Here is a 57,671-nt window from a genome sequence, read left to right as displayed (position 1 = left end):
GTATATGGGCGATTCTCTTCACGCTCCTGTGAGACAGCAGTTTGTAGGGTAAATGCCCGATACCGCAACGGGCAGAATAGCAGGATTTTAGTGGGGTGTTAATCTGTTTACAAAAAAGCAACATAAAAAAGTGGCTGAATCGTTACGCATGGTCTATTGCCCTTCGCCTTTTCAGGAAAGAGACATTTTCCCCTGTAACGTTTGCTCACATTATTTCGAACGCTAATCATCACCTGACGGTAGCGATCCCAATATTAGTCAAAAATTAAACTCCCGCCGCCCTATACTCACGCAACACCGCACCCGCTGGCGGCAGGCATAATGACCATGACGATTCTTCAGGAATCGGGAGAGATAAAATGACGTTGCCCTTTAAGCCCCATGTAATTGCGCTGGTATGCAGCGCAGGGTTATTTGCCGCTTCGGGTGTGTTGTATGTAAAAAGCCGCACGCCCGAAGCCCCGCTTCAACCCGCGCCCGTTGCCGTGCAGCCGCAGCCGACCGCCGCCGCGGAACCTGAAACAAAAGCCGCGTTTACCGCAGCGCAAATCGATCAATGGGTCGCCCCGATAGCGCTCTACCCTGACTCACTGCTTTCTCAGGTGCTGATGGCCGCCACCTATCCGGCGAACGTGGTTCAGGCGGTGCAGTGGTCGCATGACAACCCAACCCTGCAAGGCGACGCGGCGATACAGGCCGTCTCCGGTCAGCCCTGGGACCCGAGCGTGAAATCACTGGTGGCGTTTCCCCAGTTGATGGCGCTGATGGGCGAAAACCCAACGTGGGTGCAAAACCTTGGCGACGCTTTTCTGGCCCAGCCGCAGGACGTCATGGACGCGGTGCAACGGCTGCGTTTACTGGCGCAGCAAACCGGCTCGCTGAAATCCACGCCGCAGCAAACGGTCAGCAGCACGCCGAAGCAGAGCGCCGCCGCTAACGTACAGAGCACGACGCCGACGGTGATCAAAATTGAGCCCGCCGATCCACAGGTCGTCTATGTTCCCAACTATAATCCCGCGACCGTTTACGGCGCCTGGCCGAACACCGCTTACCCGCCCGTGTATCTGCCGCCGCCTCCCGGACAGCAATTCGCCGACAGTTTCGTGAAAGGCTTTGGTTATAGCCTCGGCGTTGCCACCACCTACGCGTTGTTCAGCAGCATCGACTGGGACGACGATCATCATCACCACGACGATGACCATCACCACCACGATGATAACGACCATCACGGCGGCAATGGCTACCAGCACAACGGGGATAACATCAATATCAATGTGAATAACTTCAATCACATTACCGGGCAAAATCTCAAAGGGCAGACAATGGCCTGGCAGCACAACCCGGCGTATCGCAACGGCGTGCCCTATCAGAACAACGCGGTGTCCCAACGTTTTCATCAAACCGATGTCAGCGGCGGGTTAAGCGCTACTCAACAGACGCCAGCCTCCCGCGACGGCCAGCGTCAGGCGGCGATGGCGCAATTCCAGCAGCATAGCCACGCGTCTCCCGCCACGCGAACCCAACCACCTGGCGCGACGTCCCGCGATGCTCAGCGCAAAGCGGCCTCGCAGCAGCTAAACCAGATTGCCCAGCGGAATAACTATCGCGGCTACGACACCCGGCAAGACAGCGTTCGCAGGGAGTCAGCTCAGTCACATTCACTGTCACAGCAGCAACGGGAGAGCGTTCACCAGCGCGTCGCATCCGCCACGCCGCAGCAGCGTCAGACCTTCCGGCAGAACCATGCCAATGTGTTCAGCGGTAACGACAGCCGTTCGCCCTCCTGGCAATCTCAGCAGCAGCGCGGCCAGCAGAGTCGTCACGTCGGCAATCTCAATACTGAACAGCGTGCCGCTGCGCGTGAACACCTTTCCGAGCGCCATGAATTTCGCCGTCGTTAACCGGAGTCGATGATGAAAAAAATCCTGTTAAGCACCCTGCTGCTGTCGCTGCCATTGTTGAGCTACGCGCAACAACGCTTCCCTTCGCCTGACGACGCGGCAACGGCGTTCGCGACCGCAGTCGCCACGCAAAACGAGGCGCAGTTGACGGCGCTATTGGGCGATAACTGGCGACAGTTTCTGCCGCAGGAAGGCGCCGACCCCGAAGCCGTTGCTCGCTTTAACCGCGACTGGAAAATCAGCCACCGTATCGTGCAGCAAGGCGATACCGCGCACCTGAACGTCGGGCGCGACGAGTGGCAACTGCCTGTACCGATGATGAAAGATGCTGATGGCTGGCATTTTGATATGGCGGCCGCACAGGACGAGATCCTCACCCGCGCCATCGGCCGCAATGAACTGTCGGCGATAGAAGCGATGCGCGCCTATGTGGATGCCCAATACGATTACTGGCAACGCAAACAGAGGTTCGCGACAAAACTCATCAGTAGCAAAGGTCAGCAGGATGGACTGTACTGGCCGGCACAACCCGGCGAGATGCCCAGCCCGTTAGGCCCGGCATTCAGTCCTTCGGCACCCGGTGAGGGTTATCACGGCTACCATTTCCGCATTATTCCCGATAGCGAAAAGGACGGTTTCGCCCTGCTGGCCTGGCCGGTAATTTGGGGGAAGACGGGCGTCATGAGCTTTATGGTGAATCAGGACGATAAGGTGTATCAGGCGAACCTGGGAAGAGAGACGGAGAAGAACGTCGCGAAAATCAATAAATTCAATGCCGATGCCCACTGGCAGACCGTTGAGTAAAAGCGGTTATCAAAGATTACAGGCCGGATAAGGCGTTGATGCCGCCATCCGGCAAAACCCGGGGCAGGATTTGACCCAATAAAAAAGCGGCCGCTAAGCCGCTTTTTCTTTATCCACTCAGAAGATTATTTCTTCTTCGCTTTCGGGTTCGGCAGGTCGGTGATGCTGCCTTCGAACACTTCGGCTGCCAGGCCAACGGACTCGTGCAGAGTCGGGTGAGCGTGGATAGTCAGCGCGATGTCTTCAGCATCACAGCCCATCTCGATCGCCAGACCGATTTCGCCCAGCAGCTCGCCGCCGTTGGTGCCGACAATCGCACCACCGATAACACGGTGAGACTCTTTGTCGAAAATCAGCTTGGTCATACCGTCTGCGCAGTCAGAAGCGATAGCACGGCCAGATGCAGCCCACGGGAAGGTGGCGGTTTCGTAGCTGATGCCTTTCTCTTTCGCTTCTTTCTCCGTCAGACCTACCCATGCAACTTCTGGCTCAGTGTAGGCGATGGACGGAATAACTTTCGGATCGAAGTAGTGTTTCTTACCGGCGATAACTTCAGCGGCAACGTGACCTTCGTGAACACCTTTGTGCGCCAGCATCGGCTGACCGACGATATCGCCGATAGCAAAGATGTGCGGTACGTTAGTGCGCAGCTGTTTGTCTACGCGGATGAAGCCACGGTCGTCAACTTCTACGCCAGCCTTGCCAGCATCGAGGTTTTTACCGTTCGGCACACGGCCGATAGCCACCAGCACCGCATCGTAACGCTGTGCTTCTGCTGGTGCTTTTTTGCCTTCCATGGAAACGTAAATACCGTCTTCTTTCGCTTCAACGGCAGTCACTTTGGTTTCCAGCATCAGGTTGAATTTCTTGCCGATGCGTTTGGTGAAGACTTTAACGATGTCTTTGTCAGCCGCCGGGATAACCTGGTCGAACATTTCAACCACGTCGATCTCTGAACCCAGCGCATGGTACACCGTACCCATTTCCAGACCAATGATACCGCCGCCCATAACCAGCAGACGTTTCGGTACGGATTTCAGTTCCAGTGCGTCGGTGGAGTCCCAGACGCGCGGATCTTCGTGCGGAATAAACGGCAGTTGGATCGGACGGGAACCTGCTGCAATAATCGCGTTGTCGAAGTTGATCACGGTTTTGCCGTTCTCGCCTTCCACTTCCAGGGTGTTGGCCCCGGTGAATTTACCCAGACCGTTTACCACTTTCACTTTACGGCCTTTCGCCATGCCAGCCAGACCGCCGGTCAGCTGAGTGATAACTTTCTCTTTCCAGGTACGAATTTTGTCGATATCGGTTTTCGGCTCGCCAAAAACGATACCGTGTTCAGCCAGTGCTTTGGCTTCTTCGATAACTTTTGCTACGTGCAGAAGAGCTTTAGAAGGGATACAGCCGACGTTCAGACAAACACCGCCGAGGGTGTTGTAACGTTCTACGATTACGGTTTCCAGACCTAAATCAGCGCAACGGAAGGCAGCAGAGTAACCTGCCGGGCCTGCCCCAAGTACCACGACCTGAGTTTTGATTTCAGTACTCATCATGACCTCTTAATTTATTCCCGGCGATCCCTGGTCTTGTCGCCCATCATCCACCGGGTCGTTCTATCCGCCCGTATTTTACAAAATTGTTAACAATTTTGAAACAACAAACGGCAACCGATTTGTCTTTCGCACGATAACCTCACTCACTTCATGAGATTACCAGAAAAAAGCCGGCCGTCAGGCCGACTTTTTTGCTTGCTTACATCACCAGACGGCGAATGTCAGACAGCGTGTTGTTGATGATGGTGATAAAGCGAGCACCATCAGCACCGTCAATCACGCGGTGGTCGAAGGAGAGAGAAATCGGCATCATCAGACGCGGAGTAAACTCTTTACCATTCCACACCGGTTCCATTGCGGACTTAGAAACGCCGAGGATAGCCACTTCCGGCGCGTTCACAATCGGCGCGAAGTGGGTGGTGCCCAGGCCGCCGATGCTGGAGATAGTGAAGCAACCGCCCTGCATTTCGCCAGCGGTCAGCTTACCATCACGCGCTTTCTTAGAGATGGTCGTCAGTTCACGGGACAGCTCAGTAATGCTCTTCTTGTTCACATCTTTGAACACCGGAACAACCAGACCGTTCGGCGTGTCAACCGCAACACCAATGTTGATGTACTTCTTCAACGTCAGGCGCTGACCGTCTTCAGACAGAGAGCTGTTGAAGCGCGGCATCTGTTCCAGAGCAGCGGCAACGGCTTTCATGATGAAGACCACTGGCGTGAATTTCACGTCCAGCTTACGTTTTTCAGCTTCCGCATTCTGCTGCTTACGGAACGCTTCCAGATCGGTGATATCCGTTTTGTCGAAGTGCGTAACGTGCGGGATCATCACCCAGTTACGGCTCAGGTTAGCACCAGAGATTTTCTGGATGCGGCCCAGTTCAACTTCTTCCACTTCACCAAACTTGCTGAAGTCCACTTTCGGCCACGGCAGCAGACCTGGCAGAGAACCGCCGGTTGCGCCCGCTGGCGCGGATTCAGCGCGCTTGATAGCGTCTTTCACGTAAGCCTGAACGTCTTCGCGCAGGATACGACCTTTACGGCCAGTACCCTTCACTTTCGCCAGGTTAACGCCGAACTCGCGCGCCAGGCGGCGAATCAGCGGGGTCGCGTGAACGTAAGCGTCATTTTCAGCAAACTCAGATTTGCCTTCCGCTTTTGCCGCAGGCGCAGCGGCCGGTTTAGCGGCCTGAGCAGGTGCAGCGGCAGGTGCCGGAGCAGCAGCCGGAGCCGCGGCAGGGGCAGCGCCTTCCACTTCGAAGACCATAATCAGAGAGCCGGTAGACACTTTGTCGCCAACGTTAACTTTCAGCTCTTTAACCACGCCCGCGAACGGTGCCGGCACTTCCATAGAGGCTTTGTCGCCTTCTACGGTGATCAGCGACTGTTCAGCTTCCACTTTATCGCCGACTTTAACCATCACTTCGGTGACTTCAACTTCGTCGCCGCCGATGTCCGGTACGTTAACGTCTTTCGCGCCAGCCGCTGCTGCCGGAGCCGCCGCTGCTGGTGCTGCCGCCTGAGCAGGCGCAGCAGCAGGCGCAGCGCCCGCCACTTCGAAGACCATGATCAGAGAGCCGGTAGACACTTTATCGCCAGCGTTGACTTTGATCTCTTTAACCGTACCCGCGAACGGTGCCGGCACTTCCATAGAAGCTTTGTCGCCTTCTACGGTGATCAGCGACTGCTCAGCCGCAACGGTGTCGCCCACTTTCACCAGGATCTCGGTGACTTCAACTTCGTCGCCGCCGATATCCGGTACGTGTACGTCTTTCGCTGCCGCAGCAGCAGGAGCGGCTGCCGGAGCGGCTTCTTTCTTCTCTTCTGCCGGAGCAGGCGCAGCGTCAGCTGCACCGTCGGCGGAATCGAAAATCATGATAAGTGCGCCCGTCGCGGTTTTGTCGCCAACAGAGACTTTAATCTCTTTAACGACGCCCGCCTGCGGCGATGGAACTTCCATAGAGGCCTTGTCGCCTTCTACGGTGATCAGCGACTGTTCAGCTTCAACTTTGTCGCCCACTTTGACCAGGATCTCGGTGATTTCAACTTCATCAGCCCCGATGTCCGGTACGTTGATTTCGATAGCCATTATTCTTTTACCTCTTACGCCAGACGCGGGTTAACTTTATCTGCATCGATGTTGAATTTGGTGATGGCTTCCGCTACCACTTTCTTATCGATTTCGCCACGTTTAGCCAGCTCGCCCAGAGCCGCAACAACCACATAAGATGCATCCACTTCGAAGTGGTGACGCAGGTTCTCACGGCTGTCAGAGCGGCCGAAACCGTCAGTACCCAGTACGCGGTAATCATCAGCCGGTACATAAGTACGAACCTGCTCGGCGAACAGTTTCATATAGTCAGTCGATGCCACTGCCGGCGCGTCGTTCATTACCTGAGCAATGTACGGAACGCGTGGAGTTTCCAGCGGGTGCAGCATGTTCCAGCGCTCACAATCCTGGCCATCACGCGCCAGTTCAGTGAAGGAGGTGACGCTGTAAACGTCAGAACCTACGCCGTAGTCTTTCGCCAGGATCTCTGCTGCTTCGCGAACGTGACGCAGGATAGAACCGGAGCCCAGCAGCTGAACTTTACCTTTCTTACCTTCGAGGGTTTCGAGTTTGTAGATACCTTTACGGATACCTTCCTCAGCACCTTCCGGCATGGCTGGCATGTGGTAGTTTTCGTTCAGCGTGGTGATGTAGTAGTAAACGTTCTCTTGTTTCTCACCGTACATACGCTCCAGACCATCGTGCATGATGACCGCAACTTCGTACGCGTAAGACGGATCGTAAGAGATACAGTTCGGGATAGTCAGAGACTGAATGTGGCTGTGGCCATCTTCGTGCTGCAAACCTTCGCCGTTCAGCGTCGTACGACCGGAAGTACCACCGATCAGGAAGCCGCGCGCCTGTTGGTCACCTGCTGCCCAGCACAGGTCGCCGATACGCTGGAACCCGAACATGGAGTAGTAGATGTAGAACGGGATCATCGGCAGGTTGTTGGTGCTGTAAGAGGTCGCAGCGGCCAGCCAGGAAGAACCTGCGCCCAGCTCGTTGATGCCTTCCTGCAAAATCTGACCTTTCTCGTCTTCTTTGTAGTAAGCAACCTGCTCACGGTCCTGCGGGGTGTACTGCTGGCCGTTCGGGCTGTAAATACCGATCTGACGGAACAGACCTTCCATACCGAAAGTACGCGCTTCGTCAGCGATGATCGGAACCAGACGATCTTTGATCGACTTGTTTTTCAGCATCACGTTCAGGGCACGAACGAAAGCGATAGTGGTGGAGATCTCTTTGTTCTGCTCTTCCAGCAGCGCGCCGAAGTCTTCCAGGGTCGGCAGTTCCAGCTTCTCAGTGAAGTTCGGCTGGCGGCTCGGCAGGTAGCCGTGCAGTTTCTGACGCTGTGCGTGCAGATAAGTGTGCTCTTCAGAACCTTCCGGGAAGGTAATGTACGGCAGTTTTTCGATGTCAGCATCGGATACCGGCACGTTGAAACGATCGCGGACGTAACGAACGCCGTCCATGTTCATTTTCTTAACCTGGTGCGCGATGTTTTTACCTTCGGCAGTGTCACCCATGCCATAACCTTTGATGGTATGGGCCAGGATTACTGTTGCTTTGCCTTTGGTTTCCTGCGCTTTTTTCAGTGCAGCGTAGACTTTCTTCGGATCGTGACCACCACGGTTCAGTGCCCAGATCTGCTCATCAGTCCAGTCAGCAACCAGGGCTGCGGTTTCTGGATATTTACCGAAGAAGTGCTCACGTACGTAAGCGCCATCTTTGGATTTGAAGGTCTGGTAGTCGCCGTCAACGGTTTCGTTCATCAGCTGGATCAGTTTACCGCTGGTGTCTTTACGCAGCAGCTCATCCCAACGACCGCCCCACATCACTTTGATCACGTTCCAGCCAGCGCCGTCAAAGATGCCTTCCAGTTCGTTAACGATCTTGCCGTTACCAGTTACCGGGCCGTCCAGACGTTGCAGGTTACAGTTGATGATGAAGACCAGGTTGTCCAGTTTCTCACGGGTGGCGATGGTGATAGCCCCTTTGGATTCCGGCTCGTCCATCTCGCCGTCGCCCAGGAAAGCGTAAACGGTCTGTTTGGACGTGTCTTTCAGACCACGGTGTTCCAGATATTTCAGGAATTTAGCCTGGTAGATCGCGCCGATTGGGCCCAGCCCCATAGATACGGTCGGGAACTGCCAGAATTCCGGCATCAGTTTCGGGTGCGGGTAGGAAGAGAGGCCTTTGCCATGAACTTCCTGACGGAAGTTGTCCATCTGCTCTTCAGTCAGACGGCCTTCCAGGAATGCGCGTGCATACACGCCCGGGGAGATGTGGCCCTGGAAGTATACCAGGTCGCCGCCATCCTGCTCATTGCGTGCGCGGAAGAAGTGGTTGAAGCAAACATCATAAACGGTTGCGGAAGACTGGAAGGAAGCCATGTGGCCACCCAGTTCGAGGTCTTTTTTAGACGCACGCAGTACGGTCATGATGGCGTTCCAGCGGATAGCTGAACGGATACGACGCTCCAGTTCCAGATTGCCCGGGTATTCCGGTTCATCTTCAACGGCAATAGTGTTTACATAGTTGCTAGCCCCTGCACCTGCCGCTACTTTCACGCCGCCTTTGCGGGCTTCAGAAAGAAGCTGGTCAATCAGATACTGAGCACGCTCAACACCTTCTTCACGGATGACCGATTCGATCGCCTGTAGCCAGTCGCGAGTTTCGATCGGATCCACGTCATTTGGGAAACGTTCTGACATGGGGGTATTCCTTATCTATCTAATACGTTGATTTGTCTGGAACCTGTCCCATTGAGCTTTCGCCAGAAAGCGCAATAAGACAGGTTCTGCGTTTAGTTGCCGCGCGCTATAATTTGCGCTTGATTTACAACATCTTCTGGTTAACGTTCTGCCAGAAAAATCATTAATTCTTTCGTTGCTCCAGACGGCGTAAGGCGCGTTCACGACGGCTTTCCTCACGGCTTCTGTCCAGGAGAATCTCTTCGATAAACGCCAGGTGACGATGCGACGCTTCACGCGCATCGATCGGGTTACCGGCGATGATCGCTTCAAAAATACGGGTGCGATGACTGCTCACCAGCGGAAGCATCTCCCGGCGCGCATACAGCAATTCAAAGTTCTGACGAACGTTTTGCGCCAGCATCGGCTCCATACACCTTAGCAGATGGAGCAGCACCACATTGTGCGCCGCTTCGGTGACAGCGATTTGATACTGGAGAACCGCGTCGGATTCGGCATCCAGATCGCCGGACTGTTGAGCAAGCTCGATAGCATGATGGAGTTCACGAATGCGGGTTTTGTCTTCATCCGTGCTACGCAATGCCGCGTAATAAGCGGCAATGCCTTCCAGCGCATGGCGCGTCTCAAGCAGGTCAAATTGGGATTCAGGATGATCGGAGAGCAGTTCTACCAGTGGGTCGCTAAAGCTCTGCCACAGACTGCTCTGCACAAAAGTTCCGCCGCCCTGGCGACGAAGCAGCAAACCCTTCGCTTCGAGACGTTGGATCGCCTCGCGTAAAGAGGGGCGGGAGACGTCGAACTGTTTAGCCAGTTCACGTTCCGGTGGGAGTTTTTCGCCGGGGCGCAAAGTCCCCTCAAGAATTAAAAACTCCAGCTGCTGCTCAATCACATCGGATAGTTTTGGTTGGCGGATTTTGCTGTAGGCCATGATTTCCTGTCTTAAGCCATTTGCCCGGAGTCAATTGGTCTTACCAATTTCACGTTCGTGACGCTAAAGTAACAAAGTATTCACCTTCTGTCCATACAGGTTTTGATTGAAATCAGTAAACCACGCACATTTTAACAAGATTACAGAAATAACGTTTCAAAGATGTAACTATGCACAAATGTTAAATTTACTCCCCTGGGAGTAGATTTAACGTAATTGAAACGAGGAAAAATTTTATCTGAACCGATTCAACCGCTTATTTAATGCTTTTATATTCACAAATAATGAATAAATATTTATCAGCTAAAGTTTGAGGTGGGAGAGGTGGTATTTACAAATGGTTTCTTTTTATTCAACTCGTCATCGTCCCTTCATAAAGCAGGTGCATTAACGCCCGCATACCATTATTCTTTAGCCGACGAAAGACTTTCGGTAACAATTAAGATTTCATCAGCGTAAACATATTAATACAACAAATGGAATTGCAAACTTACACACGCGTCACTGCGTAGTTCAAAAATAACCACACACGAGGTTTCATGATGGAAGGTCAACAGCATGGCGAGCAGCTAAAGCGCGGTCTTAAAAACCGCCATATCCAGCTAATCGCCCTGGGGGGCGCAATCGGTACCGGGCTGTTTCTGGGCAGCGCATCCGTTATCCAGTCAGCAGGGCCAGGGATTATTCTGGGTTATGCCATCGCGGGCTTTATCGCTTTTCTGATCATGCGTCAGTTAGGTGAAATGGTGGTTGAAGAGCCGGTTGCCGGTTCGTTCAGCCACTTCGCCTATAAATACTGGGGCGGATTTGCAGGCTTCGCTTCCGGCTGGAACTATTGGGTGCTGTATGTGCTGGTTGCGATGGCGGAACTGACGGCGGTCGGGAAATACATTCAGTTCTGGTGGCCTGAAATCCCCACCTGGGTCTCCGCTGCGGCCTTCTTTGTGCTCATCAACGCCATCAACCTGACCAACGTGAAAGTGTTTGGTGAGATGGAGTTCTGGTTTGCCATCATTAAAGTTATCGCAGTGGTGGCGATGATCCTCTTCGGCGGCTGGCTGCTGTTTAGCGGCAACGGCGGCCCGCAGGCGACCGTGCGTAACCTGTGGGAACAGGGCGGCTTTCTGCCGCATGGTTTCACCGGGCTGGTCATGATGATGGCGATTATCATGTTTTCCTTCGGTGGACTGGAGCTGGTCGGGATCACGGCGGCGGAAGCGGACAACCCGGAACAAAGCATTCCGAAAGCGACGAACCAGGTTATCTACCGTATTTTGATTTTCTATATTGGTTCGCTGGCGGTGCTGCTTTCTCTGCTGCCGTGGACGCGCGTAACGGCTGATACCAGCCCGTTCGTCCTGATCTTCCACGAACTGGGTGATACCCTCGTAGCCAACGCGCTGAATATCGTGGTACTGACCGCGGCGCTGTCCGTCTATAACAGCTGCGTATACTGCAACAGCCGTATGCTGTTCGGCCTGGCTCAGCAGGGCAACGCGCCGAAAGTGTTTTTAAGCGTGGATAAACGCGGCGTACCGGTGAACACCATTCTGGTTTCCGCACTGGTTACCGCGCTCTGCGTGCTGATTAACTATATGGCGCCGGACTCGGCATTCGGCTTGCTGATGGCGCTAGTGGTCTCTGCTCTGGTGATCAACTGGGCAATGATCAGCCTCGCGCACATAAAGTTCCGTCGCGCCAAACAGCAGCAGGGAGTGAAAACTCGCTTCCCGGCGCTGTTCTACCCGCTGGGTAACTGGGTCTGCCTGCTGTTTATGGCGGCGGTGCTGGTCATTATGCTGATGACGCCAGGCATGGCCATCTCGGTCTACCTGATTCCGGTGTGGATTGTCATTCTGGGCGTAGGCTATCTGTGTAAACAGAAAACCGCAAAAACCGTTAAAGCGCATTAATCCCCACAGCCCTCACTCGCAAGAGTGAGGGTTGCAACCTGCCTCACATTTTCCTCTGTATAGCCATTTTATCCATATCAGCGGCGTTATCCTGCAACGCAATTACTTCGCTTGCGCAGAATAATTCTCTACATCATCTGATGGGAGACGTTTCAATGGAAAAGGGTAAGCTGTCGATAAAAGAAAAAATCGGCTATGGCATGGGTGACGCCGGATGCAACATCATCTTTGGCGCCATAATGCTGTTTGTTAACTATTTTTATACAGATATTTTTGGGCTGGCTCCCGCTCTGGTCGGCGTATTACTCCTCTCCGTTCGCGTGATTGATGCCGTTACCGACCCGATTATGGGCGCAATCGCCGATCGTACCCAAAGCAAATACGGGCGATTTCGTCCCTGGCTGCTGTGGATTGCCTTCCCTTATGCGCTGTTCAGCATCCTGATGTTCACCACCCCGGAATGGACATATAACAGCAAGGTTATCTATGCGTTTGTCACCTATTTCCTGCTGTCGATTACCTACACCGCCATCAATATTCCCTACTGCTCATTAGGCGGCGTCATCACCAACGATCCGCAAGAGCGCGTGGCCTGCCAGTCATACCGCTTTGTGCTGGTCGGGATTGCCACTCTGCTGTTGTCATTAACGCTGCTGCCGATGGTGGAGTGGTTTGGCGGCGACAATAAAGCCAAAGGCTACCAGATGGCGATGACCGTACTGGCGATTATCGGCATGTGCATGTTCCTGTTCTGCTTCGCCACCGTTCGTGAGCGCATTCATCCTGCCGTTCCTACCCATGATGACATGAAGAACGATTTCAAAGACGTATGGAAAAACGATCAATGGGTGCGCATCCTGCTGCTGACATTGTGCAACGTCTGTCCGGGGTTTATCCGCATGGCGGCAACCATGTATTACGTGACCTGGGTAATGGGGCAAAGCACTCACTTCGCCACCCTTTTCATTAGCCTTGGCGTGGTGGGAATGATGATCGGCAGTATGCTGGCGAAAGTGCTGACCGACCGCTGGTGCAAACTGAAGGTCTTCTTCTGGACCAATATCGCGCTGGCGCTGTTCTCCTGCGCCTTTTACTTCTTCGATCCAAAAGCCACTACGCTTATCGTGGTGCTCTACTTCCTGCTTAACATCCTGCATCAGATCCCTTCCCCGCTGCACTGGTCGCTGATGGCAGACGTCGATGACTACGGCGAATGGAAAACCGGCAAGCGCATCACCGGCATCAGCTTTTCCGGCAACCTGTTCTTCCTGAAACTGGGCCTGGCGATTGCCGGAGCAATGGTCGGTTTCCTGTTATCCTGGTATGGCTACGACGCTGGCGCCAAAGCGCAGAGCGATACGGCAATCGGCGGTATTGTTCTGCTCTTCACGGTGATCCCCGGCGTCGGCTATCTGATCACCGCCGGCGTGGTTCGCCTGCTGAAAGTGGATCGCGAACTGATGAAACAGATTCAGAAGGACCTGGAAAAACGCCGCGCCAGCTACCGCGAGCTCAACGATGACCCGCAATTTAACGTCGCTGAAACAGTAAGGAAAGCCTGATGCAAAACTGGCCCAACCCGTTTATTGAACAACGCGCCGATCCGTTTATTCTTCGCGACGGCAACCATTATTACTTTATCGCCTCGGTGCCGGAGTATGACCGACTGGAGATCCGTCGGGCAAACTCGTTGGAAAACTTACGCACCGCCTCCCCTGTCGTTGTCTGGCGTAAACCTGAAAGCGGCCCGATGTGCGAGCTTATCTGGGCGCCAGAGATTCACCGCATCGACGGCAAGTGGTACATCTATTTCGCCGCCGCGCATACCCAGGCGCTCGACAAACTGGGAATGTTCCAGCACCGCATGTTTGTCCTGGAGTGTACAGATGCCGACCCACTCAGCGGCGTCTGGGAAGAAAAAGGTCAGATCAAAACACCATTTGATACCTTCGCGCTGGATGCCACGACTTTTAGCCATCAGGGAAAACAGTGGTATTTGTGGGCGCAGAAAGCGCCGGATATCGCCGGAAACTCCAATATCTATCTTGCCGGGCTGGAAAATCCGTGGACGATCAAAGGCGCGCCGGTGATGCTCAGCAAGCCGGAATATGACTGGGAGTGTCGGGGTTTTCGCGTCAATGAAGGGCCTGCGGTTATAACGCACGACGATAAGCTGTTTATCAGCTATTCCGCCAGCGCCACCGACGAAAACTACTGTATGGGTCTGCTGTGGATTGATATACATGCCGATCCGCAAAATCCGGCAAACTGGCACAAATCACCGCGTCCGGTCTTTACCACCAGCAATGAAAACCGCCAGTATGGGCCAGGGCACAACAGCTTTACCCAAACGCCGGAAGGCGATGATGTACTGGTCTACCATGCGCGAAATTATACGGAGATTGAAGGCGATCCGCTGTACGATCCGAACCGTCATACCCGCCTGAAGCTGATTCGCTGGGACGAAAACGGGATGCCAGATTTTGGCATCCCGCCTGCGGATACAGTCTGAGCACGTTGCCCGGCGGCGCTGCGCTTGCCGGGCCTACAGTCCGTGCAAACGTAGGCCGGATAAGCACAACGCCATCCGGCGAAACGACATTACACCAGCGCTCCGTAAATGGTCAGAAATGCGATCGCCACCACCACCGCCAGAGACGTTTTCTTCGCCATTGAGACAGCGGCTTTCGGCGTTTCGACCTTATCCGTGTGCGGCTCGCGGGCCAGTGAAAACTGTGCCAGACGCGTCAACACCTGGTACTGAGACGTGCGCAGATCCGCCAGCGAAACAAACCAGGCGGGCAGCGCCTTCTCGCCATGCCCCAGCAGCGCATAAACCACGCCAGCCAGACGCACCGGAATCCAGTCCAGAACATGAAGAATCGCGTCGATGCCGGACTGCAAACGTTGATGCGGCGTTTGATAACGCGCCAGCCAGGACTGCCAGGCGCGCAGAAACGCATAGCCGACCAGCGTCACCGGCCCCCACGGGCCGCCGACAATAAACCAGAACAGCGGCGCCAGATAGAAGCGGAAATTTATCCAGAGCAGCGCATTTTGCAGCTCGCGCAAAAACTCCCGTTCATTGCAGTCTGGCGGCACGCCGTGGATCAGCGTCAGTTCGTTAGCCATCGCTTCACGGGCATGGGCATCATTACGGGAAGCCGCGTTCAGGTACGCGTGATAATGCAGACGAACCTTCCCTGCGCCAATACACAACACACCAATCAGTATCCAGACCACCAGCGTGGGAGCGTTAAACAGTAAACCTTCCAGCGCACGCAGCAGCAGGAACGTCACCGCCATCGCAACAATCGTCATCCCCAGCGTACGCACCATCGAAAAATGCGTCGTCCGGCGGAACAGGACCTCCAGTCGGTGGTCGAGGTGCCAGTGCTCACCCAGCTTGAACAGGCGCTCAACAATCAGCACCAGTAATGTCGTAAACAGCGTCATGTCATCTCCTTGTGTGACGAGGCGGTGACCAGCGCGCGAAACTTCGCCCAGTCGAAAGACGGACCGGGATCGGTTTTACGCTCAGGCGCAATATTGCAGTGTCCGGTCATGTTGTCGGCTATCGCCGGGTAAAGCGCAATCAGCGTGCGCGTCACGGCGGCCAGTTGCTGATACTGCGCATCGGTATAAGCCAGCGTGTCCGTTCCCTCCAGCTCGATACCAATGGAAAAATCATTACAGCGCTCACGCCCCTGATAGTTCGACACGCCCGCATGCCAGGCACGCTTATCGAAAGGGACATACTGCACAATTTCGCCATCACGGCGAATCAGACAATGTGCCGAAACGCGCAAATGGGCAATCTCGGCAAAAAAAGGATGGGCAGCGGGATCGAGTGTTCCGGTGAATAGCGCATCAATCCACGGACCGCCAAACTCGCCTGGCGGCAGGCTGATATTGTGCACCACCAGCAAAGAAGGGGTTTCGTCATCCGGGCGGCAGTCAAAATGGGGAGAGGGGACGCGTCGCGCCTCCGCCAGCCAGCCCTTGTCTAACAGCATACAGAACCTCCTTTTATATGGTGCAGTTATCCGGTTCAGAGTAGCATGTTTCTACCTTATGATTCGTTACCAATTTGGAGTTTTATCATGCCGCCTCGCCGCTACAACCCCGACTACCGACGTGACGCGCTGTTGGAACGCATAAATCTGGATATCCCCACCGCTGTCGCCCAGGCGCTGCGTGAAGATTTAGGCGGAGAAGTTGACGCAAATAACGATATTACCGCGCAGCTTTTACCGGAGAACACCCGTTCTCACGCCACGGTGATTACCCGTGAAGATGGCGTATTCTGCGGAAAACGTTGGGTAGAAGAGGTCTTTATTCAACTGGCCGGCGATGATGTCAGCATCACCTGGCGCGTACAGGACGGCGACAGCATTAAAGCCAACCAGCCGCTGTTTGAACTGGACGGCCCGTCTCGCATCCTGCTGACCGGCGAGCGCACCGCGTTGAACTTTGTTCAGACGCTTTCCGGCGTCGCAAGCGAAGTCCGTAAATACGTTGATTTACTGGCGGGGACAAAAACGCAACTGCTGGACACCCGCAAAACCCTGCCGGGTCTGCGAACCGCATTAAAATACGCCGTATTGTGCGGCGGCGGCGCGAATCACCGCCTGGGGCTTTCCGACGCCTTTCTGATTAAAGAGAACCACATCATCGCTTCCGGCTCAGTGCGCCAGGCGGTCGAGAAAGCCTTCTGGTTGCATCCTGATGTGCCGGTTGAAGTTGAAGTTGAGAATCTGGATGAGCTGGACGACGCGCTGAAAGCGGGCGCAGACATCATCATGCTGGATAACTTCGAAACGGATCAGATGCGTGAAGCGGTGAAACGCACCAACGGACAGGCGCGGCTGGAAGTTTCCGGCAATGTCACTGATGAAACCCTGCGCGAATTTGCCGAAACCGGTGTGGATTTTATCTCCGTTGGCGCGCTGACCAAACATGTGAGAGCGCTCGATCTCTCCATGCGTTTTCGCTAACGCCGAATTGTCATGCCCGATGGCGCTTTGCTTATCGGGCCGACAAATGATGCAAATCCGTAGGCCGGATAAGGCGTTTACGCCGCCATCCGGCACATTTTTTCGGGCTGCCTCGCAAACCTGTTGCCTTGCTATGCAACCCGCCAACAATCTTCTGAATCCCCTTTCCCGTTTCGATTTTTGCCGCTCGCGAATTATCCCCTACGTTTGCCAAAGTAGCGCCTGTTAACTCAAGGAGCAGACAATGGACAAACAACGCGGATTTACGCTTATCGAACTGATGGTGGTGATCGGCATTATCGCCATCCTGAGCGCCATCGGCATTCCGGCCTACCAGAACTACCTGCGCAAAGCCGCACTGACGGATATGTTGCAGACATTCGTTCCTTACCGTACCGCCGTCGAACTCTGCGCGCTGGAACACGGCGGCATTGCAACCTGCGACGCCAGCAGCAACGGCATCCCCTCTCCGACCACCACCCGCTACGTCTCTGGCATGAGCATAGAAAAAGGCGTGGTAATGCTCACCGGGCAGGAGAGCCTCAACGGCCTGAGCATCACCATGACGCCCAACTGGGATAACGCCAACGGCATCACCGGCTGGACACGCAGTTGCAACATCCAGAGCGACAGCGCGCTGCAACAGGCTTGTGAAGATGTTTTCCGCTTTGACGCCAGCTAAGGAGAACGCGATGAACATCACACAACTTACGGCGCTGTGCCTGCGTCATCAGGGAATATTGCTTGATGCCGATAACGAGGTGGTTCACGTCGCTGTCGTGGATTCACCGTCCCATGAACTGCTGGACGCCCTGCACTTTGCCACAACAAAGCGGATTGACATTGTCTGCTGGACTCGTCAACAAATGGAAGGCCATATGCATAAGCCCCGGAAAATGCTCCCGGTCGTCATCGCCGACGATAGCCGCACGGCGGCGGAACTTTTGCAGCAGACGCTGGAATCCGCGCTGGCAAAACGCGCTTCCGACATCCACATTGAACCTGCGGAAAACCACTACCGAATCAGGCTGCGCGTGGATGGCGTACTTCATGCCTTGCCCGGCGTTTCATCCGTCACCGGCGCGGCACTGACGGCAAGGTTAAAGGTACTGGGCAATCTGGATATTGCCGAACATCGACTCCCGCAAGACGGGCAATTTACCGTGACGCTTGCGGGCAATGCGGTTTCATTTCGTGTCGCGGTCCTCCCCTGCCGGGACGGTGAGAAAGTGGTACTGCGGTTACTTCACCAGGTCGAGCAGGCGCTTGTTCTCAACGCGTTAGGCATGCCTGATACGCAACTCGCCCTGTTCATGCAGGCGCTACGGCAACCGCAGGGACTGGTTCTGGTGACTGGCCCTACCGGCAGTGGAAAAACCGTAACGCTCTACAGCGCGCTACAGGCGCGCAACACCCAGGATGTGAATCTCTGTAGCGTAGAAGACCCGGTCGAAATCCCTGTCGAGGGCCTTAATCAGACACAAATTCATCCGCGCGCCGGACTTACCTTTCAGAGCGTATTACGCGCGCTGCTGCGTCAGGACCCCGACATTATAATGGTGGGCGAAATCCGTGATGGCGAAACGGCAGAAATTGCGATTAAAGCCGCGCAAACCGGCCACCTGGTGCTGTCCACGCTGCACACCAACTCCACCAGTGAAACGCTGATACGTTTACAACAGATGGGCGTCGCGCGTTGGATGATCTCATCCGCCCTGACGCTGGTCGTCGCCCAGCGACTGGTCAGAAAATTATGTCCGTACTGCCGTCATCTTGCCGCAGAGCCTGTCTCGCTTCCCGCCGCGCTATGGCCTACCACGCTTCCCCGCTGGCAAGCGCCCGGTTGCGAACGTTGCTACCACGGATTTTATGGGCGTACCGCACTCTTCGAGGTTTTGCCTGTTACGCCCGCATTGCGACAGTTGCTAATCAACAATGCAACCGTTGAGGCGCTGGAGTCCTGCGCCCGACAGGAAGGGATGAGTACGCTTTTTGAGAACGGCTGTCATGCGGTTGAACAAGGATTGACGACCTTTGAAGAACTCCTGCGCGTTCTGGGGCTACCCCATGTCAGCTAAACAGCTTTGGCGCTGGCAAGGGATTAACGCCACGGGCCATTCGGAAGAGGGGGCCTTATGGGCTGACGATCGTGCCGCACTGCTCGTTGCTCTGGAGCATCAGCACATCATGCCGATACGCGCAAAACGCTTGAGCATTAAAGCGGCACACTGGCGCGCAGAGCAAAGCGCGGAGATCGTCCACCAACTGGCGACGCTTCTCAAAGCGGGGCTTACGCTTTCCGAAGGACTGACATTGCTTGCCGGGCAGCACCCCAGTCGACAATGGCAGGCGCTGCTGCAAACGCTGGCCCATAACCTGGAGCAAGGCGCCCCGCTTTCTTCCGCGCTGGCGCAATGGCCGCAGGTCTTTCCTCCACTCTATCAGGCGATGATCCGTACCGGGGAACTTACCGGAAAACTCGATGAATGCTGCTTTGAGCTGGCGCGTCAGCAAAATGCCCAAAAACAGCTTGCTGACAAAGTCAAAAAAGCGCTGCGTTATCCCATCATAATTCTGACGATGGCCGTGATGGTTGTTTTCGCCATGCTGCACTTTGTCCTGCCAGAGTTTGCCGCTATCTACCGGACATTCAATACGCCGTTACCGGCACTGACGCAGGGCATCATCACACTGGCGCAGTGGAGTGCCCAATGGGGCTGGCTGATGGCGCTGCCCGGTATCGCAACGGGGGTAATCTACGGTTTGATAATAAAAAAACCGTACTGGCAGATTCAACGCCAGCGTCTTCTGCTGCGCTGTCCCGTTATTGCACGCCTGGTCAGAGGCCAAAAACTCACGCAGATTTTCACCATCCTGGCATTAACGCAACGCGCCGGAATCCCCTTTTCACAAGGGCTGGAAAGTGTCGCAGAAACCCTGAATTGCCCTTACTGGTCTCAGCGTTTAGCTCAGGTTCATCGCGATATTCATGCCGGAAAACCGGTCTGGCAGGCGCTTAAAAATGCCGGTGAGTTCAGCCCATTGTGCATACAGTTGGTCATGACCGGTGAAACTTCCGGCGCGCTGGATGCAATGTTGCATAACCTTGCCCGGCACCACGGTGAGAATACGCTATCGCTGGCGGATAACCTGGCGGCGCTACTGGAACCCGCCTTGCTTGTTATCACAGGGGTCATTATTGGTACGTTGGTCGTGGCAATGTATTTGCCCGTTTTCCATCTGGGGGATGCAATGAGCGGTATGGGATAATGCTGGCGCATTGTGCTGCGCCAGCGCAGGGGATTACAGGCTATTGAAAACGCGGTTTTCTTGTTCCTGTACCCGAATAAACGTCGTGCGTTTCGTCAGCTCTTTCAGACGGGAGGCGCCAACGTAGGTACAGGCTGAACGCAGACCGCCGAGGATATCACGCGCGGTGTATTCCACCGGGCCACGCAGCGGCAGCTTAACGGTTTTCCCTTCTGCTGCACGATATTGCGCAACGCCGCCAACGTGACGGGTCATAGCGGATTCAGAACTCATGCCATAGAACAGCATAAATTTCTCGCCATTCTCTTCAACAATTTTACCGCCGCTTTCTTCATGGCCTGCCAGCATACCGCCCAGCATCACGAAATCCGCGCCGCCGCCGAACGCTTTTGCGACATCGCCAGGCATGGTGCAACCGCCATCGCTGACAATCATACCGCCCAGACCATGCGCGGCATCGGCGCATTCAATCACCGCAGAAAGCTGCGGATAGCCCACGCCGGTTTTCACACGCGTGGTACATACGGAGCCAGGACCAATCCCGACTTTTACAATATCCGCGCCGGAGAGAACCAACTCTTCACACATTTCACCGGTCACCACGTTACCGGCACAAATGGTTTTTCTCGGCCATGCTTCACGCGCCTTTGAAACAAACTGCACGAAGTGTTCGGAGTAACCATTTGCCACATCAATACAAACAAAGTTCAGTGCCGGGCTCTGCGCCAGAATCTGTTTGGTTTTTTCGAAATCAGCATCGGAGGTGCCTGTTGAAACCATCACATGCCTGAGAACATCCTCAGAGGCGGTACTGGTGAAGGCGTTCCAGTCCTCAACGGAATAGTGCTTATGTACGGCAGTCAGAATGTCGAACGATGCCAGAGCGCTTGCCATCTCGAAAGTCCCGACGGTGTCCATATTGGCCGCGATAATCGGCACGCCGGACCAGGTCTGACCTGAATGTTTAAAGGTGAATTGACGTTCCAGTTCAACATCAGAACGACTTTTGAGAGTAGAGCGTTTAGGGCGGATAAGAACGTCTTTGAAACCTAATTTCAGATCTTCTTCGATACGCATGTGCGGATTCCTGGGGTTAATGGCAAAAAAGCGAAACTCACAACTCCAGTGACGTTATCATACGCACTAATCAGGCTTGCGCAAGACTGCGAAATTCTCTTTTTTTACGCTACAATCCCATAAATTTACCTGGCGAATAGTAGATAATGCCTACAGTAATATCGCCTTCGTGCGCTCAACTTTTAACCATTTGATTATCAAACCTAAATCCCAGGATCTGGACTTATGAGGTATACAGTAGCCTTAACCGGCGGCATTGGCAGTGGTAAAAGCACCGTTGCGAATGCATTCGCTGACCTCGGAATAAACGTTATCGACGCCGATATTATTGCGCGTCAGGTGGTTGAACCCGGTCAACCCGCCCTTATGGCGATCGCTGAACATTTTGGTTCTGCACTTATCGCGCCAGACGGTTCGCTACAACGCCGGATGTTGCGCGAACGTATCTTTGCCAGTCCTGAAGAGAAGTCCTGGCTGAATGCCCTGCTCCATCCGTTAATTCAGCAGGAAACCCGGCGTCAGTTTCAGCAGGCAACGTCCCCTTACGTGCTATGGGTTGTGCCCCTGCTCGTCGAAAATGCGCTGTATAAACAAGCCAATCGCGTTCTGGTGGTCGACGTGACGCCCGAAACGCAGCTCTTGCGAACCATGCAGCGCGATGATGTGACGCGTGAACATGTTGAACAAATTCTGGCTGCCCAGGCAACGCGTGAAGCACGCCTTGCCGTGGCAGATGATGTTATTGATAATAATGGCGCACCGGACGCTATCGCGTCGGATGTCGCCCGCCTGCACGCGCGCTATTTACAGCTTGCGTCGCAGTTTGTCTCACAGGAAAAACCGTAATGCACACCCAGGTCCTTTTTGAACACCCTCTCAATGAGAAGATGCGTACATGGCTGCGCATTGAGTTTCTGATTCAGCAACTCTCCGTCAATTTGCCCCTCGCAGATCATGCGGACGCCCTGCATTTTTTCCGTAACATCGGGGATTTGCTGGATGTGTTCGAACGTGGCGAAGTGCGGACCGAGTTGCTAAAAGAGCTTGAACGTCAGCAGCGCAAACTTCAGGCCTGGGTTGAAGTGCCGGGGGTTGACCAGAGTCGAATTGAGGCTCTGCGCCAGCAATTGAAGACGGCGGGCAGCATTCTGATTTCTGCTCCGCGTATCGGGCAGCAACTACGTGAAGATCGCCTGATTGCTCTGGTTCGTCAGCGCCTGAGTATTCCTGGCGGTTGTTGTAGTTTTGATTTACCGACCCTGCATATCTGGCTGCATTTGCCGCAGGAACAGCGTGATGCGCAGGTTGAAACCTGGATCGCCAGCCTGAATCCGCTCAATCAGGCATTAACGCTGATCCTGGATTTGATTCGTAATTCCTCGCCGTTCCGTAAGCAAACCAGCCTGAATGGTTTTTATCAGGACAATGGCGATGATGCCGACCTGTTGCGTTTGCAACTGGCGCTTGATTCACAGCTCTATCCGCAAATTTCCGGGCATAAGAGCCGCTTTGCGATTCGCTTTATGCCGCTGGATAGCGAAAATGGGCTGGTGCCTGAGCGCCTCGATTTCGAACTGGCATGTTGTTAAGGAGTAAAGATGTCAGAAACTATCACCGTTAGCTGCCCAACCTGCGGGAAAACCGTTGTCTGGGGCGAAGTGAGTCCGTTCCGTCCATTTTGTTCTAAACGCTGCCAGTTGATCGATCTCGGCGAGTGGGCCGCTGAAGAGAAGCGTATTCCAAGCTCTGGCGACTTGTCAGAAAGCGACGACTGGAGTGAAGAGCAGAAGTAATTCAACTAAAACGTAGGGCGGGCAAGCGTAGCGCCCCCGCCATAATTTGCCGGATGGCGGCGTTGCCTTATCCGGCCTACAAACACCATTAGCCAGCAATCAGCTTTTCAATTACTGGCGCATTCGCGGGCGGGAAATCTTCCGCATTCAGAGCATTTTGCGCAATCCACCGCCCCGGTTGCCCCTCTTTTCCCCACGGTTCCCCTTCCCAGTGATCAACTAACCAGAACCACAGTGTGATGTGCCTGTCCGGGAACTGATATTCCAGCTTTTCAAATAGCGTCGCTTCACGCGGGGTGATCCCCACTTCTTCCTGCAACTCCCGGATCAGCGCCTGCTCCGGCGTTTCGCCCGCTTCGATTTTCCCGCCGGGAAACTCCAGTTTGTTGGCCATATGAGCATCGACCGCACGTTGGGTAATAAAAATTTCGTGGTTCGGGTTGCGAATAATCCCGACAGCGATTTGCAGTTTTTTCATACAGTTACATCCATAAAAAAGGCGCAGTCACCTGCGCCTCATTGTCTTTATTCAGACCTTAGCTCAGACGGCCGTGGCACTGTTTGTATTTTTTACCGGAACCGCAAGGGCAAGGATCGTTACGACCCACTTTACGATCGCCCGTTTGCGCTGCCAGAGCGGCGGCCGCTGCGCTGTCGTCATCCTGATGACTGAGCTGCTGCATCTGCGCTAAACGCTCGGCTTCTTCGCGGCGCTGTTGTTCCATCGCTTCCACTTCTTCAGGCATACGAACCTGAACTTTGCTCAGCGTACTGACCACTTCATACTTCAGCGATTCCAGCATTGCTGCAAACATGGAGAAGGACTCGCGTTTGTATTCCTGCTTCGGATCTTTCTGCGCATAGCCACGCAGGTGGATACCCTGACGCAGGTAATCCATCGCCGCCAGGTGCTCTTTCCACAGCGAATCGAGAGTTTGCAGCATGACGCCTTTTTCGAAGTGACGCATCATCTCTGCGCCAACCACTTCTTCTTTACGCTGATACACTTCGATTGAGTGCGCCAGAATACGCTCACGCAGCGTCTCTTCATGCAGCTCCGGCTCTTTATCCAGCCACTCGGCAATTGGCATATCCAGATCGAAGTCGTTTTTCAGACGTTCCTGCAAACCCGGAATATCCCACATCTCTTCCAGCGACTGCGGCGGAATGTACGCATCGATCGTCACTTTAAAGACGTCTTCACGAATGCTGTTGATGGTTTCGCTGACATCGCTGACATCCAGCAGTTCGTTACGCTGGGTGTAAATGGCGCGACGCTGATCGTTCGCGACATCGTCGTATTCCAGCAGCTGCTTACGAATATCGAAGTTGCGGCTTTCAACTTTACGCTGCGCATTGGCAATCGCTTTAGTCACCCACGGGTGCTCAATGGCTTCACCTGGTTTCATACCCAGTTTACGCATCATGCCCGACACACGGTCAGAGGCAAAAATACGCATCAGCGCATCTTCCATTGACAGGTAGAAACGGGAAGAGCCCGCATCGCCCTGACGACCGGAACGACCACGCAACTGGTTGTCGATACGGCGAGATTCGTGACGCTCAGTGCCGATGATGTGCAGACCGCCAGACGCCAGCACCGCTTCATGACGAACCTGCCAGTCCGCTTTGATCTGCGCGATCTGCTCTGGCGTTGGGTTTTCCAGCTCCGCCACTTCAGCCTGCCAGCTACCGCCCAGCACGATGTCCGTACCACGACCGGCCATGTTGGTGGCGATAGTGACCGCAGCCGGGTAGCCCGCCTGTGCGACAATCGCCGCTTCGTTGGCGTGGAATTTGGCGTTCAGAACGTTATGCTTGATGCCCGCTTTGGTCAGCTCATTAGAGACCACTTCAGACTTCTCGATCGAGATCGTACCCACCAGCACCGGCTGGCCGTTCGCGGTACGCTCTTTGATGTCTTCAATGATCGCCTGAATTTTTTCCGCTTCGGTCATGTAGACCAGATCCGGCATATCCTTACGGATCATCGGACGGTTGGTCGGAACCACAACGGTATCCAGCTTATAGATGGAGCTGAATTCGAACGCTTCGGTATCCGCTGTACCGGTCATACCGGCCAGTTTCTCATACAGACGGAAGTAGTTCTGGAAGGTGATGGATGCCAGCGTCTGGTTCTCGTTCTGGATTTCCACGCCTTCTTTCGCTTCCACAGCCTGGTGCAGACCGTCGGACCAGCGGCGACCCTGCATGGTACGACCGGTGTGTTCGTCAACGATGATCACTTCGCCATCTTTAACGATGTAATCCACGTCGCGGGTAAACAGCGCGTGCGCGCGCAGCGCGGCGGTTACGTGATGCATCAGCATGATGTTGCCCGGAGAGTACAGGGACTCGCCTTCATCCATAATGCCTTCTTTCACCAGCAGTTCTTCGATCAGCACCAGACCGCGTTCCGTCAGGTTGACCTGACGCGCTTTCTCATCAACGGAGAAGTGGCCTTCGCCCTGGAAGGTATCAGAGTCTTCTTTCTCCTGGCGAATCAGATGCGGGATGATCTTGTTTACTTTCTTGTACATTTCCGAGCTGTCTTCAGCCGGGCCGGAAATGATCAGCGGCGTACGCGCTTCATCGATCAGGATGGAGTCGACCTCATCCACCAGCGCATAGTGCAGCTTACGCTGTACGCGCTCTTCCGGGCTGAACGCCATGTTATCGCGCAGGTAGTCAAAGCCGTATTCGTTGTTGGTGCCGTAAGTGATGTCGGCGGCGTAAGCTTCACGTTTTGCTGGGGCAGGCATGCCCGGCAGGTTAATACCGACGCTCATCCCGAGGAATTCAAACAGCGGGCGGTTGTTTTCAGCATCACGTTGCGCCAGATAGTCGTTCACTGTGACGACGTGTACGCCCTTACCGCTTAATGCGTTCAGGTAAGCAGGCAGCGTTGCGGTCAGGGTTTTACCTTCACCGGTACGCATTTCCGCGATACAGCGATCGTTCAGCACCATACCGCCCAGCAACTGGACGTCAAAGTGACGCATGCCGAATACGCGCTTACTCGCTTCACGAACCACAGCGAACGCTTCCGGGATCAGGCTTTCAACGCTTTCGCCTTTCTCCAGACGCGCGCGAAACTCTGCCGTTTTCCCTTTCAGTTCGTCATCGGAGAGTTTTTCCATCTCCGGTTCCATGGCATTGATGATGCCGACCGCTTTACGCATACGACGCAAGGTACGATCGTTACGACTACCGAATACTTTGGTTAACAATTTGATTAGCATAATAAAATCTCAAACGCCCCGCGATGCGGAGTCTCTATAATTAATTGAAGGTTTTTTGTTTTTAGCTGAGGCGTTGAGGGCCAGCGCGGATTCCCTGCGCCTGACTTATCCAGGCGGGAACGCTAAATGAGGCCTGAGGCGTAAAGTGCGCACGGGCGACGCGACGTACAATCGTTGGCGGTGTGCCTTCCTGCGTCAGCATCGCGCTGAGCGTGTTCAGTAACGCAATATGGTGCGCCTGAAGTGGCGAAGACTCTTCAGCAACCGGCAGCGTTTGCGGCGCCATGGCAAAAGAGAGATGGCGGATAACCGTGCGAATCGCATGCTGATGCCAGTAGTCGACGGTAAAATTCGGGCGGCGGTTACTCGCCTCCAGCAGCGCGAGCTGGCTGAAGTTAACCTTAGCGGATTGATCGTGATTACTGGCGGTCGCTTTCGCCGGCGTATTAGGCTCGGCTGCGTTACTGAGAGCGGGCAGACCAAAGCTAGCCGCGACCATCCCCAATAAGAGATGCGGCCAGAAGTACCGTCTACCTAACTGTCGCCAGCGCGTCAGTATTCCACTCACGTCATTGCCACCCTGATATGCCCGGCATGTGGGCTTACGAATTCAAAACGTTTTTTGCGCACAAATATTACCATTAAAGCGTACGCTCTACAGCAGTAATGACATGGCGCTGAGGATAAAAATGCTTAAGAAAGCAGCGAACGCACTGTATTTCGGTTCAGCGGCAGAGAAAAAGGCGAAGGCAAACGCCGGACGGAAGAGATAAAAAAACGACTGGCTTACCTGGCCGGAGAGGGTGCCAGATTAACCAGTCGAATTTATGCGACAGGTATACACTTCATCCTTCAAGCTGCCTCTTTGTTGGCTGCCTTCTCTCACCCCAGTCACGTACTGGTCGTACGTTCCTGGGAATTCGCTCAGTTGCCGTCTTGATGCAACTTGAGTGATTTTGTGTATAGCTATTATGCCAGTACAGTCGAAGGCGCTTTGAAAGCCAACGGCAGTTCTGCGTCGTCCTGGAAGGTCACATATTCCCAGGCTTCCTGTTTCGCCAGGACAGCCTGCAACAGTTTGTTATTCAATGCGTGACCGGACTTATACGCGGTAAACGCACCAATAATGTTGTGACCGCACATGAACAAGTCACCGATCGCGTCGAGCATTTTGTGACGAACAAATTCGTCTTCAAAACGCAGACCGTCTTCGTTCAGTACGCGATAATCGTCAACAACGATGGCACAATCGAAGCTGCCGCCCAGGCACAGGCCACGGGACTGCAAATATTCGATATCACGCATGAAACCGAAGGTACGCGCACGGCTGATCTGGCGCATGAATGCATCCGCAGAGAAGTTCATCGCATAGCGCTGGCTGCTGGAATCAATCGCCGGATGGTTAAAGTCGATGGTGAAATCCAACGTAAAACCATTGTACGGCTTAAATTCAGCCCACTTGTCGCCATCTTCGACGCGAACCGTCTCTTTGATGCGTACAAATTTTTTGGCGCAGTTCAGCTCATCAATCCCCGCATCAAGCAACAGGTAGACAAACGGAGCAGCACTGCCATCCATGATCGGGATTTCCGGCGCATCGACTTCGATAACGATGTTATCGATACCCAGACCCGCCAGAGCAGCGTTAAGGTGCTCTACGGTTGAAATCCGTACATCATGCTCGTTGACCAGACACGTACAGAGCATGGTATCACGCACAGATTTGGCATCGGCCGGGAAATCTACCGGTGGATTCAAGTCGGTGCGACGATAGATGACCCCGGTGTTGGCCGGCGCAGGGCGTAAGGTCAGGGTGACTTTCTTGCCGGTATGTAAACCGACACCTGTCGCCTGAACGATACGTTTAAGTGTCCTTTGTTTGATCATCGTATAATCTCGCCAAATTACCTATCCAACCGAAGTGTACTATACATTCGGTGGGCCAGTTTAGCACAAAGAGCCGTGAATCCCAAATTCCAGCCAATTCTTAATCGGCTTGCTTACGCAGGAACGCAGGGATATCCAGATAATCCGGTTCTTTTGCCGTTTGCGGCGTATTGTCGTTCACCACTTTTGCGACCGGCTTCTGCTCTTGCGTCAGCGGCGCCATGCCGTGCTGCTGGTAACGATCCATCACCGGCTGCTGTACCTGTTTGTTGGTCACCAGGGTGATTTCAGGACGCTTGTCCATACCAATACCGGTTGCCACAACGGTGACGCGCAGTTCGTCGTTCATATCCGGGTCCAGAGAAGTACCGATAACCACGGTCGCGTTATCCGACGCAAAAGCACGGATGGTGTTACCAACGGTTTCGAACTCATCCAGACGCAGGTCGAAGCCCGCAGTGATGTTAACCAGCACGCCGCGCGCGCCAGACAGATCGATATCTTCCAGCAGCGGAGAAGAGATCGCCATTTCTGCCGCTTCTTCCGCACGGTCTTCACCGCTTGCCACGCCGGAGCCCATCATCGCGTAGCCCATTTCGGACATCACGGTGCGCACGTCTGCAAAGTCGACGTTCATCAGACCCGGGCGGGTAATCAGCTCAGCGATACCCTGCACCGCGCCTTTCAGCACGTCGTTCGCCGCGCCAAACGCATCCAGCAGGGAGATACCGCGTCCCAGCACTTTCAGCAGCTTGTCGTTCGGGATGGTGATCAGCGAGTCCACATGTTTGGACAGCTCAGTAATACCCTGCTCCGCGAATGCCATGCGCTTCTTGCCTTCGAAGTTGAAAGGCTTCGTCACCACGGCAACGGTCAGGATACCTAAATCTTTTGCCACTTCCGCAACCACTGGCGCTGCACCGGTACCGGTACCGCCGCCCATGCCTGCTGCGATAAACACCATGTCTGCGCCGTCAAGCGCTGCACGCAGTGCTTCACGATCTTCGTCCGCCGCATTGCGACCGACTTCCGGGTTTGCACCCGCGCCCAGACCTTTGGTGATGCCGCTACCAATCTGAATGGTCTGCCCAACCGCAGTCTTACGCAACGCCTGAGCGTCGGTATTCACCGCGAAGAATTCAACACCTTCGATGCGCTCGCGCACCATGTGTTCAACGGCATTACCGCCGCCGCCACCGACGCCGATGACTTTAATCACCGCGTCGTTGGTCAGTTCCATAGGTTCAAACATAGTTTCTCTCCGTTTTGTGCCTGTCGCCTGAGACCGTTAATAGTCGCCGGTCTCATAAAAATTAAAACTCTTTTCGCAGCCAGCTATTAAGTCGCTTGATCCACGAGCCAACTGATGCCGTAACACGTTTTTCCACTTCCGCTTCGCCACTTAAGTGAGACTCTTTCCCGTAGTGAAGCAGCCCCACCGCCGTTGAGTAGTACGGCTCCTGGGCATAATCCGTCAGTCCGGTAATATTCAGCGGCGCGCCAATACGCACTTGCGTATGGAACACGCGCTGAGCACAGGCAGCAAGACCTTCAATTTGCGCCGCGCCGCCGGTTAATACAATCCCCGCCGCCAGATGATGTTTCACACCCTGCTGGCGAAGCTGTTCCTGTAATTGCAAAATCTCTTCGTTGACCAGGTTGAGCAGCTCGGTGTAACGCGGCTCAATCACCTCCGCAAGCGTCTGACGTTGCAGACTACGCGGCGGACGACCGCCCACGCTCGGCACTTCAACGCTTTCGTCTTTGCCGACGATAGAGCCCAGCGCGCAGCCGTGACGCACTTTGATGGCTTCAGCATCGCTCGGCGGCGTACCGAAGGCATACGCGATATCGCTGGTCACGACATTCCCTGCGTAAGGGATTACCTTGGTATGGCGCAACGCCCCGCCAGTATAAACGGCGATATCCATTGTACCACCACCGATATCAACCACGCAGACGCCCAGTTCACGTTCATCTTCCGTTAAAACGGAGTAACTGGCCGCTAACCCGGCAAATATGAGTTGGTCAACTTTCAGGCCACAACGTTCCACCGCTTTAACGATGTTTTTCGCCATGTCGTTGTGGCATGTGATCAAGTGCACCTTTGCCTGCATACGCACACCGGAAAGGCCAACCGGATTCTTAATGCCTTCCTGGTAATCGATCGCATATTCCTGCGGAATGACATGCAGCACACGATGCTCATCACGCACGCGCACCGACTTCGCGGTATGCACGACGTTTTCCACATCTTCCTGCGTCACTTCTTCTTCGGAGATCGGCACCATACCAATTTCATTCTGACAGCTAATGTGCTTGCCAGAAAGCGCCAGATACACCGAGGAGATCTGGCAATCCGCCATCAGCTCCGCCTGGTCAATGGCGCGCTGTACGCACTTCACCACTGACTCGAGGTCATTCACCCCGCCTTTATCCATACCTCGCGACGGGCAACTGCCCACGCCAATGATATTGACCATACCGTCGGGCAGAACTTCCCCTACTAAAGCGGCAACCTTCGCGGTGCCAATCTCCAGTCCTACTACCAGTTTTCTGTCCGTCGCCTTGATCATTGTTGTTCTGCCTGTGCCTGATTCTGTTGCTGATTAGATTCCTCTGGAGGTAAGGGTGCCCACCCTACTGCCGCCCCCGAGTCATAACGCAAATCAACGTAGCTTATCCGTTTGCCATCGGTTTGCGCCTGCTGCTGTAAAACCGGATAAAGTTCTACAAAGCGAGCCAAACGTTTCATCGTATCGCCCCTGCCGAGGTTGAGCTTAATATCGTTATTCAGCGTCAACTGCCAGGAACGACGCGCGGTCATTGCCGCTTCCTTCAGGGTGAATCTGTCCTTAGCCAGCACCTGCCCCATATCGCGATACCCCTGCAACACTTCACTCGCGCTGCCTTCCGGGCCATACAACATGGGTAATACCTGTTTACTGGTTCGCTCTGCCGGTACGCTGAAGGTATTGCCTTCGGCATCAACCATATGCTGATCATTCCAACGCGCAATCGGCACATATTCAACCAGATGAATCTTCAATTCATCAGGCCATTGCTTTCTGACGCTGGCCTGTTTAATCCACGGTAAACGCTCTATCTGGCTCTGGATAATGTTCACATCCTGAGTCATAAACGTACCCGGCGCGCCCAACGCCAGAATCGACTGGCGGATGTCATCATTGCGCGTGTAATGCCGCTCGCCGGTCAACACCAGTTTCGACAACGGCAAACGCTGCGCGTCTTCCATCCAGCCCAACACAACCCAGCCGCTGACAAACACGGTGCAGAGCACCGTCAGCAGGAACAGTATTCCTGCAAGACGCGTTCCATTATTGCGGCGTGAAGAAGACACCTCTTCATCACTGTTTCGCGTGTTCAGCGCAGCCTGCGACATATCAGTCCGCCAACTCCAGAATTCGTACCACCAACTGCGAGAAGCTCATGCCCGCCTGACGCGCCGCCATCGGCACCAGACTGTGGCTGGTCATACCCGGCGAGGTATTCGCTTCCAGCAGATAAAACTGGCCATCGCTGTCCAGCATGACGTCGATGCGGCCCCATCCTTTGCAACCCAACGCGGTCCACGCTTTCAGGACCAATGTCTGCAAAATAGCCTCCTGTTCCTCTTCCAGACCTGCCGGGCAGAAATATTGTGTCTCATCAGAGAGATACTTCGCCTCATAATCATAGAAGGTTCCGGCGGGTTGGATACGAATTGACGGTAAAATTTCTTCACCGAGTATCGCAACCGTAAATTCCGGGCCACTGAGCCATTTCTCAATCAGTACTTCTTCATCATGCTGAAAAGCCAATGCTAATGCTGCCTGCAAAGCATTTTCTTCTACCACTTTCGACATGCCGACGCTGGAACCTTCACGGCTCGGCTTCACAATCAGCGGCAAACCCAGCGCAGAAATTCGCGTTAGCGCGTCGTCGCTAAGCCCTTTTTCAAACTCAGCGCGCGTCAATGCCACCCACGGCGCAACCGGTAATCCGGCGCCCTGCCACAACAATTTGCTGCGCAGTTTATCCATTGAGATTGCTGAAGCCATCACCCCGCTGCCGGTATAGGGCAGGCCAATCAGATCCAGCATCCCTTGCAGCGTGCCATCTTCACCGCCGCGACCATGCAACGCAATAAACACCTTCTGAAAACCCATTGATTTCAGCAGGGTGACATCGACCTCTTTCGGGTCGATCGGATGCGCATCCACGCCGCCTTCGCGTAACCCGGCCAGCACCGCCGCGCCGGAATTCAGCGAAACATCACGTTCGGCGGAGGTTCCACCCAACAGGACCGCGATTTTATCAGCCATGTTGCTCCTCCTCCTGGGTTTGCGGCTTCAGTTTAATTTCAGCTAAGGTGCGCGCAATTTTGCCGATATTTCCCGCGCCTTGCACCAAAATCAAATCATTACCGGTTAATACCGGCGCCAGCATTTGCGCAACCTGCGCCGGATCGGAGACCAGAATCGGGTCAATTTTACCGCGACCGCGAATCGTACGGCACAGCGAACGGCTGTCCGCTCCCGGAATTGGCGCTTCGCCTGCGGCGTAAACATCCAGCATTAACAGCGCGTCAACCTGCGTCAGCACGTTGGCGAAATCGTCGTACAGATCGCGCGTACGCGTGAAGCGGTGCGGCTGGAAAACCATCACCAGATTTTTATCCGGCCAGCCTGCACGCGCGGCCTTAATGGTGGCGTCGACTTCCGTTGGATGATGGCCGTAATCATCGACCAGCATCGCCGTCCCTGCTTTACCGTTTACCGGTTCAAGCGGGAATTCGCCGAGGAAATCGAAGCGACGCCCGGTACCCTGGAAGCTTTCCAGCGCGCGCAGAATCGCCTCGTCGTCAATTCCTTCTTCGGTCGCCACCGCCACGGCAGCCGCCGCGTTCAGCGCATTGTGGCGGCCCGGCGCATTCAGCGTCACCTGCATTGCAGGTTTATCCTGACGCAGCAGCGTAAAATGCCCCTGCGGCCCAACCTGCTGGTACTCTTCCACACGCACGTCAGCGTCGTCGCTAAAACCATACGTTGTGGTCTGACGGCCCACGCGCGGCAGCAGCTCGCGGATCACCGGATCGTCAACACACATCACTGCACGACCATAAAACGGCAAATTGTGCAGGAAATTAATAAAGGTCTGCTTCAAATTTTCGAAGTCGCCCTGGTAAGTATCCATATGGTCGGCTTCAATATTGGTGACAATCGCCACCATCGGTTGCAGATGCAGGAACGACGCATCGCTCTCATCCGCTTCCGCAATCAGATAACGGCTGTGGCCTAAACGCGCATGCACGCCAGCCGCTTTCACCAGCCCACCGTTGACGAAGGTCGGGTCCAGCCCCGCTTCCGCGTAAATGCTGGAGACCATCGCGGTGGTCGTTGTTTTACCGTGCGTCCCGGCAATGGCGATGCCGTGACGAAAACGCATTAACTCCGCCAGCATCTCCGCGCGGCGGATCACCGGAATACGCGCTTCATGCGCCGCGACAATCTCCGGGTTATCCGCAGAGATCGCGCTGGAAACCACCACCACGCTCGCATCGCGCACGTTTTCCGGGCGATGATTGAAGAAAATGGTGGCGCCGAGGTTCGCCAGTTGCTGCGTAACCGGATTCGGCGCTAAATCAGAACCACTGATCTGATACCCTTCATTGGCCAGAACTTCGGCAATACCGCCCATACCGGCACCACCGATGCCGACAAAGTGGATGTGCCGAACGCGACGCATTTCGGGCACGATAGAACGCAGTTTTGCCAGTTGTTGTGTATTCATTCTTTACGCCATTCACTTCTCAATTCATGCGGTGCAAAAGGCACCGCCACAATTACGCCCGGGCAGCCCGGCTCACTTCATTTGCAACACGCTCGGTGGCATCTGGAATAGATGCAGCGCGGGCACGTTCTGCCATGGTTAATAACGTTTCTCGCGACCACCCGGACAGGGTGCTGGCGACGGCATCCACAGTAAACTGCGGCTGCTCAAAAATTTTGGCGGCCCCCGCTTTCTCCAGCGGCAGGGCATTCCAGTACTGCTGCCGGTCTTTATGCTGAAACGGCACAAACAGCGCGGGCAAACCGGCGGCGGCGATTTCACTCACCGTTAACGCGCCAGAGCGGCAAACGACAACATCCGCCCACGCATAGGCTGCGGCCATGTCATCAATAAATTCCGTCACCTTATGCTGCGGTTGCCCCGCCCCGGCATAAGCCTGCTCTACGGTCTGCTGCGCGCCTTTACCGCTTTGATGCCAGATAGTGACCGTATCGCCCAGTTTTGCCGCAACCTGCGGCAGCGTCTGGTTCAATACCCGCGCCCCCTGAGAGCCGCCCACCACCAGCACGCGAATCGGCCCTTCACGTCCGGCCAAGCGTTCTTGCGGCAAGGGGAGCGCCAGTACGTCAGTACGTACCGGGTTTCCGACCACGTCCGCTTTCGGAAACGCGCCGGGAAAAGCCTGCATCACCGTCGTGGCGATTTTCGCCAGCCACTTATTGGTCAACCCTGCAATGCCGTTTTGCTCATGCAGCACAACCGGAATACCCAGCGACCACGCCGCCAGACCGCCGGGGCCAGAGACATAGCCGCCCATGCCGAGCACCACATCAGGCTTAAACTGCTTCATGATCGCCCGCGCCTGGCGCCAGGCGTTAAAAATACGCAGCGGTGCCGCCAGCAGCGCTTTCACGCCTTTTCCGCGCAAACCGGAAATGCGAATGAAATCAATCTCAATGCCATGCTTCGGCACTAAATCCGCTTCCATACGATCGGCGGTTCCGAGCCAGCGTACTTGCCAGCCCTGGTCCATTAAATGGTGCGCGACGGCCAGTCCCGGGAACACATGTCCGCCAGTACCGCCCGCCATCACCATTAACCGCTTCGGTTGACCACTCATCGTGAACCTCGTGTAAACGCCTGCGCTTTTTCCAGACGCGTTTCATAATCAATACGTAACAAAAACATGATGGCCGTCGACATGATCAGCAAACTGGAACCACCATAACTGATCAGCGGCAGCGTCAGACCCTTCGTTGGCAGCATGCCTGCCGCCGCGCCGACGTTGACCAGCGCCTGGAAGCTGAACCAGATTCCAATCGAGCAGGCCAGGAATCCTGAAAAACGGTGATCAATCTCCAGCGCCTTACGGCCAATCGACATCGCGCGAAAAGCGACGAAGAATACCATTAAAAGCGCCAGTACCACACCGATATAACCCAGTTCTTCCCCAATAATGGCGAAGATGAAGTCAGTATGCGCTTCCGGCAGATACTCCAGTTTTTGTACCGAGTTCCCCAGCCCCTGCCCCCACATCTCACCACGGCCAAATGCCATCAGGGATTGCGTCAGCTGGTAGCCGCTGCCAAACGGATCTTCCCAGGGGTTCCAGAAAGAGGTCACACGACGAATACGATACGGTTCGGCGAGGATCAGCAGGATCACCGCCGATATCCCCATGCCGATGATGGCAATGAACTGCCATAACTTCGCCCCGGCGAGAAACAGCATCGCCAGCGTGGTAACGAACAGCACCACCACCGTCCCGAGATCGGGCTGCGCCAGCAGCAAAATCGCCAGTACCAGAATCACGCCCATCGGTTTTAAGAAGCCGCGCAGGTTATTACGCACTTCATCAACTTTGCGCACCAGATAGTTGGCGAGGTAGCAGAACAGCGACAGTTTGGTAAATTCCGCAGGCTGAATACGCAGCGGCCCCAGCGCAATCCAACGCGATGCCCCGTTAACTGAGCTACCCACCACCAGCACGATCAACAACATGATGATCGACGCGATCAGCATCGTGGTGCTGTACTTTTGCCAGAACTCCATCGGTAAACGCAGCGTGATCATCGCCAGGCAAAACGCCAGGAGTATGTACAGCGCGTCACGCTTGGCAAACAGGAAAGGATCGTTCGCCAGACGTTGTCCGACAGGCATTGACGCCGACGTCACCATGATGAAACCGATCGCCGCCAGGCCAAATGTCAGCCAGAGCAACGTGCGGTCGTACATGATCAGGCTATCGTCGTCTTTATCGCGCGACGCCATCACCCAGCCTTTAAGCGCCGTAAAGACCCATACCAGGATTCCAAATCCCGGCAGGCGCGGCATTCTCAGGCGAGGGAGAGATAAACGCATCAACCTAACTCCTTCGCCAGACGGGTAAAGACATCGCCCCGTTGCTCAAAATTCTTAAACTGATCGAGGCTGGCGCAGGCCGGAGACAGCAGGACCATATCGCCCGGTTGCAAACGCGGCGCCAGCAGACGCATCGCCTCTTCCATCGTCTCAGTTTGTTCTGCGATTTCCGGGCGCAGTGCCGCCAGCTGCGCGCCATCACGACCAAAGCAGTACAGGCGAACGCGATCGCCGCCCAGGTAACGGGTGAGCGAAGAGAAATCCGCCGATTTACCATCACCGCCGAGCAGCAGGTGCAGCGTACCATCTACGTGCAGGCCATTCAGCGCCGCTTCCGTGCTGCCTACGTTGGTGGCTTTGGAGTCGTTAATCCAGCGCACGCCGTTATGCTCCAGCGCCAGCTGGAAGCGATGCGCCAGGCCGGTAAAGGTCGTCAACGCTTTCAGGCTGCTGGCGCGCGGTAAACCCGCCGCATCGGCCAGCGCCAGCGCCGCCAGCGCATTGGTGTAGTTGTGCTGGCCGGAAAGCTTCATCTCTTTCACGTTCAACACTTTTTCACCCTTCACCCGCAGCCAGGTCTCGCCCTGCTGGCGATTGAGGTGATAATCCCCCATGTTGACGCCAAAACTGACGCAACGCGCATCCGCGCCGCGTACCGGCATGGTCAGCGCGTCATCGGCATTCACCACGCAAACTTTCGCATTCTCATACACGCGCAGTTTTGCCGCTCGATACTGTTGCAGACCAAACGGATATCGATCCATATGGTCTTCGGTAACGTTCAGGATGGTTGCGGCAACGGCCTGTAGGCTGGATGTCGTTTCCAGCTGGAAGCTGGAAAGCTCTAGTACGTACAGCTCGCGAGCGGCGTCCAGCAGCATCAACGCAGGCAGACCGATGTTACCGCCAACGCCCACGTTCACGCCCGCCGCTTTCGCCATCTCGCCTACCAGCGTGGTCACGGTGCTTTTACCGTTCGATCCGGTGATCGCCACGATCGGCGCCTGCGCTTCACGACAGAACAGTTCGATATCGCCGACAATCTCAATACCCGCATCGGCGGCAGCGCTCAGTGAAGGATGCGCCAGAGCAATACCAGGGCTGGCGACAATCAGATCCGCCGCCAGTAGCCAGTCATCATTCAGGCTGCCGACGTGACGCTCTACCGCTTCCGGTAATTTGTCCAGACCCGGCGGCGTCGCACGGGTATCCATTACGCGCGGCGTTACGCCGCGCGCCAGGAAAAAGTCCACGCAGGAAAGTCCGGTCAATCCCAGACCAATAATGACGACTTTTTTACCCTGGTAATCAGCCATGATTAACGTACCTTCAGCGTTGCCAGGCCAATCAGGACCAGCATCAGCGAAATAATCCAGAAGCGCACGATAACGCGCGGTTCCGGCCAGCCTTTCAGTTCATAGTGATGGTGAATCGGCGCCATGCGGAAGATGCGCTGCCCGCGCAATTTAAAGGAACCGACCTGCAAAATGACTGACAGGGTTTCCACGACAAACACGCCGCCCATAATCACCAGCAAAAACTCCTGACGCAGCAGCACCGCGATGATGCCCAGCGCGCCGCCCAGCGCCAGCGACCCGACGTCTCCCATAAAGACCTGCGCCGGATAGGTGTTAAACCACAGGAAGCCTAAGCCCGCGCCGACAATCGCCGTACAGACAATCACCAGTTCACCGGCATGACGTAAGTACGGAATATGCAGGTAGTTGGCGAAATTCATGTTGCCGGTTGCCCACGCCACCAGCGCAAAACCGGCGGCGACGAATACGGTCGGCATAATCGCCAGGCCGTCCAGGCCATCGGTCAGGTTAACCGCGTTGCCCGTTCCGACGATCACGAAGTACGCCAGCAGCACGTAGAACAGACCCAGTTGCGGCATCACGTCTTTAAAGAACGGCACCACCAGTTCGGTGGCCGGCGTGTCTTTCCCCGCCAGATACAGCGCGAACGCCACGCCCAGCGCAATCACCGACATCCAGAAATATTTCCAGCGAGCGATCAGCCCTTTGGTGTCTTTACGCACCACTTTGCGGTAATCATCGACAAAACCAATAATGCCGTAGCCCACCAGCACCACCAGCACGCACCAGACGTACGGGTTAGACGGGTAAGCCCACAGCAGGACGGAGACCACAATCGCCGTCAGAATCATAATGCCGCCCATTGTCGGCGTACCGCGCTTGCTAAAGTGCGATTCCGGGCCGTCATTACGCACGACCTGGCCAAAAGACAATTTTTGTAAGCGGGCAATCATACGTGGGCCCATCCACAAGGAGATGAACAGCGCGGTCAGCAGGCTGACGATGGCGCGAAACGTCAGATAGGAAAAGACGTTAAAGCCGGAATAATATTTGACCAAATGTTCGGCCAGCCAAACTAACATGTTCCATTCTCCTGTAATGCGCGTACTACCTCTTCCATGGCGGCACTACGTGAACCCTTCACTAAAATGGTAATAATCTGATGCTCCGCAATCAGCGTGTTAAGACGCGCGACCAGAGCCGATTTATCCGCAAAATGCTCGCCAACGCCGCTGGCATTGCCGATCGCCTGACTCAGTTTTCCTGTACTCAGCACGCTGTCGATACCCGCTGCTTTTGCCGCTTCACCGACCTGAACATGGCATGCTTCGCTTTCCGCGCCCAGCTCCGCCATATCGCCGACCACCAGCACCCGGTAGCCCGGCATTTCAGACAGCACCTGCACAGCGGCGGTCATCGAACCGACGTTGGCGTTATAGGAGTCATCAAGTAACAGCTGGTTGTCATTCAACTGGATGGGGAACAGGCGCCCCGGCACGGCTTTCAGGTTCGCCAGACCGGTTTTAATGGCGTCAAGGGTCGCCCCTACCGCCATCGACAGCGCAGCCGCCGCCAGCGCGTTTGCAATATTGTGGCGACCAGGCAGCGGCAGCAGGACGTCAATGTCGCCCGTCGGCGTTTGCAGCGTGAATTCCGTACCGTGCGAGGTCACATGGATATTGGTCGCGGTAAAATCGCTGTTGGCGGCATTCGGTGAAAAACGCCACACTTTGCGATCGCCAATAATGCCCTGCCAGTTCAGCCAGTCGTTGTTATCGGCGTTCATAATGGCGATCCCATTCACCGGCAAGCCGGTATAGATTTCGCCTTTCGCTTTCGCCACGCCCGCCAGCGAACCGAATCCTTCCAGGTGCGCTGCCGCCAGATTATTAACCAGTGCCGCTTCAGGACGCGTCAGGCCGACGGTCCAGGCAATTTCGCCCTGGTGATTGGCGCCTAACTCAATGACGGCATAGTCATAATCGTTGTTTAACCGCAGCAACGTCATCGGTACGCCGATATCGTTATTCAGGTTGCCCGCGGTGTATAAGGTGTTGCCACACTGACTCAGAATGGCGGCGGTCATCTCTTTAACGGACGTTTTGCCGGAGGAGCCGGTTAACGCCACGACGTGGGCGGGAACCTGCGCCCGAACCCATGCGGCCAGTTCGCCGAAGGCCAGCCGCGTATCTTTGACGATCAGCTGCGGCAGATCGCAATCCAGCGGGCGACTCACCAGCAGCGCACCGGCGCCGCCCTCTTTCGCGTTATCCGCAAAATCGTGGGCGTCGAAACGCTCGCCTTTCAGCGCCACAAACAGGCAGCCCGGCGTCACCTTACGCGTATCAGTCGTGACCGCGTCAATCGTCAGGTCGGCGCCCTGTAATTCGCCGTGCAGAATACCGGCCAGTTGGCTGAGCGTTACGCTAATCATGCGATCACCCCCAGCAGACGCGCAGCCGTCACGCGGTCGGAGTAATCAAGGCGCTGAGTACCGACAATCTGGTAATCCTCATGCCCTTTACCCGCGACCAGAACCACGTCGTTTTCTTTCGCCTGCATAATGGCGCAGGTCACCGCCTCCGCGCGGCCTTCCATCACTTTCGCGTGCCCGGCATCCAGCATACCCGCCAGAATGTCGTTAATGATCGCGCGCGGCTCTTCGGTACGTGGGTTATCGTCCGTCACGACCACCACGTCCGCGAACTCTTCGGCAATCGCCCCCATTAGCGGACGTTTACCTTTATCGCGATCGCCGCCGCAGCCAAAGACGCACCACAGTTGACCAGTACAGTGCAACCGCGCAGCCTGCAACGCTTTTTCCAGCGCATCCGGCGTGTGGGCGTAATCGACCACCACCGTAGTTTTGCCCGGCGCACTGAACACCTCCATCCGCCCGCAAACCGGTTGCAGTCGAGGGGCGGTTTTCAGCAGATCCGCCAGGGGGTAGCCAAGCGCCAACAACGTTGCCAGCGCCAGCAGCAGGTTGCTGACGTTAAACGCGCCCATCAGACGGCTTTCAATCTCGCCTTCGCCCCAACTGGAGTCGAAACGGATCGTCGCGCCTCTATCGTGGTACTTCACCTCAACCGCTTTCAGCCAACGTCCGTGGCAGTTCGGGTTGATATGATCCTCCATCGAGACCGCAACGGCATCCGGCAACCTCACCAGCCATCGGCGTCCGACTTCATCATCGGCATTGACGATAGCCTCGCCGTAATGGTGCGTTGAATAGAGCATCCATTTCGCCGCTTCGTAATGTTCCATGTCACCGTGATAATCAAGGTGATCGCGGCTTAAATTCGTGAAAACAGAGGCGGCAAATTTCAGCGCGGCGACCCGGTGCTGCACCAGGCCGTGGGAAGAGACTTCCATTGCGCCAAATGTTGCGCCCTGCTCAACCAGACCGGCCAGCACATGCTGTACGTCAACGGCGGAACCGGTTGTGTTCTCCGTCGGGATCACTTTGCCCAACAGGCCATTACCCACCGTTCCCATTACCGCGCTGGTTTCGCCAAGCAGTTGGCTCCACTGCGCCAGCAGTTGCGTGGTGGTGGTTTTTCCGTTCGTTCCGGTCACGCCGACCAGACGCATATGTTCAGATGGCTCGTGGTAGAAGCGGCCCGCCAGTGCAGATAAACGCTCGTTGAGCTGGCTCAGATAGATAACCGGCACACCGTGCATTTCACGGATTTCCCCGTCGGTCGCCTCATCTTTGGCCTCTGCAATAATGGCAGCCACACCTTGCGCTATCGCCTGCGGGATATATCGACGCCCGTCCGCCTGATGACCCACCACTGCCACAAAGAGATCGCCCGATGCAGCCACACGGCTGTCGAGCGTCATCTCCCGCAGTGCTCGCTCCGGTGCGCCAGGCACCCACGGAGCGAGAAGGTCGCGCAAATTACGATCTGCCACCTGTTCCCTCGCCTTGGTTAATTACAAATTCACTTTTTTCGCCCGTTGCCAGCGCATCCGGTTCGATGTTCATGGTGCGCAGTACGCCGCCCATAATGGCACCGAATACCGGCGCGGAAACGGCGCCGCCGTAGTATTTACCCGCCTGCGGATCGTTGATAACAACCACCAGCGCGAAGCGCGGCTGACTCGCAGGCGCAACGCCTGCGGTATAAGCAATGTATTTGTTGATGTAGCGGCCATCCGGCCCCACTTTTTTCGCCGTACCGGTTTTAATGGCGATGCGATAACCTTTGATCGCCGCCTTCACGCCGCCGCCGCCCGGCAGCGCCACGCTTTCCATCATGTGGACGACGGTACGAACGGTCGCTTCCGGGAAGACGCGCTCGCCCGGTACAGGAGGATCAACTTTGGTAATCGACAGCGGACGATAAACGCCGTAGCTGCCAATCGTTGCGTAGACTCGCGCTAACTGTAACGGGGTTACCATTAGCCCATAGCCGAAAGAGAAGGTGGCCCTCTCTATGTCAGACCACCGTTGTTTTTGAGGATATAAGCCACTGCGTTCTCCGACCAACCCCAAATTGGTCGCCTTTCCTAGCCCAAAACGTGAGTAAGTATCTACTAACGCTGAGGACGGCATCGCTAACGCCAGCTTAGAAACGCCGACGTTACTCGACTTCTGTAAAACCCCGGTCAGGGTCAATTCGCTGTAACGCGCCACGTCTTTGATTTCGTGACCATTAATTCGATATGGCACCGTGTTCAGCACGGTGTTTTCACGCACGACCCCGCGCTGTAACGCGGTCATCACCACCATCGGTTTGACGGTTGAACCGGGTTCAAACACGTCCGTGATGGTACGGTTACGCATAGCGTCTTTCGGCGTACCGGTCAGATTATTCGGGTTGTAGGACGGGCTGTTCGCCATTGCCAGCACTTCGCCAGTATTAACATCCACCAGCACGGCGCTGCCTGACTCCGCTTTGTTGAAGGCCACGGCGTTGTTCAGTTCGCGATAGACCAACGCTTGCAGGCGCTCATCAATGCTCAGCGCCAGATTGTGCGCGGCCTGGCTGTCGGTAGAAGAGATATCTTCAATAACCCGGCCATAGCGGTCTTTACGTACAATACGTTCGCCAGGCTGGCCGGTCAGCCATTTATCAAAGCTCTTCTCGACCCCTTCGATCCCCTGGCTGTCAACGTTGGTAAAACCGATAAGGTGAGCGGTCACTTCCCCGGAAGGATAGTAACGGCGGGACTCTTCGCGCAGATGAATGCCTGGCAGCTTCAGTTTTTTGATGTAGTCGCCGAGATCCGGGTTAACCTGACGCGCCAGATAGATAAAGCGGCCTTTCGGGTTCGCATTAACGCGAGCCGCCAGTTGGTCGAGCGGCATTTTCAGCGCGTCCGCCAGCGCCTTCCAGCGGTTGTCCAGCGTGATCCCGCCTGCATCATGCAGCTCTTTCGGGTCCGCCCAGATGGCTTTTACCGGCACGCTCACCGCCAGTGGGCGACCAGAGCGGTCGGTGATCATGCCGCGAGAGGTGGAGACTTCCTGTACACGCAGAGAGCGCATGTCGCCCTGACGCACTAACATGTCAGGCGCAATAATTTGCAGCCAGGCCACACGCCCCAGCAGGAAACCCAGCGCCAGCAGAATGCAGCCGCACAGCAACGCAAAACGCCAACTGACAAAGTTGGCTTGTTCTTCCTGGCGTTTTGGTTTGAGCGTCTTTGCCGCTGCTTTCATGCGTCGCGTTTATCCTTATTTTTGCACTACGATATTTTCTTGTGAGGGATCGACATGCTGCATCTGCAACTTTTCCGTTGCGATCCGTTCTACCCGGCTATGATCGCCGAGCGCGTTTTCTTCAAGAATCAGGTTGCGCCATTCGATATCCAGCGCATCACGCTCCAGCACCAGTTGCTCGCGCTGCGCGGTTAACAGGCGCGTATGGTGCGCCGTTGTCACGACGGTGACCGCCGTTAAAATGATGCAAATGAACAGGCAGAGTGGCAGCTTCCCAAATCGCAAAAGATCGTCACCGATCACGCCAGGCAAAGCATGGCGATTGGTGATTCCCGTCGATCCCTTCACTTTGCTCAGGGCTTCTGTCACTCTGCTGATCATGCGTTCGTCCTCTCTGCAATACGCAGAACTGAACTACGGGCGCGTGGATTTTCCGCCACTTCTTCTTCGCCCGGCATCAACTTGCCTAATGCTCTTAGCTCACGACCGCCCAGTTTTTTGAGCTGCTCTTCCGTCATCGGCAACCCTGCTGGAACCTGTGGACCGCGGCTTTGCTCACGCATAAAGCGCTTCACAATACGGTCTTCCAGCGAGTGGAAACTGATAATGGAAAGCCGCCCACCCGGGGCCAGCACGCTGAGCGAGCTTTTTAGCGCCTGCTCTATCTCCTCCAGTTCACTGTTCACCCAAATGCGCACCGCCTGGAAGGTACGGGTCGCGGGATGTTTGAATTTGTCCTTCACCGGCGTCGCCGCTGCGACCACTTCCGCCAGTTCTTTGGTGCGGGTCATGGGCTGTTCGCGGTTGCGCTCCACAATGGCGCGGGCAATACGTTTCGCAAAACGCTCTTCGCCAAAGGTTTTCAGCACCCAGGCAATATCGGCTTCTTCCGCGGTTTGCAGCCATTCTGCGGCAGACTGACCGCGCGTTGGGTCCATACGCATATCCAGCGGGCCATCGCGCATAAAAGAAAAACCACGTTCGGCATCATCGAGCTGCGGTGAAGATACGCCAAGATCAAGGAGAATCCCGTCGATCTTGCCGATAAGTTCGCGCTCACTTACATAATCAGCAAGCGCAGAGAAAGGTCCATGAATGATGGAGAAGCGAGGATCATTGATGGCCTGGGCTTCGGCAATAGCCTGCGGATCGCGATCGATCGCCAGCAAACGTCCCTCTTCGCCAAGCCGGGAGAGGATCAGACGTGAGTGGCCGCCGCGACCAAATGTCCCATCAATGTAGATGCCGTCAGGGCGAATGTTCAGACCGTTTACGGCCTCGTCCAACAGCACCGTAGTGTGTTTAAAATTTTCCATCATCATTATAGAGACAAGTCCTGCAGTCGTTCCGACAAGGTTTCGGTTACTGACTGCTCAGCGTCGATATCTTCCTTGACCTGTTGATACCAGGTCGTTTCATCCCACAGTTCAAACTTATTGAACTGTCCAACCAGCATCACTTCTTTCGTCAGCCCGGCATGTTGCCGCAGAATCGGCGCGATCAATAAGCGACCCGCGCTATCCATCTGACATTCGCTGGCATGCCCCAACAGTAAACGCTGCACGCGGCGCTCAACCGGGTTCATGCTCGACAGACGCGATAATTTTTGCTCGATAATTTCCCATTCAGGCAGGGGGTAAAGCAGCAGGCACGGGTGATGGATGTCAATGGTACAAACCATTTGACCGGTAGCGTTCTCGATCAGTTGATCCCGGTAACGGGTGGGCACAGATAAGCGCCCCTTACTGTCGAGATTGACTAACGTTGCTCCCCGGAACATGCCAGCCTCACCCCTTATTACCACTTTGCCCCACAAATTCCCACTTAAAGGAGTTTACGGAGCGGAGGAAAAGCTTGTCAAGCAAGTCAGGACGCTTACCGGAGTAAAAAACCCAATGTATACGGCTAATATCAGCGTTGATTAAATTCCGTCCAACGAGCGAAGCAAATTAACGTCATGAATATTTGTAAGAAAAAAGATCCAAAAACTCATCACCGTTTAAAACGACTCAATATCATCTGATAAAAATATAAAGTGTCAGTTTGCGACGCGAGCGGCATTTTAGGACAATATGCAACGAGATAACAGTACCTGTTTATCGCTCTCTACGCCCCGCACCGACAAGCCAGCCGCGACGTGAAGGCCACATCGAAAAAAAGTGTTTGTTAATTCGGCAATTCGTCGCCCGCATGTAACAAAATAATACAAAACGGGTTCAATACGACGTCTCAATAAACCTGAAGTCGGTATCGACAGGTTTAAAATCAGCATATTTGAAAGATAAGTCGGATAATTCTAAGGAATAATCTTAATTATGGTGTGAGTATTGTTGGCAGGTGAATATTTGCCCGGTCAGCGACAACGCGCCGGGCGATTTGCCGGATGGCGGCATAACCGCCTTATCCGGCATACAGAAATGGACTAACTGCGGCTAAGAATACCGCGACGGTACAAATTACGTTTGATTCGCGTTAAACCTGGCTTCGGTTTACGCGGCTCATCCAGGCTGGCCAGGACGATCTCCAGGACGCGTTCAGCAACATCACGATGACGCTGTGCGACCGCCAGAACCGGACACTGCAAGAAGTCGAGCAGTTCATTATCGCCAAAGGTGGCGATCGCCAGGTTGGAAGGCAGCTTCCCGTCACGACGTAACGTTACATCCATCACGCCCTGCAAGAGCGCAAACGATGTGGTAAACAGCGCCTGTGGCATCGGGTGAGTTTCCAGCCATTTTTCGAACAGCTGCGCCGCCGCTTCCCGCTCGTAGCTGTTGGCATACAGATAGTGTACTTCGCGCGGATCGTCTTTCCATGCGGTACGGAACCCCTGCTCGCGCAGGAAACTGACGGACAGCTCCGGCAACGCGCCCAGGTAAAGCACCGTTTCCGCCGGGAATTTACGTAACTCTGCCGCCAGCATTTCCGCATCATCCTGATCCGCCCCGACAACGCTGGTGAAATGTTCGCGATCCAGCGCGCGATCCAGCGCCACGATGGGGAATGAACCATTGGCCCAGCGCTGGTAGAACGGATGCTCCGGCGGTAACGAGGTTGATACAATGATCGCATCCACCTGGCGTTGTAGAAGATGCTCGATACACCGCATTTCGTTATCCGGCTGATCTTCTGAGCAGGCAATCAGCAGTTGATAACCGCGCTGGCGCGCCTGGCGCTCCAGGTAGTTTGCGATACGGGTATAACTCGTGTTCTCCAGATCGGGAATGACCAGTCCGATAGAACGTGTGCGTCCAGCACGCAGCCCGGCGGCCACAGCATTCGGGTGGTAATTATGCTCACGCACCACCGCCATGACTTTCTCGACGGTCTTGTCGCTCACGCGGTATTGCTTTGCTTTTCCGTTAATAACGTAGCTTGCAGTCGTTCGCGATACACCGGCCAGCCGAGCGATTTCATCCAGTTTCACAATTGCCCCTTGCGTAAAATGTACAAACCATAACCATTGTGACGGCATGGGTTAAATTTCTTAACATCTAAGCGCAGAATAGTGACTGCGGCAACCGCTTTTATTCCGGGTTACCACTGATTTCGCAAAAAAAAGCCAACGGGTAGCGTCGGCGGAGGTCGAGACGTCTCCTGTAGGCCGGATAAGCATTAGCGCCATCCGGCAGGGTATAATGCCTGATGGCGCTTCGCTTATCAGGCCTACAATTGAAAGACAACACAATGATTAACGCATGATCTTGTCGCCGCGCGAAAGCCCGACAACGCCGGAACGGGCAACTTCAACAATTTTCGCCACTTCACGCAGCGTCGCCAGAAACGCGTCCAGCTTATCGCTGGTGCCTGCCAGCTGGACGGTATAAATAGAAGGCGTGACATCAATAATCTGCCCACGGAAAATTTCCGTGTTGCGCTTCACCTCTTCCCTTCCGTATCCGCTGGCCTGAATCTTCACCAGCATGATTTCTCGCTCAACGTGCGCGCCCTGCCCAAGTTCGCTTACGCGCAGAACATCCACCAGCTTGTGCAGTTGCTTTTCAATTTGCTCCAGAACTTTCTCATCGCCAACCGTCTGGATGGTCATACGCGATAACGTCGGATCGTCGGTCGGCGCGACGGTAAGGCTTTCAATGTTGTATCCACGCTGGGCGAAGAGGCCAATCACACGCGACAATGCACCCGACTCGTTTTCCAGCAATACTGATAATATCCGGCGCATAATCAGGTCCTCTCCGTTTTGCTTAACCACATTTCATCCATCCCGCCCCCACGAATCTGCATCGGGTAGACATGCTCACTGCCATCGACAGTGACATCGACAAACACCAGACGATGGTTACGCACATGTTCCAGCGCTTCGCCCAGCTTGCTCTCCAGTTCATCTGGATGATTAATCTGGATACCGATATGCCCATAAGCCTCGGCAAGGCGTACAAAATCGGGCAGCGACTGCATGTAAGACTGGGAGTGGCGCCCGGAGTAGATCATGTCCTGCCATTGTTTGACCATGCCGAGATAGCGGTTGTTAAGGTTGAGCACCAGCACCGGCAGTTCATATTGCAGCGCCGTCGACAGCTCCTGGATGTTCATCTGAATGCTGCCATCTCCCGTGACGCACACCACCGTTTCATCCGGCAGCGCCATCTTCACGCCCAGAGCCGCTGGCAGGCCAAAGCCCATCGTGCCGAGACCGCCGGAGTTAATCCAGCGACGCGGCTTATCAAAGGGGTAGTAGAGCGCGGCGAACATCTGGTGCTGGCCGACATCAGAAGTGACATACGCATCGCCTTTCGTCAGACGCCAGATAGCCTCGATCACCGCCTGCGGTTTAATGCTCTCGCTTTGGGTGTCATATTTCAGGCACTGACGGGCGCGCCAGCGTTCAATGTGTTGCCACCAGTCGCGAATATCATCCAGCGGCTGCTGCGCGACTTCCTGCGGCAGTAATTCCAGCATTTGCTCCAGAACCAGGCGCGCATCGCCCACAATGGGAATATCCGCCGTCACGGTTTTAGAGATAGAGGTCGGATCGATATCGATATGCAGCACGGTCGCATTCGGGCAGTATTTCGCCAGATTATTGGTCGTGCGATCGTCAAAACGCACCCCGACGGCAAAAATCACATCGGAATGATGCATGGTCATATTGGCTTCATAGGTGCCGTGCATCCCCAGCATCCCTAACGACTGACGATGCGTAGCCGGGAATGCGCCCAGCCCCATCAGCGACGAGACGACTGGCAGGTTGAGCGCTTCAATGGTTTGCCGCAGTTGTTCATGACAACCCGCATTCACTGCACCGCCGCCGACGTAGACCACCGGTTTTTTTGCCGCCGCCAGCGTTTGCAGCGCGCGCTTAATCTGCCCTTTATGCCCTGTCGTGGTCGGGTTATAAGAGCGCATACTGACCGACTCCGGCCAGACGTAAGGCAACTTTTTCGCCGGATTCAAAATATCTTTCGGGAGGTCCACGACCACGGGTCCAGGACGCCCGCTTGCCGCCAGCCAGAACGCTTTTTTCAGCACCTGCGGGATGTCTTCCGTCTGTTTAACGAGGAAGCTGTGTTTCACCACCGGACGTGATATCCCCACCATGTCGCATTCCTGAAAGGCGTCATAGCCAATCAACGACGTCGCCACTTGCCCGGAAAGGATGACCAGAGGAATGGAGTCCATATAGGCCGTAGCAATACCGGTAATCGCATTCGTAGCGCCTGGCCCGGAAGTGACCAGAACGACCCCGACTTCACCTGTTGCCCGCGCCAGACCATCCGCCATATGCACAGCCGCTTGTTCATGACGGACAAGCACATGATCGATACCACCGACCGTGTGCAGCGCATCATAAATATCGAGGACCGCGCCCCCGGGATAACCGAATACCTGCTTCACGCCCTGATCGATGAGCGATCGGACGACCATCTCGGCTCCAGACAACATCTCCATGGCTTGCTCCACTATTATGATGATTTACCTTTTGCTAACACATTAACTGCTCACCATGACGCAGGCAATTCAGGCTGATGTCGTCGTTCGAAGATAAATAAGAATAAATGAGATGAAAGCGCAGAAGAAACGGCGAATTACACCAGGATAAGCAGATGTGATGATAAATAATCGCTTAAAAATGGGGACTTACAGCAATATCGCCATTTTTTGCGATATGCGTAAAGCGCCTGGATGCACAATTCAGTATAAAATTTCACACACAGACGAAAAAGCAGAATAAACCAGATATTTCACTCTGATTTATTCCGCCCGTATTCACTTTTGACAGACAGAAACCAATAACTCTTCCATCCATTGATGACCCTTATCCCGACCCGCGGCATCATGCCAGGAAAGATAACAGGTCCGGCTATTCAGTTTTAAAGGCAACGGTAATATCTGTAACGCTAATGACTCGGCAAATTCATCGGCTAACCAACGCGGCGCAACTGCCACCAGTTGCGTTTGAGAGACAACATTAAGCACGCTGATCAACGCCATTCCCTGATAAGCAATGCAGCTTTGTCTGTCTGGCGTGTCATACCACGGCTGGCTAAATGAGGCATAACGATCGAGTGAAACGACCGCATGTTGTTCATTATAAACATCGCTCTCCAGCAACGGACCGCTGATACGCGGATGTTTTCTGCTGGCGACCAGCACCATTTCATCTTTAAATAACGATACGCTGGTAAACTCAGGACGGCGGAACTCTTCATACCCAATAACAAATTCCGTTTCCTGATAACGCAGCTGATGTTCCGTATTTTGATTTAACGATGATTTAAAAACGACATGAATATTCGGCGCAATCTTTTCAACGCGATTATAAATAAGCGACGTCAGAATATTATCCAGCGGGCTGCACACGCAAAGATGGAATACACGCTCGCTGCTGGCGGGTTCAAAACCTGAACCGGGCAACTCATTTTGCACCAACTGTAACGCCTGGCGAACAGAACCAAATAGCTGATAAGCGCGCGCCGTTGGCTGGATACCGCGTCCGTACCGGACAAACAGCTCGTCATTAAACATGACTTTCAGACGCGCCACCGCATTACTGACGGCAGGCTGCGACATCCCCAGGGAGTGGGCAGCCCGCGTGATATTCTGCTCTTGCATCACGGCGTCAAAGACGGTCAGTAAATTCAGATCAACCATACGAAGCTGAGGCTTAACCATTTCTATCGGATGCGGTTTATCTATTTCTATCTCTGGCATAGTTAACTCCACTGTCACACTAAACTCCCTTTTTCTTGACGAAATGCAGAAATAATCTCAGGAAATATGATTTATCATGCATATAAAATAAGAAAAAGAGAAAACATAAAAATTAGGAAAACATAAAGGCATCGTTCAGGAAAAGGCGAAAGCCCATGCCAGTACAATACGGCAGAGGCCACAGCACGATGATTCATAATGTTTAAATTACAAAAGCAATATAAACATAAGCGTGGCGAATACACAATCATGCTTTTGGTGAATAATAAATTAAGTTTTAATTAATTGTTTATATTAGTTGTGCTTTTACTCTTAACAATAATTTATCAATAACGTGTGCAACGGATTCATTAATTTATTCACGAAAGATATAAAAATAAATAAAATCAAAAAGATAAGTACGACCTTTGCAATACCTTTACCCCCCTTTCAGCTTGCTGTAGTTGCAAATAAACATGCTCAAATATGTCAAACAGTGAAAAGTATGTACGCACCTCCTGTCGATTTATTTTGCATTCGCCTGAAAGTTCAGCACAATTAGCTAAAGTACAGAACGCAAGATCCCCTCTGCATGGGAGGGTTTATCTGCAACAGGGTTGACATCGCGCAGCGTATCCAGTACCACTAAAAGCATATCGCATTCATCTGGAGTTGATTTAATGATTCGTATCGCTCGCTTTAACGGTCTACTACTACTAAACGCATCTTCGTTGCGCGGTAGACTGGTGAGCGACATTCAGCATTAAGTCAGCATCAGTAAGATTAAAAACCCGCGCCGTTGCGCGGGTTTTTTTATGCTCGAAGCAAGGCGCCCTAAAGAGACAAGGACCTAAACCATGAGCCAGCAAGTCATTATTTTCGATACCACTTTACGCGACGGTGAACAGGCGTTACAGGCTAGCCTGAGTGTGAAAGAAAAGCTGCAAATTGCCCTGGCCCTTGAACGTATGGGCGTCGATGTGATGGAAGTGGGTTTTCCCGTCTCTTCACCTGGCGATTTTGAGTCAGTACAGACTATCGCCCGCCAGGTCAAAAACAGCCGCGTTTGCGCGTTAGCCCGCTGCGTGGAAAAAGACATCGACGTCGCGGCAGAATCACTGAAGGTCGCGGACGCTTTCCGCATCCATACCTTTATCGCCACCTCGCCGATGCATATCGCCACCAAGCTGCGCAGCACGCTGGATGAAGTGATTGAGCGTGCTATCTATATGGTTAAGCGTGCGCGTAATTACACTGATGACGTGGAGTTCTCATGCGAAGACGCAGGCCGTACCCCGATTGACGATCTCGCTCGCGTCGTGGAAGCGGCGATCAATGCGGGCGCGAAAACAATCAACATTCCCGATACCGTGGGCTACACCATGCCCTTCGAGTTCGGCGGTATTATTTCCGGGCTGTATGAGCGCGTACCGAATATCGACAAGGCCATCATCTCCGTACATACCCATGATGATTTAGGTCTGGGCGTCGGCAACGCGCTGGCGGCCGTCCACGCGGGCGCACGTCAGGTTGAAGGCGCCATGAACGGTATCGGCGAACGTGCCGGTAACTGCTCGCTGGAAGAAGTCATCATGGCGATCAAGGTACGCCAGGACATTCTGAATGTGCATACCCGCATCAATCACCAGGAGATCTGGCGCACCAGCCAGTTGGTCAGTCAGATCTGCAACATGCCGATCCCGGCGAACAAAGCGATTGTCGGCAGCGGCGCGTTCGCCCACTCCTCCGGCATTCACCAGGACGGCGTGCTGAAAAACCGTGAAAACTACGAAATCATGACGCCAGAGTCTATCGGCCTAAACCAGATCCAGTTGAACCTGACCTCTCGCTCCGGGCGTGCTGCCGTAAAACACCGTATGGACGAGATGGGCTATAAAGAGAGTGAATACAATCTGGATAACCTGTACGACGCTTTCCTGAAGCTGGCGGATAAAAAAGGTCAGGTATTCGATTACGACCTGGAGGCGCTGGCCTTCATCAATAAACAACAGGAAGAACCAGAGCATTTCCGTCTGGACTATTTCAGCGTGCAGTCCGGCTCTAACGATATCGCCACGGCCTCCGTCAAACTGGCCTGCGGCGACGACATCAAAGCGGAAGCCGCGAACGGCAACGGCCCGGTCGATGCCATTTACCAGGCCATCAACCGCATCACCGATTACAACATTGAACTGGTGAAATACAGCCTGTCGGCGAAAGGCCACGGCAAAGATGCGCTGGGCCAGGTGGATATCGTCGCCAACTATAACGGCCGTCGCTTCCACGGGGTCGGTCTGGCGACCGATATCGTCGAATCCTCCGCGAAAGCGATGGTGCATGTCCTGAACAACATCTGGCGCGCCGCCGAAGTCGAAAAAGAATTGCAACGCAAAGCTCAGAATAAAGAGAACAATAAGGAAACCGTGTGATGTCGAAGAATTACCATATTGCTGTTTTGCCGGGTGACGGTATTGGCCCGGAAGTGATGGCGCAAGCCCTGAAAGTCCTGGAAGCCGTTCGCAGTCGTTTTGCTATGCGCATTACCACCAGCCATTACGATGTCGGCGGCGCCGCTATCGACAACCACGGTCAACCGCTGCCGAAAGCGACCGTTGAAGGCTGTGAACAAGCGGATGCCATTCTGTTTGGCTCCGTCGGCGGCCCGAAATGGGAAAATCTGCCACCGGACAGCCAACCGGAACGCGGCGCATTGCTGCCGCTGCGTAAACACTTCAAATTGTTTAGCAACCTGCGTCCGGCAAAGCTGTACCAGGGGCTGGAAGCCTTCTGCCCGCTGCGCGCCGACATCGCGGCCAACGGTTTCGACATCCTGTGCGTGCGTGAATTAACCGGCGGGATCTATTTTGGTCAGCCGAAAGGCCGCGAAGGTAGTGGGCAACATGAAAAAGCCTTCGATACCGAGGTGTATCACCGTTTTGAAATCGAACGTATTGCGCGCATCGCCTTCGAATCGGCGCGTAAACGTCGCCGTAAGGTTACGTCAATCGACAAAGCCAACGTCCTGCAAACGTCCATTTTGTGGCGCGAGATCGTCAATGAGGTCGCCAAAGCGTACCCGGATGTCGAACTGGCGCACATGTACATCGACAATGCCACGATGCAGTTGATTAAAGATCCCTCTCAGTTTGACGTGCTGCTGTGCTCCAACCTGTTTGGCGACATTTTGTCTGACGAATGCGCGATGATCACCGGCTCAATGGGGATGTTGCCTTCCGCCAGCCTGAACGAACAGGGTTTCGGCCTGTATGAACCGGCGGGCGGTTCTGCGCCGGATATCGCCGGGAAAAACATCGCCAACCCGATCGCGCAGATCCTGTCGCTGGCGTTGCTGCTGCGTTACAGCCTGGATGCTGACGATGCGGCAACGGCCATTGAAAGCGCCATTAACCGCGCATTAGAAGAAGGTATTCGCACCGGTGATTTAGCCCGTGGCGCTGCCGCTGTCAGTACTGATGAGATGGGCGACATCATTGCCCGTTATGTCGCCGAAGGGGTGTAATCATGGCTAAAACGTTGTATGAAAAATTGTTCGATGCGCATGTGGTCTATGAGGCGCAGAACGAAACCCCGCTGCTGTACATCGACAGGCATCTGGTGCATGAAGTGACCTCCCCGCAGGCGTTTGACGGCCTGCGCGCCCACGGTCGCCCGGTTCGCCAGCCGGGTAAAACCTTCGCGACGATGGACCATAACGTCTCTACGCAAACCAAAGACATCAACGCCTCTGGCGAGATGGCGCGGATTCAGATGCAGGAGTTGATCAAAAACTGCAAAGCGTTCGGCGTGGAGCTGTATGACCTGAACCACCCGTATCAGGGGATCGTCCACGTAATGGGGCCGGAACAGGGCGTGACCTTACCGGGGATGACCATTGTTTGCGGCGATTCCCATACCGCCACGCACGGCGCATTCGGCGCGCTGGCGTTTGGCATCGGCACCTCCGAAGTTGAACACGTTCTGGCGACGCAGACCCTGAAACAGGGCCGCGCAAAAACCATGAAGATTGAGGTGAAAGGCACGGCTGCGCCGGGCATTACGGCGAAAGATATCGTACTGGCGATTATCGGTAAAACCGGCAGCGCGGGCGGTACGGGCCATGTGGTCGAGTTCTGCGGCGAAGCAATTCGCAATCTGAGCATGGAAGGTCGTATGACCCTGTGCAACATGGCGATCGAGATGGGCGCCAAAGCCGGTCTGGTCGCGCCGGATGACACCACCTTCAACTACGTAAAAGGGCGTCTGCACGCCCCGAAAGGCAGCGATTTTGACGATGCCGTCGCATACTGGAAAACCCTGAAAACCGACGACGGCGCAACGTTCGATACCATCGTGACCCTGCAAGCGGAAGACATTGCGCCACAGGTTACCTGGGGAACCAACCCGGGTCAGGTTATCTCCGTCAACGACAACATCCCCGATCCGGCCTCGTTTGCCGATCCTGTCGAGCGCGCAAGCGCCGAAAAAGCGCTGGCCTATATGGGGCTGAAACCGGGCATTCCGTTAACCGACGTGGCGATCGACAAAGTGTTTATCGGTTCCTGCACCAACTCGCGTATTGAAGATTTACGCGCGGCGGCGGAAATCGCCAAAGGGCGTAAAGTTGCACCGGGCGTTCAGGCTCTGGTGGTTCCCGGCTCCGGCCCGGTAAAAGCGCAGGCAGAGGCGGAAGGTCTGGATAAGATCTTTATCGAAGCCGGTTTTGAATGGCGTTTACCAGGCTGTTCCATGTGTCTGGCGATGAACAACGACCGCCTGAATCCTGGCGAGCGCTGCGCCTCCACCAGCAACCGTAACTTTGAAGGTCGTCAGGGGCGCGGCGGACGCACGCATCTGGTTAGCCCGGCGATGGCTGCCGCTGCCGCCGTCACCGGTCATTTCGCCGATATTCGCAGCATCAAATAAGGAGCACACCATGGCAGAGAAATTTACCCAACACACCGGCCTGGTCGTCCCGCTGGATGCTGCTAACGTCGATACCGACGCGATTATACCGAAACAGTTTTTACAGAAAGTCACCCGCACCGGTTTTGGCGCGCATCTGTTCAATGACTGGCGTTTTCTGGATGAAAAAGGTCAGCAGCCGAACCCGGAGTTCGTGCTGAACTTCCCGGAATATAAAGGCGCGTCGATTCTGCTGGCGCGGGAAAACTTCGGCTGCGGTTCATCGCGCGAGCACGCGCCGTGGGCGCTGACCGATTACGGCTTTAAAGTGGTCATCGCGCCGAGCTTCGCGGATATCTTCTATGGCAACAGCTTTAACAACCAGCTGCTGCCGGTGAAACTGAGCGATGAAGAGGTCGATGAACTGTTCGCCCTGGTGAAAGCCAATCCGGGGATTAAATTTGAAGTGGATCTGGAAGCGCAGGTAGTAAAAGCGGGCGATAAGTCCTACAGCTTTAAAATCGACGACTTCCGCCGCCACTGCATGTTGAACGGTCTGGACAGCATCGGCCTGACGCTGCAACACGAAAGCGCAATTGCGGCATACGAAGAGAAACAACCGTCGTTTATGCGCTGATTCTCAGCATACCTGCCGGATAGCACTTCGTTTATCCGGCCTGCCACTCTGTGTAGGCCGGATAAGGCGAAGCCGTCATCCGGCATTTTTTACACATCCTTCACCCGCCCGGTCATCACCAGCGCCACCAGCGAAATCGCCGCTATCACCCAGTAAACAGCGAAATGCCCGTAGCTTTGCGCGACCGCGCCCTGAATCACCCCCGCCAGAATCACTCCCGTGGAGATACTGTTGGTAAACAGCGTGGTAGCTGAACCGGCGCGGCCAGGCATTAAATCCTGAAACCACAGCATACCAATCCCCGCCACAATGCCGATAAACACCGCGTTAAACAGTTGCAGGGTAAGCAACGCCGTCTGGCTGTGAAAGAAAATCAGGCCGAGATAAAACAGTACCCCCGCAGCCACGGCGATAACCATCATCCGCCGCTTACCGAAGCGCTTCACCGAGTAGCCAGCCAGAATCATCGCCGGGATCTCCAGACCTGCCGCAGTCCCCATCAATATTCCGGCCAGTTTATCCGGTAAACCCAGCTCAAGGCTTATCCATAGCGGCATATCAATGATGTACATGGTGTTGCAGGTCCACATCAGCGTGGAGGCGATAAACAGCATGCGGACGTTTTTATCCTGCCAGCCGCCCGCTTCCGTGACCGGAACATCGGCAGGCTGCTCAACGCGCGCCACCGAGGGCAGAATAAAAGCAATCAACGCCAGGCTGATGGCGAATATGCCGGCGGCAATGGAAAACATCGCCGTGAAGCCATAGTTCAGCGCCAGCATAAAAGCCAGCGGCGGGCCAATCACCCATGCCAGTGAAAGCTGCGCACGCATTACCGAGCTGAACATCACCACTTCACGCGCGGAGTTATCGGCATATTCCCGCGCCAACGCAAATAGCTGCGGCATGGCGGTATTGGCCAGCGACGCGAATAACACGCCGCAGGTGATCAGGGTGAGATAATGGCGATTGAAGGCGAACAGTAGCGCATTACCAATCGCCATCAGGCAGCAGAACATAATCAGCTTACGGCGATCGCCTTTACTGTCCGAGCGTTTTGCTAATGCAAGGCTGACCAGAATCCCGGCAATCGCGTTGACCGTGTAAAAAAGGCCGACCCAGAACGGCTGCGCACCGACTTCACGACTCAAAAACAGGCTCAGCGTCGGTGCCTGTAACGCTCCCGCCACGCCCATCATAAAGGCAACCAGCATAAAAGCGGCATAAACACCGTTGAGGCGCCGTCCCATCGTCATTAACCAGAGCATACTTTCCCTTTTTATGGATAAACGCAGCCGAAACGAAAAAAGCCAGCAGGAATTATCTGCTGGCGCGGCGATAAACACCAATACTCAGTCACACATGATGTCTGCAATTCGGAAATCCGAGGTCAGGCAGTCACCTCCCACTGCATCAGCTCTTCAAGCATCTTTAAGCGCTGCGGCGCGCTCGGACAAGCCAACCAGGACAACCCTTCTGTCGCGGTAAAGTACTTCAAATAAAACTGACGCATCGAAGACCTCTCCATATTGCTTCATCGGAATCCATTATTGACCTAATATGGGGATAGTAAAATTGCTGAGTTTTGCGCAGGAGTTCCCCTTTTATGTCTTCAGGTCGTCTGCAACAACAGTTCATCCGTCTGTGGCAATGCTGCGACGGCAAAACGCAAGACACCACGCTCAACGAGCTGGCGGACCTGCT

The 57,671-nt window shown here is 54.7% G+C and carries 50 protein-coding genes (1 of these 50 running past the window's edge); 18 read left to right on the top strand and 32 right to left on the bottom strand.

The window, feature by feature from the left end; translation table 11 throughout:
• The first annotated feature begins 359 nt into the window (after positions 1-359).
• Entirely contained in the window at positions 360-1,901 is a 1,542-nt protein-coding gene (locus OGV83_RS21150; protein WP_286464551.1) for a DUF3300 domain-containing protein, read from the top strand.
• Positions 1,902-1,913: 12 nt separating this feature from the next.
• A complete protein-coding gene (locus OGV83_RS21145; RefSeq protein ID WP_275055897.1) occupies positions 1,914-2,705 on the top strand; it encodes a DUF2950 family protein in 792 nt (263 codons plus the stop codon).
• A 125-nt stretch (positions 2,706-2,830) separates the two neighbouring features.
• Here the strand turns inward: OGV83_RS21145 and lpdA are convergent, their stop codons facing one another.
• The 4 genes from lpdA to pdhR all read right to left on the bottom strand — a co-directional run bounded on the left by lpdA (position 2,831) and on the right by pdhR (position 9,953).
• Positions 2,831-4,255, bottom strand: coding sequence for a dihydrolipoyl dehydrogenase (lpdA, locus tag OGV83_RS21140; protein ID WP_047463778.1), 1,425 nt, complete (start codon positions 4,253-4,255; stop codon positions 2,831-2,833).
• A 202-nt stretch (positions 4,256-4,457) separates the two neighbouring features.
• A complete protein-coding gene (gene aceF, locus OGV83_RS21135; RefSeq protein WP_047458895.1) occupies positions 4,458-6,347 on the bottom strand; it encodes a pyruvate dehydrogenase complex dihydrolipoyllysine-residue acetyltransferase in 1,890 nt (629 codons plus the stop codon).
• Between the two features lie 14 nt (positions 6,348-6,361).
• Positions 6,362-9,025 (bottom strand): pyruvate dehydrogenase (acetyl-transferring), homodimeric type, encoded by a 2,664-nt coding sequence (gene aceE, locus OGV83_RS21130; RefSeq protein ID WP_012134048.1) that lies wholly within the window; start codon positions 9,023-9,025, stop codon positions 6,362-6,364.
• 163 nt (positions 9,026-9,188) lie between these two features.
• A complete protein-coding gene (gene pdhR, locus OGV83_RS21125; RefSeq protein WP_012134049.1) occupies positions 9,189-9,953 on the bottom strand; it encodes a pyruvate dehydrogenase complex transcriptional repressor PdhR in 765 nt (254 codons plus the stop codon).
• A gap of 539 nt (positions 9,954-10,492) precedes the next feature.
• On the opposite strand from pdhR, the gene aroP reads away from it, so the two are divergent.
• The 3 genes from aroP to OGV83_RS21110 all read left to right on the top strand — a co-directional run bounded on the left by aroP (position 10,493) and on the right by OGV83_RS21110 (position 14,378).
• Complete coding sequence (aroP, locus tag OGV83_RS21120; RefSeq protein WP_012134051.1) at positions 10,493-11,866, top strand: aromatic amino acid transporter AroP; 1,374 nt, start codon at positions 10,493-10,495, stop codon at positions 11,864-11,866.
• A gap of 155 nt (positions 11,867-12,021) precedes the next feature.
• Positions 12,022-13,428, top strand: coding sequence for a glycoside-pentoside-hexuronide (GPH):cation symporter (locus OGV83_RS21115; protein ID WP_286464550.1), 1,407 nt, complete (start codon positions 12,022-12,024; stop codon positions 13,426-13,428).
• Positions 13,428-14,378, top strand: a complete 951-nt coding sequence (locus OGV83_RS21110; protein WP_214143620.1) for a glycoside hydrolase family 43 protein — start codon at positions 13,428-13,430, stop codon at positions 14,376-14,378. The genes OGV83_RS21115 and OGV83_RS21110 overlap by 1 nt, the downstream gene beginning before the upstream one ends.
• Before the next feature lie 89 nt (positions 14,379-14,467).
• On the opposite strand, the gene ampE is transcribed toward OGV83_RS21110, so the two are convergent.
• Positions 14,468-15,322, bottom strand: a complete 855-nt coding sequence (ampE, locus tag OGV83_RS21105; RefSeq protein ID WP_012134054.1) for a beta-lactamase regulator AmpE — start codon at positions 15,320-15,322, stop codon at positions 14,468-14,470.
• Entirely contained in the window at positions 15,319-15,882 is a 564-nt protein-coding gene (ampD, locus tag OGV83_RS21100) for a 1,6-anhydro-N-acetylmuramyl-L-alanine amidase AmpD (protein ID WP_012134055.1), read from the bottom strand. The genes ampE and ampD overlap by 4 nt, the downstream gene beginning before the upstream one ends.
• An 87-nt stretch (positions 15,883-15,969) precedes the next feature.
• Between ampD and nadC the strand changes: the two genes are divergently transcribed.
• The 4 genes from nadC (at position 15,970) to hofC (ending at position 20,133) form a co-directional block, all read left to right on the top strand.
• Positions 15,970-16,863 carry a carboxylating nicotinate-nucleotide diphosphorylase gene (gene nadC / locus OGV83_RS21095; RefSeq protein WP_012134056.1) on the top strand — a complete coding sequence of 298 codons (894 nt, stop codon included), beginning with the start codon at positions 15,970-15,972 and terminating at the stop codon, positions 16,861-16,863.
• Positions 16,864-17,107: 244 nt separating this feature from the next.
• A complete protein-coding gene (gene ppdD, locus OGV83_RS21090) occupies positions 17,108-17,545 on the top strand; it encodes a prepilin peptidase-dependent pilin (RefSeq protein WP_047458901.1) in 438 nt (145 codons plus the stop codon).
• Between the two features lie 10 nt (positions 17,546-17,555).
• Entirely contained in the window at positions 17,556-18,941 is a 1,386-nt protein-coding gene (gene gspE / locus OGV83_RS21085) for a type II secretion system protein GspE (protein ID WP_286464548.1), read from the top strand.
• Positions 18,931-20,133: a protein transport protein HofC gene (gene hofC, locus OGV83_RS21080; RefSeq protein WP_286464546.1), complete on the top strand. Its 1,203-nt coding sequence runs from the start codon at positions 18,931-18,933 to the stop codon at positions 20,131-20,133. Before gspE ends, hofC begins: the two co-directional genes overlap by 11 nt.
• Before the next feature lie 33 nt (positions 20,134-20,166).
• On the opposite strand, the gene OGV83_RS21075 is transcribed toward hofC, so the two are convergent.
• Positions 20,167-21,210, bottom strand: coding sequence for a GMP reductase (locus OGV83_RS21075; protein WP_286464544.1), 1,044 nt, complete (start codon positions 21,208-21,210; stop codon positions 20,167-20,169).
• A gap of 225 nt (positions 21,211-21,435) precedes the next feature.
• Here OGV83_RS21075 and coaE point away from each other — a divergent pair, with 225 nt between their 5' ends.
• From coaE to yacG, 3 genes are read left to right on the top strand one after another with little or no spacing between them, the layout of a single operon-like run.
• Entirely contained in the window at positions 21,436-22,056 is a 621-nt protein-coding gene (coaE, locus tag OGV83_RS21070) for a dephospho-CoA kinase (protein WP_058668570.1), read from the top strand.
• Positions 22,056-22,799, top strand: a complete 744-nt coding sequence (zapD, locus tag OGV83_RS21065) for a cell division protein ZapD (protein WP_012134063.1) — start codon at positions 22,056-22,058, stop codon at positions 22,797-22,799. The genes coaE and zapD overlap by 1 nt, the downstream gene beginning before the upstream one ends.
• Before the next feature lie 9 nt (positions 22,800-22,808).
• Positions 22,809-23,003, top strand: a complete 195-nt coding sequence (gene yacG / locus OGV83_RS21060) for a DNA gyrase inhibitor YacG (protein ID WP_047458910.1) — start codon at positions 22,809-22,811, stop codon at positions 23,001-23,003.
• Positions 23,004-23,091: 88 nt separating this feature from the next.
• Here yacG and mutT read toward each other — a convergent pair whose 3' ends face one another.
• From mutT to leuO, 23 genes are all read right to left on the bottom strand, one after another.
• Positions 23,092-23,481: an 8-oxo-dGTP diphosphatase MutT gene (gene mutT, locus OGV83_RS21055; protein WP_198447407.1), complete on the bottom strand. Its 390-nt coding sequence runs from the start codon at positions 23,479-23,481 to the stop codon at positions 23,092-23,094.
• A gap of 58 nt (positions 23,482-23,539) precedes the next feature.
• Positions 23,540-26,245: a preprotein translocase subunit SecA gene (secA, locus tag OGV83_RS21050; protein ID WP_047458916.1), complete on the bottom strand. Its 2,706-nt coding sequence runs from the start codon at positions 26,243-26,245 to the stop codon at positions 23,540-23,542.
• A gap of 61 nt (positions 26,246-26,306) precedes the next feature.
• Complete coding sequence (gene secM / locus OGV83_RS21045) at positions 26,307-26,813, bottom strand: secA translation cis-regulator SecM (protein WP_058668568.1); 507 nt, start codon at positions 26,811-26,813, stop codon at positions 26,307-26,309.
• A 401-nt stretch (positions 26,814-27,214) separates the two neighbouring features.
• Positions 27,215-28,132: a UDP-3-O-acyl-N-acetylglucosamine deacetylase gene (gene lpxC / locus OGV83_RS21040; protein ID WP_012134068.1), complete on the bottom strand. Its 918-nt coding sequence runs from the start codon at positions 28,130-28,132 to the stop codon at positions 27,215-27,217.
• Between the two features lie 100 nt (positions 28,133-28,232).
• Positions 28,233-29,384, bottom strand: coding sequence for a cell division protein FtsZ (gene ftsZ / locus OGV83_RS21035; protein WP_004857884.1), 1,152 nt, complete (start codon positions 29,382-29,384; stop codon positions 28,233-28,235).
• Between the two features lie 61 nt (positions 29,385-29,445).
• Positions 29,446-30,708, bottom strand: coding sequence for a cell division protein FtsA (ftsA, locus tag OGV83_RS21030; protein ID WP_003018755.1), 1,263 nt, complete (start codon positions 30,706-30,708; stop codon positions 29,446-29,448).
• Positions 30,705-31,535 carry a cell division protein FtsQ gene (gene ftsQ / locus OGV83_RS21025; protein WP_012134069.1) on the bottom strand — a complete coding sequence of 277 codons (831 nt, stop codon included), beginning with the start codon at positions 31,533-31,535 and terminating at the stop codon, positions 30,705-30,707. The genes ftsA and ftsQ overlap by 4 nt, the downstream gene beginning before the upstream one ends.
• Position 31,536: 1 nt before the next feature.
• Positions 31,537-32,457, bottom strand: a complete 921-nt coding sequence (locus OGV83_RS21020; RefSeq protein ID WP_012134070.1) for a D-alanine--D-alanine ligase — start codon at positions 32,455-32,457, stop codon at positions 31,537-31,539.
• A complete protein-coding gene (gene murC / locus OGV83_RS21015; RefSeq protein WP_047458927.1) occupies positions 32,450-33,925 on the bottom strand; it encodes a UDP-N-acetylmuramate--L-alanine ligase in 1,476 nt (491 codons plus the stop codon). The genes OGV83_RS21020 and murC overlap by 8 nt, the downstream gene beginning before the upstream one ends.
• Positions 33,926-33,977: 52 nt before the next feature.
• Complete coding sequence (gene murG / locus OGV83_RS21010; RefSeq protein WP_012134072.1) at positions 33,978-35,045, bottom strand: undecaprenyldiphospho-muramoylpentapeptide beta-N-acetylglucosaminyltransferase; 1,068 nt, start codon at positions 35,043-35,045, stop codon at positions 33,978-33,980.
• Positions 35,042-36,286 carry a cell division protein FtsW gene (gene ftsW / locus OGV83_RS21005; protein WP_024130710.1) on the bottom strand — a complete coding sequence of 415 codons (1,245 nt, stop codon included), beginning with the start codon at positions 36,284-36,286 and terminating at the stop codon, positions 35,042-35,044. The genes murG and ftsW overlap by 4 nt, the downstream gene beginning before the upstream one ends.
• Positions 36,286-37,602, bottom strand: a complete 1,317-nt coding sequence (gene murD, locus OGV83_RS21000; protein WP_012134074.1) for a UDP-N-acetylmuramoyl-L-alanine--D-glutamate ligase — start codon at positions 37,600-37,602, stop codon at positions 36,286-36,288. The genes ftsW and murD overlap by 1 nt, the downstream gene beginning before the upstream one ends.
• 2 nt (positions 37,603-37,604) lie before the next feature.
• On the bottom strand, positions 37,605-38,687 hold the full coding sequence (gene mraY, locus OGV83_RS20995; RefSeq protein ID WP_012134075.1) for a phospho-N-acetylmuramoyl-pentapeptide-transferase: 1,083 nt from the start codon (positions 38,685-38,687) through the stop codon (positions 37,605-37,607).
• Positions 38,681-40,039: a UDP-N-acetylmuramoyl-tripeptide--D-alanyl-D-alanine ligase gene (gene murF, locus OGV83_RS20990; protein ID WP_286464542.1), complete on the bottom strand. Its 1,359-nt coding sequence runs from the start codon at positions 40,037-40,039 to the stop codon at positions 38,681-38,683. Before murF ends, mraY begins: the two co-directional genes overlap by 7 nt.
• Positions 40,036-41,523, bottom strand: a complete 1,488-nt coding sequence (gene murE / locus OGV83_RS20985) for a UDP-N-acetylmuramoyl-L-alanyl-D-glutamate--2,6-diaminopimelate ligase (RefSeq protein ID WP_275166250.1) — start codon at positions 41,521-41,523, stop codon at positions 40,036-40,038. Before murE ends, murF begins: the two co-directional genes overlap by 4 nt.
• On the bottom strand, positions 41,510-43,276 hold the full coding sequence (gene ftsI / locus OGV83_RS20980; protein WP_012134078.1) for a peptidoglycan glycosyltransferase FtsI: 1,767 nt from the start codon (positions 43,274-43,276) through the stop codon (positions 41,510-41,512). Before ftsI ends, murE begins: the two co-directional genes overlap by 14 nt.
• A 15-nt stretch (positions 43,277-43,291) precedes the next feature.
• Positions 43,292-43,657, bottom strand: coding sequence for a cell division protein FtsL (gene ftsL / locus OGV83_RS20975; RefSeq protein ID WP_012134079.1), 366 nt, complete (start codon positions 43,655-43,657; stop codon positions 43,292-43,294).
• Positions 43,654-44,595 carry a 16S rRNA (cytosine(1402)-N(4))-methyltransferase RsmH gene (gene rsmH / locus OGV83_RS20970; protein ID WP_024130711.1) on the bottom strand — a complete coding sequence of 314 codons (942 nt, stop codon included), beginning with the start codon at positions 44,593-44,595 and terminating at the stop codon, positions 43,654-43,656. Before rsmH ends, ftsL begins: the two co-directional genes overlap by 4 nt.
• 2 nt (positions 44,596-44,597) lie before the next feature.
• Entirely contained in the window at positions 44,598-45,056 is a 459-nt protein-coding gene (mraZ, locus tag OGV83_RS20965; RefSeq protein WP_012134081.1) for a division/cell wall cluster transcriptional repressor MraZ, read from the bottom strand.
• A gap of 642 nt (positions 45,057-45,698) precedes the next feature.
• Complete coding sequence (cra, locus tag OGV83_RS20960; protein ID WP_024130712.1) at positions 45,699-46,703, bottom strand: catabolite repressor/activator; 1,005 nt, start codon at positions 46,701-46,703, stop codon at positions 45,699-45,701.
• A 264-nt stretch (positions 46,704-46,967) separates the two neighbouring features.
• The gene (gene ilvN, locus OGV83_RS20955) at positions 46,968-47,459 is read right to left on the bottom strand and encodes an acetolactate synthase small subunit (RefSeq protein WP_003829566.1); all 492 of its coding nucleotides are present in this window, start codon (positions 47,457-47,459) and stop codon (positions 46,968-46,970) included.
• A 2-nt stretch (positions 47,460-47,461) separates the two neighbouring features.
• Entirely contained in the window at positions 47,462-49,186 is a 1,725-nt protein-coding gene (gene ilvI, locus OGV83_RS20950; protein WP_012134088.1) for an acetolactate synthase 3 large subunit, read from the bottom strand.
• 318 nt (positions 49,187-49,504) lie between these two features.
• A complete protein-coding gene (gene leuO / locus OGV83_RS20945; RefSeq protein ID WP_012134089.1) occupies positions 49,505-50,449 on the bottom strand; it encodes a transcriptional regulator LeuO in 945 nt (314 codons plus the stop codon).
• Positions 50,450-51,108: 659 nt separating this feature from the next.
• On the opposite strand from leuO, the gene leuL reads away from it, so the two are divergent.
• From leuL to leuD, 5 genes are all read left to right on the top strand, one after another.
• A complete protein-coding gene (leuL, locus tag OGV83_RS20940) occupies positions 51,109-51,195 on the top strand; it encodes a leu operon leader peptide (RefSeq protein WP_047458945.1) in 87 nt (28 codons plus the stop codon).
• 90 nt (positions 51,196-51,285) lie between these two features.
• A complete protein-coding gene (gene leuA, locus OGV83_RS20935; RefSeq protein ID WP_012134091.1) occupies positions 51,286-52,857 on the top strand; it encodes a 2-isopropylmalate synthase in 1,572 nt (523 codons plus the stop codon).
• Positions 52,857-53,948 carry a 3-isopropylmalate dehydrogenase gene (leuB, locus tag OGV83_RS20930; RefSeq protein WP_012134092.1) on the top strand — a complete coding sequence of 364 codons (1,092 nt, stop codon included), beginning with the start codon at positions 52,857-52,859 and terminating at the stop codon, positions 53,946-53,948. Before leuA ends, leuB begins: the two co-directional genes overlap by 1 nt.
• 2 nt (positions 53,949-53,950) lie before the next feature.
• Positions 53,951-55,351 carry a 3-isopropylmalate dehydratase large subunit gene (gene leuC, locus OGV83_RS20925; RefSeq protein ID WP_115609619.1) on the top strand — a complete coding sequence of 467 codons (1,401 nt, stop codon included), beginning with the start codon at positions 53,951-53,953 and terminating at the stop codon, positions 55,349-55,351.
• Between the two features lie 10 nt (positions 55,352-55,361).
• A complete protein-coding gene (gene leuD / locus OGV83_RS20920; RefSeq protein ID WP_049008518.1) occupies positions 55,362-55,967 on the top strand; it encodes a 3-isopropylmalate dehydratase small subunit in 606 nt (201 codons plus the stop codon).
• A gap of 89 nt (positions 55,968-56,056) precedes the next feature.
• Here the strand turns inward: leuD and OGV83_RS20915 are convergent, their stop codons facing one another.
• Positions 56,057-57,235 carry a sugar efflux transporter gene (locus tag OGV83_RS20915; RefSeq protein WP_115609620.1) on the bottom strand — a complete coding sequence of 393 codons (1,179 nt, stop codon included), beginning with the start codon at positions 57,233-57,235 and terminating at the stop codon, positions 56,057-56,059.
• A 122-nt stretch (positions 57,236-57,357) separates the two neighbouring features.
• Positions 57,358-57,480, bottom strand: coding sequence for a glucose uptake inhibitor SgrT (gene sgrT, locus OGV83_RS20910; protein WP_024130713.1), 123 nt, complete (start codon positions 57,478-57,480; stop codon positions 57,358-57,360).
• 93 nt (positions 57,481-57,573) lie between these two features.
• On the opposite strand from sgrT, the gene sgrR reads away from it, so the two are divergent.
• A protein-coding gene (sgrR, locus tag OGV83_RS20905) for an HTH-type transcriptional regulator SgrR (protein WP_012134099.1) crosses the window boundary here: on the top strand, positions 57,574-57,671 show its 5' end (the start). 1,558 nt of this gene lie beyond the right edge of the window; only the first 98 of its 1,656 coding nucleotides appear in the window; its start codon is at positions 57,574-57,576; its stop codon lies off the right edge, out of view.

Source organism: Citrobacter sp. CK189 (assembly GCF_030333505.1).
Classification (GTDB): Bacteria; Pseudomonadota; Gammaproteobacteria; order Enterobacterales; family Enterobacteriaceae; genus Citrobacter_B; species Citrobacter_B koseri.
This window is presented reverse-complemented; position numbering and strand designations above follow the sequence as displayed.

Coding starts and splice junctions, on each gene's coding strand:
- leuA (WP_012134091.1), top strand. CDS start 51,286: ATGAGCCAGCAAGTCATTATTTTCGATACCACTTTACGCGACGGTGAA.
- murC (WP_047458927.1), bottom strand. CDS start 33,925: ATGAATACACAACAACTGGCAAAACTGCGTTCTATCGTGCCCGAAATG.
- gspE (WP_286464548.1), top strand. CDS start 17,556: ATGAACATCACACAACTTACGGCGCTGTGCCTGCGTCATCAGGGAATA.
- rsmH (WP_024130711.1), bottom strand. CDS start 44,595: ATGATGGAAAATTTTAAACACACTACGGTGCTGTTGGACGAGGCCGTA.
- OGV83_RS20915 (WP_115609620.1), bottom strand. CDS start 57,235: ATGCTCTGGTTAATGACGATGGGACGGCGCCTCAACGGTGTTTATGCC.
- mutT (WP_198447407.1), bottom strand. CDS start 23,481: ATGAAAAAACTGCAAATCGCTGTCGGGATTATTCGCAACCCGAACCAC.
- nadC (WP_012134056.1), top strand. CDS start 15,970: ATGCCGCCTCGCCGCTACAACCCCGACTACCGACGTGACGCGCTGTTG.
- leuO (WP_012134089.1), bottom strand. CDS start 50,449: ATGCCAGAGATAGAAATAGATAAACCGCATCCGATAGAAATGGTTAAG.
- mraZ (WP_012134081.1), bottom strand. CDS start 45,056: ATGTTCCGGGGAGCAACGTTAGTCAATCTCGACAGTAAGGGGCGCTTA.
- hofC (WP_286464546.1), top strand. CDS start 18,931: ATGTCAGCTAAACAGCTTTGGCGCTGGCAAGGGATTAACGCCACGGGC.
- ftsI (WP_012134078.1), bottom strand. CDS start 43,276: ATGAAAGCAGCGGCAAAGACGCTCAAACCAAAACGCCAGGAAGAACAA.
- secA (WP_047458916.1), bottom strand. CDS start 26,245: ATGCTAATCAAATTGTTAACCAAAGTATTCGGTAGTCGTAACGATCGT.
- pdhR (WP_012134049.1), bottom strand. CDS start 9,953: ATGGCCTACAGCAAAATCCGCCAACCAAAACTATCCGATGTGATTGAG.
- ftsA (WP_003018755.1), bottom strand. CDS start 30,708: ATGATCAAGGCGACGGACAGAAAACTGGTAGTAGGACTGGAGATTGGC.
- lpxC (WP_012134068.1), bottom strand. CDS start 28,132: ATGATCAAACAAAGGACACTTAAACGTATCGTTCAGGCGACAGGTGTC.
- yacG (WP_047458910.1), top strand. CDS start 22,809: ATGTCAGAAACTATCACCGTTAGCTGCCCAACCTGCGGGAAAACCGTT.
- aceE (WP_012134048.1), bottom strand. CDS start 9,025: ATGTCAGAACGTTTCCCAAATGACGTGGATCCGATCGAAACTCGCGAC.
- ppdD (WP_047458901.1), top strand. CDS start 17,108: ATGGACAAACAACGCGGATTTACGCTTATCGAACTGATGGTGGTGATC.
- leuL (WP_047458945.1), top strand. CDS start 51,109: ATGATTCGTATCGCTCGCTTTAACGGTCTACTACTACTAAACGCATCT.
- leuD (WP_049008518.1), top strand. CDS start 55,362: ATGGCAGAGAAATTTACCCAACACACCGGCCTGGTCGTCCCGCTGGAT.
- mraY (WP_012134075.1), bottom strand. CDS start 38,687: ATGTTAGTTTGGCTGGCCGAACATTTGGTCAAATATTATTCCGGCTTT.
- lpdA (WP_047463778.1), bottom strand. CDS start 4,255: ATGAGTACTGAAATCAAAACTCAGGTCGTGGTACTTGGGGCAGGCCCG.
- OGV83_RS21150 (WP_286464551.1), top strand. CDS start 360: ATGACGTTGCCCTTTAAGCCCCATGTAATTGCGCTGGTATGCAGCGCA.
- ilvN (WP_003829566.1), bottom strand. CDS start 47,459: ATGCGCCGGATATTATCAGTATTGCTGGAAAACGAGTCGGGTGCATTG.
- aroP (WP_012134051.1), top strand. CDS start 10,493: ATGATGGAAGGTCAACAGCATGGCGAGCAGCTAAAGCGCGGTCTTAAA.
- ftsQ (WP_012134069.1), bottom strand. CDS start 31,535: ATGTCGCAGGCTGCGCTGAACACGCGAAACAGTGATGAAGAGGTGTCT.
- OGV83_RS21145 (WP_275055897.1), top strand. CDS start 1,914: ATGAAAAAAATCCTGTTAAGCACCCTGCTGCTGTCGCTGCCATTGTTG.
- ftsZ (WP_004857884.1), bottom strand. CDS start 29,384: ATGTTTGAACCTATGGAACTGACCAACGACGCGGTGATTAAAGTCATC.
- ftsW (WP_024130710.1), bottom strand. CDS start 36,286: ATGCGTTTATCTCTCCCTCGCCTGAGAATGCCGCGCCTGCCGGGATTT.
- ilvI (WP_012134088.1), bottom strand. CDS start 49,186: ATGGAGATGTTGTCTGGAGCCGAGATGGTCGTCCGATCGCTCATCGAT.
- murF (WP_286464542.1), bottom strand. CDS start 40,039: ATGATTAGCGTAACGCTCAGCCAACTGGCCGGTATTCTGCACGGCGAA.
- aceF (WP_047458895.1), bottom strand. CDS start 6,347: ATGGCTATCGAAATCAACGTACCGGACATCGGGGCTGATGAAGTTGAA.
- OGV83_RS21075 (WP_286464544.1), bottom strand. CDS start 21,210: ATGCGTATCGAAGAAGATCTGAAATTAGGTTTCAAAGACGTTCTTATC.
- leuB (WP_012134092.1), top strand. CDS start 52,857: ATGTCGAAGAATTACCATATTGCTGTTTTGCCGGGTGACGGTATTGGC.
- murG (WP_012134072.1), bottom strand. CDS start 35,045: ATGAGTGGTCAACCGAAGCGGTTAATGGTGATGGCGGGCGGTACTGGC.
- ampD (WP_012134055.1), bottom strand. CDS start 15,882: ATGCTGTTAGACAAGGGCTGGCTGGCGGAGGCGCGACGCGTCCCCTCT.
- OGV83_RS21020 (WP_012134070.1), bottom strand. CDS start 32,457: ATGGCTGATAAAATCGCGGTCCTGTTGGGTGGAACCTCCGCCGAACGT.
- ampE (WP_012134054.1), bottom strand. CDS start 15,322: ATGACGCTGTTTACGACATTACTGGTGCTGATTGTTGAGCGCCTGTTC.
- sgrT (WP_024130713.1), bottom strand. CDS start 57,480: ATGCGTCAGTTTTATTTGAAGTACTTTACCGCGACAGAAGGGTTGTCC.
- coaE (WP_058668570.1), top strand. CDS start 21,436: ATGAGGTATACAGTAGCCTTAACCGGCGGCATTGGCAGTGGTAAAAGC.
- leuC (WP_115609619.1), top strand. CDS start 53,951: ATGGCTAAAACGTTGTATGAAAAATTGTTCGATGCGCATGTGGTCTAT.
- murD (WP_012134074.1), bottom strand. CDS start 37,602: ATGGCTGATTACCAGGGTAAAAAAGTCGTCATTATTGGTCTGGGATTG.
- ftsL (WP_012134079.1), bottom strand. CDS start 43,657: ATGATCAGCAGAGTGACAGAAGCCCTGAGCAAAGTGAAGGGATCGACG.
- zapD (WP_012134063.1), top strand. CDS start 22,056: ATGCACACCCAGGTCCTTTTTGAACACCCTCTCAATGAGAAGATGCGT.
- OGV83_RS21110 (WP_214143620.1), top strand. CDS start 13,428: ATGCAAAACTGGCCCAACCCGTTTATTGAACAACGCGCCGATCCGTTT.
- OGV83_RS21115 (WP_286464550.1), top strand. CDS start 12,022: ATGGAAAAGGGTAAGCTGTCGATAAAAGAAAAAATCGGCTATGGCATG.